Raw genomic sequence first — 57,295 nt, 5'->3', positions numbered from 1 at the left:
CCGCCACGTCCGAAGCGGAAACGGCCAGCTGGTTGGCCTGGCGCGCATTGTCGGAATTCTGCTTGACGGTCGAGGTCAGCTCTTCCAGCGACGAGGCCGTTTCTTCCAGGCTCGACGCTTGCTGTTCCGTGCGGCTGGATAAGTCCAGGTTGCCCGAGGCGATTTCATTGCTGGCCGTGGCGATGGCGCCGCTGCCGTCGCGCACGCCGCGCACGGTGGTCGACAGGCGTTCCTGCATTTTCTGCAAGCCCGTCAGCAAGGCGCCCATCTCGTCGTGGCGCGTGATGACGATGTCGTTGGCCAGGTTGCCGTCGGAAATGGCGCCGAAATGGCGCAGGGCCTGGTCCAGCGGGCCAAAGATGGCGCGCAGCAGCAAGAAGCTGGAAATAATCGTCAGCAAGGCGCCCACGATCATGCCGCCGATGGCCATGGTCACCTGGGTACGGTAGCTGGACTGGCTTTCCGCATACATCTTGGCGGCCGAGCTGGCCTGGTATTGCGTCAAGGTTTCAGCGGCCTGGTCCAGGGTGCGGTACAGCGGCGTCAGCCCTTTCATCATCAAGCCGTCCGCTTGCGCGATGTTGCCTTCACGCAAAGCCTTGCTCATGGTCAGCACGCCATTGTTCATGTAATCGCTGCGCTTCTTGTCCATGTCGTCGGACAGGCGCTTTTCTTCCGCGCTCTGCGGCAAGGCCAGGTACACCTTCCACGACTTGTTGGATGCTTCCAGAAATTGTTCCGCGCGCGCCAGGGTATCCTTGGCATCGGGCGCGTCCGGGTGCACCATCACGCGGTCCATCGTGAACCGCGCGCGGCCCAGGGCAATTTGCGATTCGCCGATCGCTTGCGTCGAGGCCAGCTGATTGCTGTAGACCTCGTTGAGGCTGTTGTTGGCCGATTTCAGGCTGATGATGCTCATCACGCCCAGCAAGGCGATCAACACGCCCAGCACACTCATGGTAGCGATCAGACGCATTTTTATTGTTATATTCGACAGCATGCAGTTTTCCTTGGTAAGGGCGCGACCGTGCCACCGCCTGCCGGACGAGATAGCGGCAAACGCCAGATGGGCGGATCACGTGAATTGTTCAGGACAGGTCGATACGGCGTGTGCGGCGGCAGGGGGGAAGGCGGCCCGCGCATATCGTCAGGAGTGCAAGACAGGGCAACGAGGTCGAGGTTTCCTGTACTTTTAATTTCCTGACTGCAAGATACAGGGAAAGATTACCAGTAGCAACATCCGTCTGGAATTTTCACGCTTTGTAACAAGCGGATGATGTTTTTTGCGCAGAACTGGCATTCCGCTGACGTGCGCGGTCGCTTGGGAATGCCATTTATGCTAGCCATCTAGTTAATACATGGTTTCTTCGATGAGCTGGCCATCGTCGCGAAAATACTGAAACCGGCCCGTTTTCCTGCCCATGTTGTAGGCGCCGATCTGCTTCGGCTTTCCGTTCTGGAAATTCTCGATATTGACGCCATGCAGCACGCCCTTGTGCCAGTTGCGGTGAAATTGCGGCAATTCGCCATCGGGATACAACAGGGTTTCCGCACCATCGCGCTTGCCGTCGGCAAACGTGCCCTGGTAACGCCGCTTGCCATCCGGATAAAAACTTTCCATCGTGCCATCGAGGACACCGAGGCGGTAATGTTCGACCAGTTCCAGCCGGCCATCGGCCGCATACTGCTCCAGCTTGCCATCGGGTTTGCCATTGAGCATGGTCAACACTTGCCAGCCGCCGTCCGGCGTCGATTTCTTCCATGGCCCTTGTTTGATGTCATCGGCATAGTTGCCGCCACCGCCAGGTTCCACCCACTGGCCCTGCTTCTTGCCATTCACATAAGTACCCTGCCATTGCACCACGCCACCGGCGCGGCGCTCGCTGGGGCCGTCCAGGCGGTCTTTTACGAAATGGTCGTAACCGGTGTAGCTGTGCATGTCCGCTGCGCGCCATTCGGCCACGCCCGGGCGCACTTCCCAGCGCCCCGTGCGCTGGCCCCGCTGCATCATGCCCGTGGTAGTCTCGTCGCCGCTTGCATACGTCCACGGCCCCTCGGCCTTGTCGTCGACAAAAGCGCCAGACGAGCGAATGGTATTGGGCTCTTCGTAATGCCATACGCCGGTGCGCATGCCCTGCGCATACAGGCCGCGGGCAAACACGCTGCCCACGCAACAATTGACGTCGTACTCGATGAATGGCCCGTCCTGGCTGCCGGCAAAGCGTTGCGGCTGTGTTTCCCAGGCGATCCATTTGATGTGATAACTGGGCGCACGGCCCCCTTCCCAGCCCTTGCCCAGCAGATACGTGACGGTCAGATAATGGCCATCCTTTTCCTGGTACGTCTTTTTATAGGCAAACGCGGGGGCGTCGGCCGGCTTGCCGGGCAATAATTCACCATCGATATTGAAATAGCCGGCCAGGGTGCCGTGCGCATGCTCGATGGCGTCGAACCCGGCCACGCCCGTGGGCGCGTAGGCGATGCTGTAATCGATCAGTTGCAGGGACGACAGCGCGGCGCGCACCTGCGCCTCGTCCATGGTTGTTGCGCCGCGCACGATGGCATCCAGCGCGGGCTGCAAGGCCGGCACCTTGAACATCTTGCCGCCGCTGCGCTCGTAGCGGTAGGCATGCAAGCCGTAGGGTTTGTCACTGCGCGCGCCACTACGGCTGAGCACGAACGTGGTTTCGCCCTCGCTGTCGAGATCCAGCTGGAACACGGCCTCGATGCTGGCCTGGCCATACTTGTCCAGGTTCATGCGTTTTTCACTGATGCCGTTGCACTGGCAATAGTAACCGTTGACCTCGCCATTTTCCCGCAGGAAAGCCAGCACCACGCCGCCGTCGCGGCGCTCGACGGCGCTGGCGTAGGCCATGGGCATACCCTCATAAAAACGCGGCGCGGCCTGGGCCGGCGCCAGGGTACCCAAGGCCAGCGCCATGGCCATCGTGCTCACCCAAAATGTGTACCGCATGTCAACTCCACTGCCGAAAGCCGCCATTATGCATGGCCGTTCAGGCAAGGCCGGACACCCCAGCACGCCGGCCAAACAGCGGCCGCTGCACCGTCTGCGCCAGCAGCACGCCCAGCAGCGAGATGCCGCCGCCGACCAGGTGATAGAGATGCATGCTTTCGTGCAGCCAGACGATGGCCAGCAAGGCCGTCAGCAGGGGAAGCAGATTGACGTAGATGCTGCAGCGGTTCGGTCCCAGCAATTTGACGCCCTCGATCCACAGGTAGGACAGCACGATGGATGAGCCGATGCCCGCATAGCCGATCAGGGGCAAGGTGGTGGCGTCCAGCCGGGCGCTGCCGGGCGGCAGCAACAGAAACAGCGGCAGCATGCACACCAGGGCCGCCAGCGCCTGGCAATAAATAGCTTGCCAGGCGGGAATGGACAGACGCCAGCGGCGCAGCAGCACGCCGTACAGGGCAAAGCTCAGGCAGGCCAGCAGCATCAGCGCATCGCCCGCATGCACGCCCTGCTGCAGCAAGGCCAGCACGTCGCCGCGCCCGACCAGGTACAGCAAGCCGCCAAACGACAGCACGCCGCCGGCCGCCATGCCGACCGTCAGGCGCTCGCCCAGCAGCAGCACGCTGAGCAGTGCCGTCATCAGCGGCGCCAGCGCCGTGACGATGGCCATGTTCGTCGCCGTCGTCGATTCGGCGGCGCGGTAGGACAGGCTCTGGAACAGCGCCATCGACATCAGGCCGCACAGGGCCAGCTGCCACCACTGGCGCCGCAGCGCATGACGGTTGCGCCACAGGGGACGGGCGATAAACGGCGTCATCACCAGCAAGACGAGCACCAGCCGATAAAACGTGATGGCCGTGGGGGCGATGCTGGACGCGGCCAGCTTCGAGACGACGACGTTGCCGGCCCACAGCAGCATGGCCAGAAAAGGATACAGATAGGCGCGCACAGGCATGCGTAGCTCCAGGAATAGTTGCGGGGAACCATCATGCCGCAGGCGCGCCGCGCCTTCTCGCGCTAAGATGTCCATACCTATCGCAAAACTGACGCTCTTTTTATGGATTGCACCTCCCCCGCCTTTCAGGAATTGCTGCCCGTCACGGCGCGCGCCATGGCGCTGGCCGTCGACTATGCGCATGGCCACGTGATTTCCGTACACCGCCACACGCACGCGCAATTGCTGTACGCCATCGAGGGCGTGATGACCATCGAGGCGCAGGGCGGGCGCTGGGTGGTGCCGCCCACGCGCGGCGTGTGGCTGCAACCCGGTATCGCGCACCAGGTGCGCATGAGCGGCACCGTGAAAATGCGCACGGTGTTCGTCAACTGCGCCAATTCTCCATTGCTGCCTGGCCACAGTTGCGTGCTCGACATCAGCCCCCTGCTGCGGCAACTGATCGTGGCCGCCGTCGACATCGCGCCCGATTTTACGGAAGGCAGCCGCGACTGGCATCTGCTGCAATTGCTGTTGCACGAACTGGGCAGCCTGCCTGTGCTGCCCCTGTATCTGCCCTTGCCTGCGGACGCGCGCCTGCGCGGCATCTGCGCGCGGCTGATGGAACAGCCGGGCGAACAGCTGACGGTGGCGCACTGGGCGCAAGAACTGGCGATCACCGAGCGCAGCCTGCACCGCTTGTTCCAGAAGCAGACGGGCTTGCGCTTTGGCCAGTGGCGCCAGCAGGCGCGGCTGCTGCGGGCGCTGGAGCAATTGGCGCACGGCGGCAAGGTCATCGACGTGGCCATGGACAATGGCTACACGAGCCAAAGCGCATTTGCCGCCATGTTCAAAAAGCATTTCGGCACGACGCCGACGGCTTTTTACCAGGCAAAAGTCATCGCCGCGTAAAAAAAATGCTGCTATGCATCAATAATCATGGGCGATAAGCGCCGGGCTTGTTATCATCGCAAGCCTTATCGCACCGCGCCCATCCTGGCAGCGGTGTTGACCTCTATCACACCACCATGACACAGAATTTCTTCCAGACTTTTATCCTGCTTTTGCTCGTCACCGATCCATTCGGCAACGTTTCCCTGTTCGTCAACGCCCTGAAACGGGTACCGATCGAGCGGCGCTGGAAAGTCGTGGTGCGCGAATGCCTGATCGCCTTCGGCATCTTGCTGCTGTTTATGTTCTTCGGCCGCCATTTCCTGAACGCCTTGCAATTATCGGAAGTGGCGCTGCGCATCGGCGGCGGCGTGATTTTATTCCTGATCGCCATGCGCATGGTGTTTCCGCAGCCAAATGCGGGCAATAGCGACCACGAGATGGGCGGCGAGCCGTTCATCGTGCCGCTGGCCATCCCCGCGCTGGCCGGCCCGTCGGCCCTGGCCACCGTGCTGCTGTTTTCCTCGCATGAAGTCAATGAAGTGATCGCCCACGTGGCGGGATTGACGGCCGTGGCCGTCGTCTGGCTGGCCGTCTTCCTGTGCGCCGAACGCTTGCAGCGGGCGCTCGGTCCAAGGGTCATGACGGCGTTCGAGCGCCTGATGGGCTTGATCCTGACGGCGATGGCCATTGAAATGCTGCTGGCCGGCATACGCGCGTTCCTGAAGTCCGTTTAACATAGAGCATTCATCCACTGGAGGAATCACCATGAGCCGTTGCGCCCACATTTGCCTGATGGCCGATTACAACCAGTGGATGAATGCCAAGGTCTACGCAGCGGCGGCCAGCCTGCCGCCCGGCGAGCTGCAGCGCGAGCGGGGCGCCTTTTTCGGCTCCCTGCTGGCCACCCTGAACCACGTGATGGTGGGCGATACGCTGTGGCTGCAGCGCTACGCGAAACATCCGGCCGGTTTCCCCCTGCTCGATCCCATCCGCGCCATCACGCCGCCCGCGTCGCTCACGCAGCCGCTGTTCGCGGCCGACGATTTTGCCGCCATGCACGCGCACCGGCAATGGCTGGACCAGGTCATCATCGACTGGGCCGCGTCCATCCGCGAAGAAGACCTCGACCATTTGCTCGATTACCGCAACAGCAAGGGGCCGAACCGGCGCGAGTTTTTCAGCCTGCTCATGCATTTCTTTAACCACCAGACGCATCACCGGGGTCAGGCCAGCACCTTGCTGTCGCAAGCGGGCGTGGACATCGGCGACACGGATTTACTGTTTCGCATCCCCAACCATCTTGCCGACTGACGGCGGACGGTACAGCCACGCTTTCACCCCAATCGCTGCCAGCGCCAGCCCGCCCAGCAACGCGCCGCAAGCCAGCGCCCCCGGCATGCCATAGGACTCGATGGCCATGCCGCCGGCCAGCGCGCCCAGCGTCACGCCCAGGTTGATGGCGGCGATATACACGCCGATGGCGAACGCGGGCGCCTCGCGCGCTTCGCTGCTGAGCCATACTTGCGTGACGATCAGCCCGCTCGTATGCGCGGCGCCCCAGAACAGCAGCAACACGGCCAGCGCCGCCCAGCCGATGCCCGTGCCGGCATGCCGGTACAGCAGCCAGTACGCCAGCCCCAGCAGCACAGGCTGCAGCAAGACCGTGCGCAGCACATGCGTGCCCAGCTGGCGCCCCGCGAACAAATTGCCCGCCACGCCGCCCACGCCAAACACCACCAGTGCCAGCCCCGTCTGGCGCGCCGACAAGCCCGCTTCCTGTTGCAGATACGCGGCCGCATACGCATACACGGCAAACATGGCGGCAAACACCAGCACGGCGGCGGCGATCGTGAACCACAGCGCAGGTTTGCGCAGCACGGCCAGCTGGCGGCCATACGCCATCGGCGCCTCGCGCGGCGTGTCGGGCAAGAACAGGTATAAGCCCAGCGCCGCCAGCGCATTGACGAGGGCGCAAGCGAGAAACGATGCCTCGTAGCCAACTTGCGCAGCGATCCAGGTGGTGAGCGGGATGCCCAGCACCATGCCCATGCTGGTGCCCGTGAACGCATGCGCGCCGGCCCGCGCCGCATCGCGCGGCGGATACAGGGCGGCGGCGGCCACCATGGCCAGCGAGAAATACACGGGGTGGAACAGGGCCGGCACCACGCGCATCGCCAGCAGCAGCCCGAAGCGCGGTGCATACGCCGAGGCCACGCTGGCCAGGGCAAACACGAGCAGCGAGACGATCAGCACGCTCTTGCGGCGCCACCGCGTGGCCAGCAGCACGAGGAAGGGGCCGCCCACGGCGATCACCAGCGCGAACAGGCTCACCAGCGAACCCGCCTGCGCCGCCGTCACCCCGTAACGCTGCATGATCATCGGCAAGATGCCGACGACGCCAAACTCGATGCAATACACGCCGAACAGGCCCAGCGCGAGGAAAACGATGGGGTGCGGGCGCGTCATGGCATTTCCTTGGCGCCATACACTGCCTGGCACAGTTCCGTGACGAACGGTCCCGCCATGCCCTCCAATGCCGTATTCGTAAACGCCACCACGGACAGTTCCTGCGCCGGGTCGACAAACCACGAGTGGCCATACGTGCCGCCCATGCGCCACGTGCCCGCAGCTTCCGGCGTGGCGGCGGCAAGCGGGTCCGTCAAGACCGTGAACCCCAGGCCGAAGCCGCGTCCCGGCCAGAACGGCAAGTCGAAACCGCCCGTCTGGCTTGCTCCCATCTGCCGCGCCAGCGCTGGCGGCAGCAGCGGCGCGCCGCCCAGGCGCAAGGTTTCCAGCAGGCGCATGAAATCGGGGGCGGAGCCGACCATGCCGGCGCCGCCGGACGGATACGCGTGCGCGTCGAGCGCCCTTGCCGGCGACAAGGTAAAGCCGGCCATGCCTTCGAGAAACGGCAGATGGTCTTCCCCCTCGTCCAGCAAACGGCGCGGCCGGGCTTCTTCCGCTGCGCGGTCCGCATACGCGACGGCCAGGCGCGCCCCGTCCGTGGCCATAAAACCCGTGTCGTGCATGGCCAGCGGCCCCGTCACCAGGCGTTCCACGGCCTGTGCCAGCGGCATGCCGGCCGCCTGTTCGATCACGGCGCCCAGCACGTCGGTGGCGATCGAATACGCCCAGCGCGCACCCGGTGCAGACGCGAGCGGCACGGTAGCGAGGCGGCGCAGGTTGTCCTCCAGGGAAATACGGGATGCATCCATGCCGTCGGACACGCCCGCCCGCGCATACGCGCCGCCCGGCGGCTGGAAAAAGCCGTAGTCGAGCCCGGCCGTATGCGTGAGCAAGTGGCGCACGGTCATCGCCGCCACGGCGCCGTCCGGCTGGCGCGGCGCAAAATACGGCAGCCAGCGCGCCACCGGGTCGTCCAGGCCCAGGCGGTTCTGCCCCACCAGCGCCAGCGCGGCCGTGGAGACGATGGGTTTGCTGACCGAGGCCAGGCGGAAGACGGCGTCTTCCACCATGGGCGTACCGGCCTCGCGGTCCAGGTGGCCGGCGGCGCGGCGATAGATTTCCTGGCCGCACTGGCGCACCAGCACCACGGCGCCCACCAGGCGCTGCTGATGCAGCACGGCATCGAGCAAAGGGTCGATGCGGGCGGCCAAGGCCGCGGGAGAGAAGTTGTACATCATGGCGTAGCCTTTCAAATGATCAGGCTGCCAAGGTAAGCCAGGCGCGATCAAAGAAAAACAGGCTATAGTTTCAGTCTGTGCGGACGTTGACCTCCGCAATCAAAAGGAAAACCATGGATAACCTGGCGGGATTCACGACCTTCGTGCAGGCGGCGGAAACGCGCAGTTTTGTCGCGGCGGGCCGGGTGCTCGGCATTTCCGCCTCGGCCGTGGGCAAGAGCATCGCGCGGCTGGAAGAGCGGCTCGGCGTGCGTCTGTTTCACCGCAGCACGCGCAGCATTGCGCTGACCAGCGAAGGCACCGTGTTTCTCGAACGCTGCCGGCGCATCCTGGGCGAGATCGAAGCGGCCGAGCTGGAGTTATCGAACAGCAAGCGCGCGCCGCAAGGCCGGCTGCGCGTCAGCCTGCCGCAGGTGGGCAGCCTGCTCAATCCCGTGCTGGCGGCCTTTGCGCGTGCCTATCCGCAGGTGGAACTCGACCTCGATTTCAGCGACCGCCGGGTCGACGTGATCGAGGAAGGCTACGACGCCGTCGTGCGCGCGGGAGAAAGCGCCGACAGCCGTTTGATGAGCCGCCAGCTGGGCCAGTTCCAGCTGCAACTGGTGGCCGCGCCAGCCTATCTGGCGCGCAACGGCACGCCCGCGCTGCCGGCCGACCTGGCCCGCCACACTTGTTTGCTGTACAAGTTTCCCAGCAGCGGCAAGGTCGAGGCGTGGCCCTTGCCCGAGTGGCATGCCCTGCACGCGGCCGGCTTGCCGACTGTGCTCAACTGCAACAATGTCGACACCCTGCTGCACTTTGCCGAAAGCGGCCTGGGCATCGCCGCCCTGCCCGACTTTGCCGCGCGCGCGGCGCTGACGGCAGGCCGCTTGCAGCCGGTGCTGGACGCGCACCGCCGGCACGACGGCGCCTTTCGCATCCTGTGGCCCAGCAGCCGCCACCTGACGCCGAAACTGCGCGCCTTCATCGACTTCCTCGCCACCCACGTGTTTCCGGAAAACTAAGCCCGCATCCGGCGTCGCGCTCGTTGTTTCCACACGACAACTTATTTAATTTGCTACCATTTTTTAAACTTTTCGCGGACTTGATACAAGTTTTTGTATTGCAGTGCGGAATTTTGAGGAACAATTACAGGCTGGCTGCCCTTACGTATAAACCCGTAGCCTTGGCCTGTCGACGTTTTCCCTCACTTCCGCAATACGAAAGCAATCATGTCACTTACACAATTCAAAATCGGCACCCGGCTCGGGATCGGATTTGCTGTCGTTCTCGGTCTGCTGGTGGCCGTCTTGCTCGTCGGCCTGTACTCCATGGGGCAACTGAGCGCACGCACACACGACATCGTGGCCGACAAGAACGTCAAGATGGCGGCCGCCAATACCATGAGCGACAACGTGCGCAACATTACCCTGGCGATCACCAGCATTGTGGTGGCGCCGACGGAAGCGCTGGTGCAGGCGGAACTGGCAAAGATCGGCGAAGCACGCAAGAAATACGGCGCCGCCAAGGAAACCCTGCAAAAGAAAATTTCGACGGACAAGGAAACGGCGCTGATGGCTGAACTGGACGCGGCCCTGAAATCGGGCGCGCCGCTGAACAACAAGGTCATCGAGCTGCGCAATGCGGGCCAGACGGATGAAGCGATCGCCTTTTTGACGCAGCAGGCGGCGCCGAGCCTGAAACGCGTGCTGGGCGCGCTCGACAGCCTGGTCGCGTATGAAGGCAAGCAGGCGGCCCAGGCGGCAACGGACGCCGAAACGCTGAGCAACAGTGCGCGCGCTTCCATGATTACTTTGGGCAGCGTGGCCGTGCTGCTGGGTGCCTTCGTTGCCTGGATTATCACGCGCTCGATCACCCAGCCCATCAATGCGGCCGTCAGTGTGGCCGAAACCGTCGCTTCGGGCGATTTGTCGTCGCACATCGTCGTCAATTCCAGCGATGAAACGGGCCGCCTGCTGGGCGCCCTGAAAGCCATGAACGACAGTCTGTTGGGCGTGGTGGCGCAAGTGCGCCATGGCACGGATGCGATCGCCACGGCCTCGAGCGAAATTGCCGCAGGCAACCTCGACCTGTCGTCCCGCACGGAAGAGCAAGCCAGTTCGCTGGAAGAAACGGCGTCGGCCATGGAGGAACTGACCTCGACCGTGAAGCAGAACGCGGACAATGCGCGCCAGGCAAACCAGCTGGCGAAAAGCGCATCCGAGGTGGCCGTACGCGGCGGCAGCATCGTCGCGCAAGTGGTCGACACCATGGGCACGATCAATGACTCATCGAAGAAAATCGTCGACATCATCGGCGTCATCGACGGCATCGCCTTCCAGACCAACATCCTGGCCTTGAACGCGGCCGTGGAAGCGGCGCGCGCGGGTGAACAGGGCCGTGGCTTCGCCGTCGTCGCCACCGAGGTACGCAATCTGGCGCACCGTTCGGCCTCGGCCGCCAAGGAAATCAAGGAACTGATCGCCGCTTCGGTCGCCAACGTGGACACGGGTTCACGCCTCGTCAATGAAGCGGGCCAGACCATGGGCGACATCGTCGACAGCATCGTGCGCGTGACCGACATCATGGGCGAAATCACCTCCGCCACGCACGAGCAGACCATCGGCATCGAACAGATCAACATGGCCATTGCCCAGATGGATGAAGTGACGCAGCAAAACGCGGCCCTGGTGGAAGAAGCGGCGGCCGCCTCGCAAAGCATGCAGGAACAGGCGGGCGAACTGGCGCACGTGGTGGGCTTCTTTAAAACCGGCAACCATGTTGCCAGCGTCAGCAAGCTGACGCCTGTGCGCGCCACGCCGGCAGCGGCTGCGCCCGCCATCGCGCGCCCCGCAGCCAAGCCCGCCCCTGTGCGCAAGGCCGTCGCGGCCGCGCCGGCGCGCCGCAGCAACGCCGCCGCCGAAAGCGAATGGGAAGAGTTTTAAAACACCCGTGTTAATACCAGAGTTTTAACACCCGGCAACACCGCAACGGGAAAAGCCAGGCAGGAAGTTGCTGCCTGGCTTTTTTTCGTCCTCCAATACCACTTTTTTTGCGGCAAAGCCCGCGCAATAGACAAAAGTGCAAAACGTGCACCGCGCATACGCTTTACAATCCTCGCTCGCTTTACAAAATATTGGTCATCATGAATCAGGCAGAACAGCAGCGCCTCCTGGCTATCCTGGAGTATTGGCACAAGATCGAATTCTTTATCCCGTTTGACCTGAATCAAATCACGGACGTTGAAGACCAATCCACCGTGCGTCTCCTCCACCGCGAACAGCTGGCGCAATTGCCGCCGCAGTTCGCCACGCAGTGGCCAGTCCCTTCCGACCGCGAGATCGACGGCTTTTCACTGTTCCTCGGCGTGTTCGACAAGGCCGAAATCAACAAGGCTTGCCCGCCGGCCAACGGCCCGGAAAACATTGCCGAGACAGAAAAAACAGAGCTGCTGGGACGCTCGTGCTTTGCCCGCATTAACCTCAATGCGCTGGGCGAGCCGCAGTTCGACCCCGTCTCCGTGTCGACCTTGCCGTGGGCCCTGGGCCGCGCCCGCACGCCGGACTGGTCGGGCCTGAGCCTGGACGCCTTCAGCGACAGCCAGCTGGTGCTGCAGGACAGCCTGCGCAACTTTGCCGCCGCCCGCGCCCCGCAGCCAGTGACGGACGAGGCAGGCAATGTCTCGGCGCCCCTGTCCGGCATGGAAATCGCGGCCCTGGCCGACCTGCTGCGCGACTGGGCCGGCTTCCACCCGTCCGCCGGCCAGCCGCTGGCCGTGCTGGAATTGCGCACGCGCAAGAAACGCGCGGCCGTGACGGAAGGCGACCTGGCTGAGGCCAGCCAGAACCGCAGCCTGGACTTTGGCGACGCGGTGGAGCCGTCGATCGATATCCTCAACAGTTTTTACCTCGATGACCTGGAGCAGATCATCCGCGCCTTGCGTGGCGGCAAGTTGCCCGCGACGGTCGCGGCCTATCTGACGCCGCTGGCGCAGGATGAGCGCATCGACCTGTACAGCCCGGCCGGACGCCAGGCGCTGGCCGCCATGCTCAATCCCGCGAACATGAATCGGGGACACTGGCTGGAAGACGCCAGCTACGCCATGAGCCTGATGCAGCAGTTCGCCATCCACGGCGCGCGCACGGGCTTGAGCGAACGCGGCATCTTTTCCGTCAACGGCCCGCCCGGCACGGGCAAGACGACGTTATTGCGCGAATTGTTTGCCGACAACATCGTGCGCCGCGCCAGCGTGCTGTCCTGCCTGGACCGCGCCGGCGACGCCTTCATCGGCAAGGTGGCCGTGGCCTTCGAAGGCGTGCGCGACCCGATCACCATCGCCCGCTTGCGCCCGGAATTGACGGGCTTTGAAATGGTCGTCGCCTCGTCGAACAACGCGGCGGTGGAAAATATTTCCGGCGACCTCCCAAAACCGAAACAGCTGGGCAAGGAATGGGCGCGCACGCGCTATTTTGAAAGCGTGGCGCGCCGCGTGGTGGCCGACGGCAATGGCGCCAACCGCGCCCTGGACGAGACGGAAGCGCCGTGGGGCTTGATGTCCTGTGCGCTGGGCAATAGCGCGAACCGCCGCCGCTTCGTCAGCAATTTCTATGACGACGACTGGGACAAGAGCACGGCGCGCAAGACGCCGAATGCGCAGAATATCCGCCAGTGGCTGGCCAGCTACCAGGGCGTCAGCTTCGCCCAGGCGGCGCGCGAGTTCCGCGAAACGGAACACGTGGTGGAAAAGGCCCTGGCCGAGCACGCGCAATACGCGGCCCTGTGGCAAGCCGTGGGCACGTGCTCGGAAGCCGATTTTATCCAGGCCAGCCAGCAAGCGTTAATTGAAGCTGAGCAAGAGATGGATGCAGCGAATGGCGCCCTGTCCGGCGCGCTGGCGCAGCAGGACACCCTGCTCGCCAGCAAGAAGGAATTGCTGGAAGAGGAACGCCTGGTGGCGCTGACGCAACCGGGCTTTTTTGCCCGCCTGTTCCGCACGGCCCCGGCGCGCGCCTACAAGGACGCCGTCATCGCCAACGCCGAAGCGCAGCGCCAGGCCGCGCGCGACGTGTCCGCCATCAAGCTGCTGCTCAAGGGCGAGCTGGAGCCGCGCTGCGAGCGGGCCCGCAACAGCCTGCACATTGCCCTGCGCACGGCGCAATCGCGCCAGCGCGAATGGGATGACAGCACGGAATTGCTGCGCCGCGCGCGCATGCGTTTCCCCACCATCCTCGCGCCGGCCAGTCTGGACGAGCTGGACGGCGACGCCTTGCAGATAGGCGGCCTGTGGCATGAACCGGCGCTGGCGCGCCTGCGCTCGCGCCTGTTTGCCAAGGCCCTGGCCCTGCACGAAGCGTGGCTGGCGGAAGTGGCGAAGAAGGGCGGACCCGGCTTTGGCGGCAACTTGCTGGCCGTGTCGAAATTGCTGAAAAACAAGCGCGCGTATGACCAGTCGCACGTCGCCATGGTCTGGCACAGCCTGTTCATGGTGGTGCCTGTCGTGTCGACCACGTTTGCCTCCTTCGCGCGCCAGTTCCAGGGCATGGGCCCGGAATCGCTGGGCTGGCTGTTCATCGATGAAGCGGGCCAGGCCGTGCCGCAAGCGGCGCTGGGCAGCCTGTGGCGCGCCAAGCGCGCCGTCGTCGTGGGCGACCCGCTGCAGATCGAACCCGTGTTCACGGTGCCGGGCCGCCTCGTGCAGACCCTGTCCGCCCTGTCGCCGCATACGCAGGATGGCAGCTACGCGCCGACTTCCGTTTCCGTGCAGACCCTGGCCGACAAGGCCAACCGCTATGGCGCAACGGTCGGCACCGGCAGCGCGCAGCCCCTGTGGATCGGCAGCCCCCTGCGCGTGCACCGCCGCTGCGTCGAACCGATGTTTTCGCTGGCCAACAGCATCGCCTACGAAGACAAGATGGTCTATGGGCTGGCTGAACGCACGCCGCCGGCCGGCGCGCGGGGCCTGACGCGGGGACCGAGCCGCTGGATCGACGCCGTCGGCGCCGTCAGCTACAAGCAGGTGGTGCCGGTGCAGCTCGATTTCGTGCTGGAAGTGTTATTGAAACTATATCGCCGCGACGGCAAGCTGCCGGACATGTATGTGATCACGCCGTTCAAGGCCGTGCGCAACGAATTGCGTTCGCGCATCGTTGACATGGACTGGGACCGCCGCCTCGGCTACGGCAAGGCGCCGACGGCGCGCGAACTGCGCCAGTGGAGCAGTCAGATGGTCGGCACCGTGCATACCTTCCAGGGCAAGGAACAAAGCGTGGTCATGGTGGTGCTCGGCGCCGACGACAGCACGGCCGGCGCCGCGCAGTGGGCGGCGGCCACGCCGAATTTGCTCAACGTGGCCCTGACGCGCGCGCAGCATTATGTGTACATCGTCGGCAACCCGCTGCTGTGGGGCCAGTTGCCGCATTTTGCACCGGCGTGCGCGCAATTGCCGCATACGGGCATGCATGAGTTTTTGGTGGAGATGGGCTGATTGGCAGGCGTAGGTCGGATTAGCGCGGCAACGCCGCGCGTAATCCGACAACATTGTTGGCCGCTCTTGTCGGATTACGCGCGGCTACGCCCCGCTAATCCGACCTACGTTGCTGCGCCGGGAAGACCAAGGTAAACGTCGTGGCGGCCGCGTCGGACGCCACACTCGCGCTGCCGCAGTATAACTGCACGATGGCCATGACGCAGGCCATGCCCAGGCCTGCGGAAGCGGCCGAATCGCTATTGTCGGATTACGCGCGGCTACGGCCCGCTAATCCGACCTACTTTCCTGCACCGGGAAAACCAAGATGTAGGTCGGATTAGCGCGCAAGCGCGTAATCCGACACCACCACCATCAATATTACGCCCGGAAAACCAAGGTAAATGTCGTGGCTGCAGCGTCGGATGCGACCGTCGCGCTGCCGCCATGCAACTGCATGATGGCCGTGACGATGGCCAGCCCTAATCCCGTGGAAGCGGCCGAGTCGCTGCGGGCCGGGTCGGCGCGGTAGAAGCGCTCGAACAGGTGCGGCAAATGGCGCGCGGGGATGGCGGGGCCGAGGTTGCTTACGCTCAGTTCCACGCCCTCGTTGGTCGCGTGCGAACGCATTAAAATCGTGCTGCCGGGCGCCGCGTGGCGGATGGCGTTCGACAGCAAATTGCCGAGCGCGCGGCGCAGCAGTTGCGGCTCGGCCGTCACCGTGCCGCTGCCGTGGCAGGCCAGCGCCAGCTCGCGCTCTTCGGCCAGGCCTTCAAAGAAATCGGCCAGGCGCAAGAACTCGTCCTGCACGGGCAAGACTTGCTTGACGAGCACCATTTCATCCTGCTGCGCGCGCGCCAGAAACAGCATGCTGTCGATCATGCGCGACAGCCGTTCCAGCTCTTCCACATTTGACGACACCAGCTGTTCATATTCGTGCGCGCTGCGCGGGCGGGCCAGCATGACCTGGCTTTGTCCCAGCAGATTGGTGACGGGCGTGCGAAATTCATGCGCGAGGTCGGCGGAAAACTGCGACAGCCGCGCGTACCCCTCCTGCAGGCGCGCCAGCATGGCGTTCAAGGCCTGGATCAGGGGCAGCAGTTCCGTCGGCGCATCGCGTGCCTCGAGCTGCTGCCCCAACTTGCCCGGCCGCACGAGGGCCGCATGGGCGGCGATATTGCGCAGCGGCCGCAAGCCCCGCAGCAGCATCACGCTGGCCAGAATCGCCGCCACCAGCGCGCTGATGGCCACGGAGACGACGATCTGCCAGCGGTAGGCGGCGAACATGGCCGTGCGGTCGCCGTAGACCCGGGCGACGGCAATATCGGCCATCTGCGCGGGCTCGCCGATGCGCGCGCTGGCCGCCACGACCCGGGCCGGATAACCGTCGCGGCTGGTCCAGCTGACGATGTCGCTGGCCGTCACGGGCGCGTCGACGGCCACGGGAACAGCATGCGCGACGTTCTCGCTGTTCGGATTGACATCGATCAACCGCGTGCCATCGGCGCGCACGATGCGCACCAGGGAATTCTCTTGGCCGCTCATGGTGTCGCGGAAATACTGGGGCCGCTCGCGGATGATATCGAGGGTGCCGGCATTGCCCAGCAACTGCTGGATCTGCCGCAGTTTTCCCAGCAACAAAATGTCGTCGCGGCGCTCGATTTCCGCCACAAAGGAACGGTACAGATGCATGCCCAGCCCGGCCGACACGAGCGCCACGATCAGCACGAAGACGAGCGTCACGCGCACGGTCAGCGAGCGCCGCAGTTCCGCCAGCTTCATGCGGCGGCGCCGTTGTCAGGCACCGTGGGCGCGCGCAATTCGCAGACATAGCCCATGCCCCGCAAGGTGTGGATCAGCTTGGGTTCGAACGGATCGTCGAGCTTGCTGCGCAGGCGTCGGATGGCCGCGTCGATGACATTGGTGTCGCTCTCGAAATTGATGTCCCACACTTGCGAGGCGATGATGGAACGCGACAGCACCTCGCCCTGGCGCCGCGCCAATAAATGCAGCAAGCCGAATTCCTTGGCCGTCAGGGCGATGCGCTGGCCTTGCCGGCTGACCTTGCGTTTCATCACGTCGATTTCCATGTCGCCGATGCGGATGACGTCGTCTTCACGCGGTGGCCCGCGCCGCAGCAGGGTGCGGATGCGCGCCACCAGTTCGGCAAAGGCAAATGGTTTCACCAGGTAATCGTCGGCGCCCAGTTCCAGCCCTTTCACACGGTCCTGCACTTCGTCGCGCGCCGTCAGGAAAATCACGGGCACGTCGGCGCCGCCCTCTTGCAGGCGCAGCGCACGCAAGACTTGCCAGCCGTCCATGATGGGCAGCATCACGTCGAGCACGATCAGATCGGGTGACTCCGTACTTGCCATGTGCAAGCCATCGCGGCCATTGCGCGCCAGGCTCACCGTGAAGCCGGACTCGGCCAGGCCGCGCAGCAGATAGTCGCCCGTCTTCGGTTCGTCTTCAATGACCAGGATGCGCATGGCAGCTTTCTAAGGGGAATATAAGACCATTCTACGCCGCGCGCCGGGCACCGCGGATGATAAAAATGTCATGCGGCGATCATCTTCTCGTAGGGCAACACTGACCATACTGGCGCCACCTTATCAACGGACAGCCACATGAAAACCCTGTTACTCGGCAGTACCCTGCTGTACCTGCTGGCCAGCCCCGCCCACGCCCAGCTGCGCCAGGTCGATGATCTTTCTCTGGCAATGGCCAACAAGCTGGCGAATGCGGCCATCGCCGCGTGCCAGGCGCAAGGCCGGCATATTGTCGTCAGCGTACTCGACCGTGGCGGCAATGTCGTGACCGTGCAGCGCGCCGATGGCGTCGGGCCGCACAACACGGACGCCAGCCGGCGCAAGGCCTACACGGCCCTGTCGACGAAAAACGATACCCAGGCGCTGGCCGTGGCCGCGCGCGGCAATCCCGACATGGCCAATTTGACGACCGTGCCGGAACTGTTGCTGCTGGGCGGCGGCCTGCCCTTGCGCGCCAAGGGCGAAGTCGTCGGCGCCATCGGCGTCGCCGGTGGCGGTGGCGCCCTGCAAGACCGGGCCTGCGCCCATGCCGCCCTGGCCGCCATTCCTGAACTCGATTCCCCCACCCTGTGAAAGCAACAACGATGACCTATCTGAAAAAAATCACCGCCACCCTGGCCTTCGCCAGCCTGTCCAGCATGGCGCTGGCCGCCAATCCCTTGAGCGTGCACATCCTCGACCTGCAGAGCGGCCAGCCGACCGCGGGCGTGACGGTCACGCTGGAGCAGAAAAAAGGGGATGCTTGGCAACAATTGGGCAGCGCCGTGACGAACGCGCAAGGACGCATCGCGGCCATGTATCCGGAAAATCAACCCATGCAGGCGGGCGACTACCGCATCGTGTTCAAGACGGGCGAACACTATGCGCGGCTGAAACAGGAAACCTTCTTCCCGGAAATCCCCGTGCAATTCCACGTGGAAAAGACCGACCAGCACTATCACATTCCCTTGCTGCTCAGCCCTTTCGGCTTTTCCACCTACCGCGGAAACTGAAGCTTAGCCCAGCGTCTTCGCCGTCTGCCCGAACAGCACGCTTTTCGCGTCGCCGCTGACGGTGGGCTGCACATTGATTTCGGCTGCCCGCGCATACGCGCGCACGGTGGCGGGACGGGCGGCGATGGCCGCGAACCAGCGCGCCAGGTGCGGGAAGTCTTCCAGCTTCTGGCGCTGGCGTGCGTGCGGCACGATCCACGGGTAGATCGCCATGTCGGCGATGGAATACGTGTCGCCGGCCACGAATGCGCGGTCCGCCAGGCGCTTGTTCAGCACGCCGTATAGCCGGTTCGTTTCATTGACGTAGCGCGTGATGGCGTAATCGATCGGTTCGGGCGCATATTGCACGAAATGGTGGTTTTGCCCGGCCATGGGGCCAAGGCCGCCCATTTGCCAGAACAGCCATTGCATGACCTCGGCACGTCCCCGCACGTCGGCCGGCAGGAATTGCCCGCTTTTCTCGGCCAGGTATTGCAAAATCGCGCCCGATTCGAACAGGGAGAGCGGTTCACCGCCATCCGCCGGCGCCTGGTCGACGATGGCGGGGATGCGGTTGTTCGGCGCGATGGCGAGAAACTCGGGCTTGAACTGCTCGCCCTTGCCGATATGCACGGGAATGATGTTGTAGGGGATGCCCGCTTCTTCCAGGAACATCGTCACTTTGTGCCCGTTGGGCGTGGTCCAGTAATACAGGTCGATCATCGTGGTCTTTCCAGGTAGATGAGTAGGGGCAGGCGAACTTGGCAGAACTATTGTCGCGCCGCAACTGATATGCATGGATATAATGCCACGTAAGCGAAAAACAAGACGGCGTCCAGGCTGGGCAAGCACCCACTGGCACCGTCACGCAGGCATCCCGACATTCCAGAGCACAAACAAAGAAAGCCGACCATGCGCAAACTCCTGATCGTCACGCTGTCCGTCCTGCTGTCAGGCTGTGTCCAGGACTTCGCCATCTACATGTTCGATGGGCAAGACCATTCCCTGACCGTGCGTCGCCAGCAACGTTATTTTTGGCAAGACACCGTGGAAGTGCAGCTGATGGCCACCAACCTGCCGCAATGCCAGCGCCTGCATACGCTGTCCACCGATGCGCCGGCCGACATCAAGGTCGAGCTGTTTGCGGCCGGCGATGGCCTGTGGAATATCCGCATGGGCAAGCAGCTGTGGCAGGCGGAAACGAATACCTGCAATGAGCTGACGGAAATGGAAAACGACCCGAAAGCCGACCTGGGCCAGCCGGTCGGGCAATTCGTGGTCGTCGATGACAAGCTGGAATTCGAGCCGGCGCCGCCAGCGGCGGCACCGGCCCAATAGGAACTTAGCGCGCCGCCAGGCTGCGCAGGGGCTTTTTCGCCACGGCGCGCGGTGCGCCAGCCGAGCTTGCCGTCAGGCGCGGCGACGTTCCCGGTTCCTGCGCCGACAGTTTGAAGCGCGCCACCAGTTGCGCCAGCACGGCCGCCTGGTCTTGCATGCTCGACGCCGCTGCCGCCGCCTCTTCCACCAGTGCCGCATTTTGCTGCGTCACGCTGTCCATCTCCGTGATCGCCTGGTTGACGTGGCCGATGCCCGTGCTTTGCTCGTGCGAGGCGGCCGTGATGTCGGCCATGATGTCGGTCACGCGCGACACGCTGGCCACCACCTGATCCATGGTCGTGCCCGCCTGTGCGACGAGCGTGCTGCCGGCCGCGATGCTGTCGACGGAAGCGCCGATCAGTTCCTTGATTTCCTTCGCCGCGCCTGCGGATCGTTGCGCCAGATTGCGCACTTCCGACGCCACGACGGCAAAGCCGCGTCCCTGTTCGCCCGCGCGCGCCGCTTCCACGGCCGCGTTCAAGGCCAGGATATTCGTCTGGAAAGCGATGCCGTCAATGACGCCGATGATGTCGACGATCTTGCGCGACGACGCGTTGATGGTGTCCATCGTGCCGATCACTTGCGCCACCACGGCGCCGCCCTGGCGGGCCACGGCGGAAGCGGACTGCGCCAGTTCATTCGCCTGCACGGCATTGCCCGCGTTTTGCGTCACGGTCGAGGTCAACTCCTCCATCGAGGCCGCCGTTTCTTCCAGCGAACTGGCTTGCATTTCCGTGCGCGCCGACAAGTCCATATTGCCGCTGGCAATCTCGCTCGATGCCGTGGCGATCGTCTCGGCACTGTGGCGGATTTCGCTGATCGCGTCGACCAGGTTGGCCTGCATGGTTTTCATCGCGTACAGCACGCTGTGGCGGTCGCTGGCATGCGTGCGCACGACGCCGCTCAAATCGTTATTCGCGATCTTTTCCGCCACGTCGGCCGCATACTCGGGATCGCCGCCCAGCGCATGGCGCAGGCTGCGGTTGATCACGACGACGACGGCGGCCAGCAGGCCGCACACCAGCACCAGCACGCCCAGCGAGGTGAGCAGCGACTGGCGGAAGGCCGCATCGATATCATCCATGTACACGCCCACCACCAGGGTCCAGGCCCACGGCTTGTAGGCCACCACGCGGCTCATCTTCGGTTCGGGCGTCTTCTGGCCCGGGCGGGGGAAGTAATAGTGGACGAAGCCCTTGCCCGCATCGCTCTTGCCGACGGCAACGATGTCGCGGTACAGATAGGTGCCGTTGGCATCTTTAAAATCCGACATGTTCTTGCCGTTGGTTTGCGGCGCGGCGGGATTCATCACCACGACGGCATCGAGATTGATGATGGACAAATAACCGGTCTCGCCGAAACGCATGCTCTTGATGACGGCGGTGGCCTGCTTTTGCGCTTCTTCCTGCGTCAAGGCGCCGCTGGCGGCCAGGTCGCCGAACATCTTGACGGCGCCCAGGCCCAGGTCGGCGGCATTGCTCAGGTCGGCGCTGCGCTCTTCGATGCGGATCTTGCGAATTTCCAGGGCGTTGTAGACAAAAATAACGGTGATGCACAACAGGCTGCAAATCAGGGGAATCCATAACTTCTGCTGGAACGTCAATTTCTTCATGCTGTGTCTCCGACTCTCTATTGTGCGGCGATGGGGCGTGGCCCGCTTCCAGCTGGGCAAGCCCGGAATGCGGCGGCGACGGTGCTCTGGCGACACCGTTCAGACGTCTCCAGCATACGCTCGAACGACCGATATTTACAATGCCGGGAGGCAATGATTTTTGCCCGGTGTTGTTAATGCGTTGCGACAATTGATGAGAATTGAGGTTGCATTGCGATATTGCATTGCAGCAAAAAAGGATGCGGATAGGCAGCGGCAAGGCAGGCGTGGAGGGCGGGCGTGTGTCAAAATGCACGCCAGATCGATTGAATCACGAAAGCACAGCATGACCAAGAATGAAGCCATGAAACGCATCAACGACCGCCTGGGCAAACCCACGCTGACGGACAAGAACACGCATTTTGCCAGCGTCGCCAGCTATGGCACGGACGAAGGCTGGTGGCTGAAGATCCCCTTCCTGACGTTCAAGCAGGAATTGCACTTCATCCTCAACAATGAAAAAACGAAAAGCTTCCAGTACCTGAAGATCGGCGCCAACCAGATTCTCAGCCCGGGCATGAAGTTCCGCAGCACGGGCGGCGCGGCCGACGCCTTCATGTCGGCCTCGGCGCCGAAACGCCTGGTCGACTTGCTCGACGGCGGCAGCAAGTACAACTTTACAAAACACTTCGTCAACGACTATCGCTACTAAAACACCTGACCAAACCTGCTGCGCGGCGCGCTTTGCGGCCTGCGATGCTCACCGGCTCGGCGCCCCCGTACAAAAGTACGGTTGCGCTTCTTGGCCACAAATCACTGCCGCTCGCTACGGTTTTGTCAGGTGCTCTTGGCGTTGTTAGTTTTCCCTTGGAGGCAGCCAGGCCCTGAGCAAATGTTGGGCGATGTCGAGCGCGTCGTCGCGGCTGGTGCCAAAGTGTAAAGGGTAGCCCCAGAACTGGCCGAACATGACGGCGAAAGCCTTGCCGGCCAGGCGCTTGGCGGCGCTCGGTTCGACCAGCACCATGCCCTGGATATACGCACGCAGGGCAGCCTTGTGCCGTTTCATCCACAGCACGGCGCGCTTGCGCTCTTCCTGCGGATGGTCATGCCCATCCTCGTCCAGGCCTTCTTCGCTGAGGATGACAAACGCTTGCTGGCGCGCCAGCAAGTCCTCGAACTGGCTGAACAAGGCATCGTCGGGGCCGCTGGCGGCGTTGTCGCGGCGCATCCAGACGAGGGGGAAATCGGTGATATCGAGTTGCATGGAGGACTCCTTCAAGGGGGTTGCCGTTTCTCCTCACCTTCATCAGAACACGGGCGGCGGCGGTTGCCGTTGAAGCGGGGCTGCGGATAGCCATACGATACCGATGACGGCGCCCGACGTCATTGCATACAATAGCCACAATATTATTCAATCCAGCCAAAGTCATCCCATGCCCCATCCCCTCTTGCCCAGCATGCTGACGGCCCATCTGGGTCTGGACGACGATGCCTCCATCCTCGATTTCGACGTCGACGGCGTGCTGCGCCCCTTGCTGGCCGTGGGCCTGGCCAGCGTGCCAGAGGATGCGGAGCAGGCGCCGCACCAGCACCGCAAGGGGCAGCTGCTGTATGCCACGCGGGGCGTGATCCATTGCGAAGTAGAAAGTGGAGTGTGGATCGTGCCGCCCCAGTGCGCCGTGTGGATACCGGGCGGCCTGATGCATTCGGCGCAGGGCGTGGGCGAGGCCGAGTGCTACTGCCTGTTTATCGAGCCGGCCACGGCGCCGGCCTTGCCGGCCGTCTGCTGCACGGTGGCTGTCTCGCCCCTGTTGCGCGAACTCATCACCAAGGCGGCCGGTTTTCCCACCCTGATCGCGCTGCAGGGCGCGCAGGAACGCCTGGTGGCGACCCTGCTCGACGAATTGGCGGTCGCGCCCGTGGAAGACTTGCATTTGCCAATGCCGCGCGATGCGCGTTTGCGCCGCCTGGCCGCCCTGCTGCTGGCGCAGCCAGCCGATAAAAGCACCCTGGCCGAGTGGGCCAGCCGCATCGGCATGAGCGAGCGCAGCATGACCCGGCAGTCGCTGGAGGAAATGGGCATGAGCGTGGGCCGCTGGCGCCGGCAACTGCACGTGATCCTGGCCTTGCAACGGCTGGCGCAAGGCCACAGCGTGAAAGCGGTGGCGCTGGAACTCGGTTATGAAAATACCAGCGGTTTTGTCACCATGTTCCGCAAGGCCGTGGGCAAGCCGCCGGCCCGCTACCTGGCGGAACGGGAATCCGGGCGCGCATGAAAAAAGGCGGCATATGCCGCCTTCGTCCCGCATCGTCGCCGAAAATCAGACTTCGCGCGCCAGGGCCAGAAATTCCGTGCGCAGCGCCAGGTTCGGCTGCATCTCGCCCAGCATGGCCGAGGTGATGGTTTCTTCGCCCGGCGTGCGGATGCCGCGGCTTTCCATGCACAGGTGGCGGCAGCGTACGACCACGCCCACCGATTTCGGTTCCAGCACTTCCATCAGCGCATTGGCGATCTGCATCGTCATGCGTTCCTGCACTTGCAGGCGCTTGGAGAAGCAATCGACGAGGCGCGTCAGTTTCGACAGGCCGACGATCTTGCCGTTGGGCACGTAGCCGATGGTGGCCTTGCCGAAGAACGGCGCCAGATGGTGTTCGCAGTGGCTGTAGACGGGGATGCCGCGCACGACGATCAGCTCGTTGTACTGTTCCGCGCCATCTTCAAAGGCTTTCAGCAAGTCCACCGGGTCCTGGCCATAACCGGACGTCCAGTGCTTCCACGCCTTGGCCACGCGCGCCGGCGTTTCCAGCAAGCCAGGACGCTGCGGATCTTCACCAAGGCTGCTGATCAGCCGGCGCCAGTCGTTTTCGGAGAATTCTTCTTGAGACATGCTAAACCACCCTAAAATTTTCAATTGCCGCCAGTATATAGAAAATGCGGCAGGCTGCCTGAGCAGCCCCAGCTTTACGACTGCGCCGGCGGCCGGTGCGCGCCGACCAGCAGCGCGGAAATCGACACGCTCGAACTCGGTTCCGGCCACGCATCGCCGGGGCCGAACCAGCGCGCCTCGGCGATCTCGTTCTCGTCGAGGCGAATTTCGCCATCGAGATAATCGGCTGTAAACGCGATCATCAGCGAATGGGGAAACGGCCAGGACTGGCTCATGAAGTACTGCAAGTTATGCACGCGCAAGCCTACCTCTTCCATCACTTCGCGGTGCACGGCTTCCTCGATCGATTCGCCCGCTTCCAGGAAACCGGCCAGCGGGCTGAAGCGCTGCGATGGCGAATTTTTATGCATCGCCAGCAACACCTGGTCGCCCTTGCGGATGAGCACCATCATGGCGGGCGAAATGCGCGGGTACGCGAGCATGCCGCAGGCGGCGCACGTAAAGCAGCGTTCACCGCGCGTGCGCTGCATGGGCGTGGCGCACACGCCGCAATGGCGGTGCGTGCGCGCCCATTCGGCCAACTGCACGGCGCGGCTGGCCAGGCCAAGGAAGTCATCGTCGACGGCGTTGAACAGGGAACGCATGCCGTGATACGCCAAGCCGCTATCGGCGGGCAACAACTCCGCATCCGTCCAGACCGTCTGGCAATAGCGGCCCTGCCACCAGCCCACGGGCTGGGCGCGGCTCAGGTCAATATCGAGCACGGCCGCCTCGGCGGCAGTGGGCAGGGTCAGCCCGGGCATACGCAACAGCAGGCGCCCGCGGTGAAAGACGAATGTCAGCGTCTCGGTGGCGGCCGGGGCCGGTTCGGGCGTGTCGATCAGGGGGACGAAGGCAAGGGGCGTGTGCAGCATGTGCTGGGAAGAAATTTGTAAAGGTTGCTCATCATACTCCCGCTGCCAAACGCTTGCGCGCATAGCAGCGCCCGGGCTGCAAAGCAAGCATTCATGAGCCATGCGCATGTTTTTTTTGCGCTAAGTCCAATCCGTTGCGTAAACGATACTGATAACGATTCTCATTTACGAAATAGCGCCCAGTTATTACAATACCGCCTATTCCGTCTCCATCGCCAGCCACTTGCCCGCGTGCCCAAGCACTGCGGCGCAGAGCCAGCCAGGAACCACCACCCTGAACTTATCGAGAGAGCAAGATGGCAATCAAGAGCCGCAAACACGCCCCAACCCGTTTCAACCAGCACATCGGCGCCGCCCTGGCCGTGATGCTGCTGCCCGTCGCCGCCCAGGCGGCCGACCCCGCCGGCCAAAGCGCCCCGGCATCGCAGCAAACCCTGAACGAAATCAAGGTCGTGGGCTCGAAGGAAAATGATTTCAAGGCCGAAAAAGCCTCGTCGCCGAAATACACGGAAGATCTCGTCAACACGGCGCAAACCATCGTCGTGATCAAGAAGGAATTGATCGAACAGCAAGGCGCGCTGACCCTGACGGACGCGCTGCGCAACACGCCTGGCGTCGGTACCTTCTTCCTCGGTGAAAACGGCAACACGAACACGGGCGACGCCGTCTACATGCGCGGCTTCGATGCCTCGGGCAGCATCTATGTCGATGGCGTGCGCGACGTGGGCTCCATCTCGCGCGACGTCTTCAACATCGAACAGATCGACGTATTGAAGGGCCCGGCGGGCACGGACAGCGGCCGCGGTTCGCCCACCGGTTCGATCAACCTGGTCAGCAAGACGGCCACCATGGAAAACAAGTTCAATTCGCTGCTGACGGCCGGCAGCGGCAAGCAGAAACGCGCCACGGCCGACTGGAACCGCATCATCGACGCCGATTCCGGCACGGCTTTCCGCCTGAACCTGATGACGCAGGACAGCGGCAATCCGGCGCGCGACGAAGTCAAGAACAAGCGCTGGGCCTTCGCGCCTACCGTCACCTTCGGCATCGGCAAGCCGACGCGCATCACGGCCAGCTACCTGCACGTAGATCAAAATAACGTGCCCGACGGCTTCGTGCCCACCATCGGCCTGCCCGGCTACAGCACGCCGGACAGTATCACGCCGACGAACAAGGTCATCCGCACCTTCCTGAATAGCGCCGCCAAGGTCGATCCAAAGAATTTCTACGGTTCCACCGCGGACCACGACAAGGTCAAGGCCGACATGGGCACCTTGCGCATCGATCACGATTTCTTGCCCAACGTGCAGATTCAGAACACCACGCGCTACGGCAAGACCAAGCAGGATTACCTGTTGACGGCCTTCATGGGCAGCACCGCCAACCTGAAGACGCCGGTGGCCACCGATCCGTCGACCTGGACCCTGGCGCGCTCGCTGCGCACCGTCAAGGATCAGGAAAACACGATTCTGACCAACCAGACCGTGGTCAGCGCGCAATTCGATACGGGCGTGCTCAAGCACTCCGTGGTGGCCGGCGCCGAATTCACCAGCGAAAAGCAGACCAACTACAGCTATGTGCCTGCCAGCCTGGGCACCATGCCGGACGCCAATCTGTACCATCCGAACCCGCGCGACCCCGTCACCGGCTACCAGCCCGTGCGCAGCGGCGCCTACAGCCAAGGCGAAGTCAACACGCAAAGCGCCTATGTCTTCGACACCATCAAGTTCGGCGACAAATGGATCTTCAACGGCGGCGTGCGCTTCGACCATTTCAACACCAGCTATGACTCCGTCACCCTGCAGACGGCCGTCGCCGCAGGCCAGGTGCAAAAACTGCCGGTAGGCACGCCTATTCCTGTTCACATCACCCTGAACGACACCTTCGCCAACGGCAAGATCTCGGCCCTGTACAAGCCGACGCCGGACAGCAGCGTGTATGCGCTGTGGGCCACCTCGAAGGCGCCGCCGGGCACCAACTTCACGCTGAGCACGGGCGCCAGCAGCGCGCAAAATCCGATGTATGATCCGCAGGAAACCACCACCAAGGAAATCGGCACCAAATGGGATTTCCTGAAACAAAAACTGTCGTTGTCGGCCGCCGTCTACCAGACGGACGTGAAAAATGAAGTAGAGCAAGATCCCGTCGACCTGATCTACTATCAGAATGGCAAGAAACGCGTGCAGGGCGTCGAAATCGGCATGGTGGGCGAGATCATGCCGAACTGGCTGGTCAGCGCCGGCTACACGCGCATGAATACCAAGGTCGAGTCGGGCAAGGTCGTCACGGCCAGCGGCATCAATAACCTCAGCTACACGCCGAAACAGGCGTTCACGGGCTGGACCTCGTACACCCTGCCCTTCGGCCTGAAGATCGGCGGCGGCGCGCGTTACGTGGGTGAAATGCTGCGCGGCACCGATGGCGCCGTCGGTACGCCGGCCCGCGTGGATGCCTACTGGGTCTTCGACGCCATGGCAACCTACACCGTCAACAAGAACCTCGACTTGCAGTTGAACGCCTACAATCTGGCCGACAAGACCTATGTGGCAGCCATCAACAAGTCCGGCTTCCGCTACACGCCAGGCCAGCCCCATTCGTTCAGCCTGACGGCGAATATCAAGTTCTAACATCTAGAGAACACGCATCGCGTCACATCAAGCCCCTCTTCGGAGGGGCTTTTTTATTGTCCTGATAATCTTGTCTTTTTGGCGCACCGCCGCCCTGCCGCGACTAGCGTATGAAAAGTCATACAGCGATGCGCTTGCGCGTCCAATATTTCGCGCAAACGTGCAAAGTTGCAACATCTAAGCAACAAAAAAGCTTCCTCAAATCAACAACTTAAGAAGTTAGGTTCCAAATTCCCATTTCAGGCATATCCTTTGCTATGTACAGGTTTTGCTGCAAATAATCGCTGGCACGCAAGGGCTTGTTTTTGAGAAATATTGACTCCAAGCTTGAGTTGCTCGCAATCAATAATCCGCTCACAGCGGCGTTTCACCGGAGGAGTCATAATGAAAAAGAAACGGCCATTAACCCTGTACATCCTGATTGCCATGATCCTCGGCATTGCCGTCGGTTATGGATGCCATTCCGCTTTCCCCGATGCGGACATGAGCAAGCAAATCGCTGGCAATATTTCCATCGTCACCGACGTCTTCCTGCGCCTGATCAAGATGATCATTGCGCTGCTGGTGTTCTCCACCCTGACGGTCGGCATCGCCCACATGGGCGACGGCAAGACAGCCGGCCGCATCGGCCTGAAAGCCATGTGCTGGTTCGTCGTCGCCTCGCTGGTCTCGCTGGCGCTGGGCATGGTGCTGTCGAACCTGATGCAGCTCGGTACCAACCTGGGCTTGCCATTGCCGGACGTACACGCTTCAACGAATCTGAAAACGGCCGCCTTCACCTTGAAAGATTTCTTCACGCACCTGGTGCCGAAATCGCCGATCGAGGCCATGGCCAACAATGAAATCCTGCAAGTGCTGGTGTTCTCGATCTTCTTCGGCGGCGCACTGGCCGGCCTGGGCGAATCGGGCAAGACCCTGACGGCCGTCGTCGACCAGCTGGCGCAAGTCATGCTGCGCATCACCGGCACCATCATGAACCTGGCCCCGCTGGCCGTGTTCGCGGCAATGGCCTCCGTCATCACCACGCACGGCCTGGGCGTGCTGGTCACGTTTGCCAAGTTCATGGGCGGCTTCTACCTGGGCCTGATGTGCCTGTGGGCCCTGCTGATCGGCGCCGGCTTCGTCGTCATCGGCCCGCGCATCTTCAAGCTCGTCGGCCTGATCCGCGAACCATTCCTGCTGGCATTCTCGACGGCCAGCTCGGAAGCGGCCTATCCAAAACTGCTGACGGCGCTCGACCAGTTCGGCGTGGACCGCAAGATTTCCAGCTTCGTGTTGCCGATGGGCTACTCCTTCAATCTGGACGGCTCGATGATGTACTGCACCTTCGCCGTGCTGTTCATCGCGCAAGCCTACGGTATCGACCTGTCGATCGGCACGCAGATCACCATGCTGCTGCTGCTGATGCTGACCTCGAAAGGCATGGCCGGCGTGCCGCGCGCCTCGCTGGTGGTGATTGCCGCTACCCTGAACCAGTTCAATATTCCGGAAGCGGGCCTGCTGCTGCTGATGGGCGTCGACCAGTTCCTCGACATGGGCCGTTCGGCCACCAACGCGGTCGGCAATGCCGTCGCCACGGCCGTCGTCGCCAAGTGGGAAGGTGGCCTGGCCACCGAGGAAGAAGCAGCCGCGGCCAACGCGGCCAACCAGAACACGGAAAGCCATTGGGGCGAAGCGGATCACGCTAGCAAAGCCTGATAGCGCCATGGCCCGCCACAAGCGGGCTATTTATTTGTTGTCCATGTTGAGTAACAAGCAGTCAGGTAGTGCGATCAGTAGTCATTCCAACTTATTAGAGAGATTTTCATGAAAAAAGTCCTGTTTACCCTGCTGACCCTCGGCGCAGCCTCCACCGGCGCCATGGCCCAATCGAGCGTGACCATCTACGGCGTGGCTGACGCCGGCCTGGTGTTCGACAAGGATGCGGCCGGAGACCGCCTGAACCGCGTCGCTTCCGGCGTCGCCTCGGGCTCGCGCATCGGCTTCAAAGGCAAGGAAGACCTGGGCGGCGGCCTGGCCGCCACCTTCGTGCTGGAAAGCGGTTTCAATATCGATACCGGCACCTCGGGTCAGGGCGGCCTGCTGTTCGGCCGTCAGGCGTATGTCGGCCTGACCGGCAGCGCCGGCGCCGTCACCCTGGGCCGCCAGTACTCGCCGTACTACCTGGCCCTGCGCGACGTGGCCGATCCGTTTGTCATCGGCCTGGCCGGCACGGCGTCGAACCTGATGGTGACGAATATCCGCGTCGATAACATGGTGCAATACAGCACGCCGACCTGGAGCAAACTGTCGGCCGACCTGGCGTACGGCTTTGGCGAAGTGGCCGGCGACAACGCGAAAAACCGCAGCATGGGCGGCGCCGTGCACTACATCGATGGCCCGCTGAACGTGACCCTGACGCACCACCGCAAGGAAAATGCGCTGGCGACCCAGCAAACGCGCAACACCCTGCTGGCCACGCGCTACGACTTTGGCGTGCTGCAAGGCAACTTCGGCTACGCCGACAACCGTGCCCTCGACAACAGCAAGAGCAACGACATCCTCGTCGGCTTCAGCGCCCCGTTCGGCGCCACCAAGCTGGTCGCCTCGTACATCCGCCACAACGACAAGAGCAACCTGAACCGTGATGCCCAGCAGTGGGCCATCGGCGCGTTCTACGCCCTGTCCAAGCGCACCGACCTGTACACCGGCTATGGCCACATCAGCAACAAGAACGGCGCCACCTTCGTCGTCGGCAACGCCACCGACAATGGCACCGGCAACAGCGGTTTCAACCTCGGTATGCGTCATACGTTCTAAGGACGTCGGCCAAAATCTACTGCGCGGCGCGCTTTGCGGCCGGCGATGCTCACCGTACTAAAGTACGGTTGCGCTTCTCGGCCACAAATCACTGCCGCTCGCTACGATTTTGTCGGACGTCGAAAGGTCCATGAAATAAATGCGTAAATGCGCAGGCCGCCGGATGCATGTCCGGCGGCTTTTTTTATGTTGAGACACATCAAGATGCGATACTGTGGGTTCTTGCAAGTTGGCAGCTGATTTTATGAATAGCAGTACTACCAAATCCTCCCTTTCCTGGCGCCAGCGCCTGTCGCAACGGTCGGGCCGCGAAACGCTGGCCTGGGGCGTGGTGCTGGCCGCCTGCCTGGCCACCGTCTGGCTCGTGTATTTTTGGACGGAACGCATCGCCATCGGCAAGCTGCAGGCGAGCGGCGCGCAGCGCCTCGAGGTGTATGTGAGCAGCCTGGAAAACGCGCTGGAGAAATACGACTTCCTGCCCAAGACCCTGGAACTGAACCGCGACGTGATCCGCCTGCTGCAGCACCCGGAAGACCCGGTGCTGGTCGACACCGTCAACCATTACCTCGAGCAGATGAATGCCCAGGCGAAATCCTCGACCATTTTCATCAGCAACCTCGACGGCAACACACGGGCCGCCAGCAACTGGCAGGGGCCGGACAGCTTTATTGGCGACAACATCTCGTTCCGCCCCTACGCCCAGGATGCCTTGCGCGGCACGCCGGGCCGCTTTTATGGCGTGGGCACGACGCGCTTGGAGCCCGGTTACTTCTTTGCCCACGGCATCTACCAGAATGGCCACATGCTGGGCCTGGCGACGGTGAAGGTGAACCTGGAAACCCTGGAAAAACGCTGGGTACAGGGCGCAGACAAGGTCATGCTGGCCGACGAGCACGGCGTGATCTTCCTCAGTTCCATGGCGGACTGGAAGTACAAGACCCTGGCGCCGCTGTCGCCCGCCGTCGTCGAAGAACTCAACCGCACGCGCCAGTATTACTCGAAGCAACTGGAAGCCATTCCCTTCGTTTCCGACCGCCAGCTGGGCAATGGCGCGCGCGTGATCAGCGTGCGCGAACAGGAACATGCCGACACGCCGCCGAAGACCAGCTCGAGCGTCATGACGCAGATCAAGCTCAAGTCGCCGCAAGGCTGGACCTTCATTTACCTGTCCGACCTGGCGCAGGCCAAGGCCAGCGCGCGCGCCGCGGCCGCCTTCTCCTGCGTGCTGCTGGGCTTTTTCATGCTGCTGTTCTTTTACCTGCGCCAGCGCCGCGCGGCCGTGGCGCAAAAACTGCGCGCCCGCGAAGACTTGCAGCATGCCTACGACAACCTGGAAGCCATGGTCGAGGAGCGCACGTCGGAACTCAATGCCATGACGCAAAGCCTGAGCCAGGAAATCGAGGTGCGCAGCAAGGCCGAACAGAAACTCCACATCACGCAGAATGAACTTTTCCAAGCAGGCAAGATGGCCGTACTGGGACAGATGTCGGCCAGCATCACGCATGAACTGAACCAGCCGCTGACGGCGCTGCGCACCATGTCCGACAATGCCGTCATTCTGCTCGAGCGGGGCCGGCTCGACGACGCGCGGCGCAACCTGGCGAAGATCTCGCAAATTGCGGCCAGGATGGGGACCATTACGGGGCAATTGAAGATCTTTGCGCGCAAATCGACGACCAGCCTGACCTCCGTCTCGATTCCCACGGCGATCAGCAACGCCCTGTTCCTCGTCGAACGCCGGCTGCAGGTGGAAAATGTGCGTTTTACGTTGCAACTGCCGCCCGAGGACATCTTCGCCATGTGCGAAAGCAACCGCCTCGAGCAGGTGCTGGTGAACCTGTACGCCAATGCGCTCGACGCCATGAACGGCAGCGACGTGCGCAGCCTGCGCGTGGCCGTCGAATGCACGCACGAGCACGTGCTGATCCACGTGGCCGACACGGGGCCGGGCCTGTCGACGGAAGTGTATGAACACCTGTTCGAACCATTCTTCACGACCAAACCGCAAGGCCTGGGACTGGGTCTGGGGCTGGCCATTTCCGAACAGATCACGCGCCAGTTCGGCGGCGTGCTGCGCGCCGAAAACGCCCCCGGCGGCGGCGCCATCTTCACCATCGAACTACAGATTGCAACGCAGGAGGAAAAACATGTTTGACGGCTTGAAGGTCTTGCTGGTCGAAGACGACCCCACCGTACGCGAAGGCAGCGAACAGGCACTGCAGCTGGCCGGCCTGGACGTGCTGGCCTTCCACTCGGCCGAGCTGGCCTATAAACTGCTGACGCCCGATTTCCCCGGCATCGTCGTGAGCGACGTGCGCCTGCCCGGCATGAGCGGCCTGGAATTGCTGCAAGCGGTCAAGACGCTCGACGCCAACCTGCCCGTGATCCTCGTCACGGGCCACGGCGACATCACCATGGCCGTGCACGCCATGCGCACGGGCGCCTACGATTTCATCGAAAAACCGTATTCATCCGACCAGCTGGTCGACGTCATCCTGCGCGCGCTGGAAACCCGGCGCCTGACCCTGGAAGTGCACAGCCTGCGCCGCCAGCTCGAGGACGGCGGCGGCATCGAAGCACGCTTATTGGGCAATTCCGTGGCGATGCGCGACATACGGCGTTTGATACTCGACGTTGCAGACGAACCGGCCGACGTGCTGATCTATGGCGATACGGGCACGGGCAAGGAAATGGTGGCACGCTGCCTGCACGACTTCAGCCACCGCCGCAAGCACAACTTTGTCGCCGTCAACTGCGGCGCGATTCCCGAAAGCATATTCGAAAGCGAAGTCTTCGGCCACGAACCGGGCGCATTTACGGGCGCGGCCAAACGGCAGGTGGGCAAGATCGAGCACGCGGACCAGGGCACGTTCTTCCTCGATGAAATCGAAAGCCTGCCCCTGTCCCTGCAAGTGAAATTGCTGCGCGTGCTCCAGGAACGCTATATCGAACGCCTGGGTTCGAACGTGCCCACACCCGTCGACGTGCGCGTCATCGCGGCGGCCAAGCTGGACCTGGAAGACTTGTCGCAGCAACAAAAATTCCGCAGCGACCTGTATTACCGTTTGAATTTGATCGTGCTGCATCTGCCGCCGCTGCGCGAACGGCGCGAAGACATTCCCATCCTGTTCGAACACTTCGTGCTGGCTGCCGCCGCCCGCTACAACCGCGCCGCGCCCGTCGTCTCGAGCGCGCAGATGCGCAACCTGATGGCCCATTCCTGGCCCGGCAATGTGCGCGAATTGCGCAATATCGCCGACCGCTTCGTGCTCGGCATCGCCGGCGGCGCCTCGAGCCTGCTGGCGAGCGCCCAGCCCAGCCCGTTGTCGCTGGCGGAGCAAGTCAACGGCTTCGAACGCGCCCTGATCGAACAGGAACTGCGCGCATATGCGGGCAACGTCAGCGAAGTGAGCACGGTGCTCGGATTGCCGAAACAAACCTTGTATCACAAGATGCAGAAGTACAACCTGGTGGCGGAAGAATTCCGCTAGGCGTCTGGAGGGAGGCGAAGCGATTCAAAAAAGCAAAAGAAATATTGCCGAATGGTATATATTGTTTCTTTTTGATAATTTCTTAAAGCCAATGAAAAAACCTGCTTTCCTCTTTTCCCTGTTGCTCTGCAGCGCCAGTTTTGCCCAGGATACCGCCACCACCGAAGCACCCGCTGCCGAAGCGGCCAGCGTGCCAGCGGCGCCGGCAACATCGGCCATCAGCCGCCTGCGCCTGTTCGGCCAGAATGGCGCCACGGCCTTCCTGTACCGCGACAGCAGCTGCATTCGCGGCATGTTCAGCGATGGCGTGGAAAAGGCCAGTGGAGGCATGAGTTCCGCCTTCGGTTCCCTGATCGGCAGTGTCAGCAATACCAGCCTGGGCATCCCGGAGACGGAAACGTCGAAAAACCTGTCGCGCAAGGATGGGATTTTCTCGAAAGCCTATTTCCGCGAATACGAAGTTCCAGCCGACAAGCCAAGCAGCCTGCGTATCGGCTTCCAGGACGTTTCGCCATTTTATGTGGTCAACGGCATCAACTATGAAACCGTCTCGCCCAGCTGCAGTGGCGACATCACCTTCAGGCCGCGCGCGGGCGAAGATTACGAAGCGGCGTTCTCGTGGGAAGGCAAGCGCTGCAGCATCAGCATCAACCGGGTGATCGCCAAGGACGGCAAGACGGAACTGGTCCCCGTGCCCATCACGCGCGCGCCAAGTTGCTAAGCAACATCAAGCGGCCCGACGAATCCCGTGCGCAAGGGCACGACCCAGTCGGGCCGCCCGTTGGCCAGCGCCAGCCGGGCCGCCTTGTCCCAGTCATACTTGACCGCATATAACTGCGCCGTCCAGGCGCCATCGGCGCCCTGTTCCGCGATGGCATAGCGCGCGTGCGGCGTGCCGTTTTCCATCACGTGCGGATAGCCGTGGTCGTCGTCGTAGGCCTGCAAGCCGACGCTGCCCGGATTGACGATCAGCCGTCCATCGGCCAGGCGCACCTGGCGCGGCATGTGCGTGTGGCCGCACAGGATCAAGGCCGCGTCGGCATCGCCGGCCCGTTCGGCCACCTCCTGCTGCGTGGCGGCGCGGCTGCCTTGCGGCGTGACGCTGTCGAGAAAATACACGAGATCGCTTGTCGGCGTGCCATGCACGAGCAGCACGTCTTTGCGCAAGCGCAAGGTGGCGGGCAGCGCCGCGATCCAGTCCAGTTGCTCCGGCAGCAGTTGCGCGCGCGCAAAAGCGTCGGACAAGCCCATGCGGGCCGGGTCGCCGAACAATTGGCGCTCGTGGTTGCCGCGGATGGTGGGCAAGCCGAGCCCCATCAGGCGCGCCGCCGTGGCGCGCGGCTGCAGATGGCCCGAGACGATATCGCCCAGATTGACGGTCACGTCCACGTCACGCCGGGCGATGTCGTCCAGCACGGCCTCCAGCGCATCAAGGTTGCCGTGGATATCGGAAATGGCGGCGATTCTCATGTTCCCTCCTGTGCGCCCCATTCTGCGCGCGTCAGACGATACAGGCAATGGGTGCGCAATGCGTGTCCTGGCGGCAGGGCCGGATGCTCGAAGGTGGCAGCATCGCGACGCATGCCCAGGCGCGCCATCAGGGTGCTCGAGCGCACGTTGGGCAAGGCCGTGAACGAGACGATCTCCGGCAGTTGCAAACGCTCGAAACCAACCTGCAGGGCGGCGTGCGCCGCTTCCTGCGCGTAACCTTGTCCCCAGTAATCGAACGCCAGACGCCAGCCGATTTCCACGCATGGCGAGCACGGCAATTGCGCGTCGGGGCTATGCAGCCCCGTCATGCCGATGAAGGCATTGTTTTCACGCAAGGTTACCGCCCATAAACCCCAGCCCCGCCCGGCGATCAATCCGCTGCAGCGCCGCGCCATAGCGTCGCTGGCGTCGCGCGACAGGGCGGCCGGGAAATATGCCGTCACGCGGGGATCGGCATTCAGCGCCGCGAATGGCGGCAAGTCGCTGTCGCGCCATTGGCGCAGCAGCAAACGCGGTGTCGCCAGCTCGATGATTGCTTGCATCGTTTTCCTCTCCTCTAACCAGGACTTACATACGGTAGGACAAATCCGACGGTAATTTGCGCCGTGCGGCTACGTAATTCAAAAGTAACAATTGCTACCATTTCCTCATTGCACTGTTGCCCAAAACGTCGCGACAGTTTTCACTTTATTTTGAGGAGTTACCCCATGTCTGTCATGTCCGTGTCCACCCGCCTGTCCCCACCACGCCCGCACCACCTCGCCTTGCGCGGCGCCATGATGCTGGGCGTGCTGGGCATTGCCACGGCGGCCGCCACTGCACGGGCCGAGCCATCGCCCACGCTGGACCGTGTCAGCATCTCGGTGGGGGCGTTTTCCGCCGATCCGCGCATCAATATCGGCGCCGACACGCAATTTGGCCGCATCGACGCGCCCGAATCGAAGCCAAGCCATACGACCATCCCGCGCATCAAGGCGGACTTGCTGATCGGCGACCGCCATGGCCTGGCATTCGACTACTACCGCTACGACAAATCCTACACGCCAAGCCTGACGGGCGAGACCGTCATCAATGGCCAGCCCGTCACGGGAACGGCCACGGCAAATGCCGATCTGAAGCTGGACCTGGCCAAGCTGGCCTATAAATGGTGGCTCGGCAGCGGCAACGACACCTTGGGCATCGGTCTGGGCGCCGCCTATTACCATGCCAACCTGAACGGCACGGCCACCGGCGTCGTCAATGGCGAAACGGCCACGGCGCGTGATTCCATCGGCGAACACGCGTTTGCGCCGCTGCTGGAAGTGGGCTGGCGCCATGCCTTCACGCCGGATTTGCGCATGTATGCGGAAGCGTCGGGCATCAAGAAAAATGGCGGGCGCATCAACGGCCACATCTACGGCGGCAATATCGGCGTGGAGTGGTTCCCGTTCAAGAATATCGGTTTCGTGGCCGACTACGGCATCTCGAAAATCAAGCTGCACCGCGACAGCGAACGCGATGCCGACCTGAACATCCGCCTGACGGGACCGTCAGCATATGTGAAAGTACGCTTCTAAACCGGCTCAGGCCGCCGGTTTCAGCAAAGTCAGCTGGAACTGCGGCAAGTCCGGATCCTCGTACGCCTCGATCCTGGCAAACGGCAGGCGCGCAAATGCCTGCCGCCAGAACGCGCAGGCAGCGGCATCGGCGCGGAACATCGCCACCAGCCACGTCTGCTCGCTGCCCAGCAGCACGCGGCGTACCACTTCCAGCGCCACGCCCCGGCGCCGGTACTTCTTCAAAATAAAGAAGTCGCTGAACTCCTGCACCGGCAGCTTGCCCGCCACGCCAGGCTCCGTGATGAAAAAGCCCGCCAGCGCACCATCGACCTCGATCCAGACGGCAGTATGCGCGGGCGCATGCACATACTCGGCCAGCCCGGCATCGCACACATCGTAGCGGCCATCGGCCAGCACGTCTTCGCCACTCCAGGCCGTATTTTCGTAGCAGTACAGCTGGAACAGCCGCGCCAGCGCCCCTTCTTCGCCGGGCGCAACGGCGCGTAATATCATGTTCTGTGCGACTGGCATGGTCCCGTCTTTCCGACGCCTGGCGTCGCTGAAAATAGCGAGTGTAGCACCGGGTCACTCATCTCCCTGCTGCATTCCAGCGCTGCATTGCCACGCCAACAGGCCGCGCTATCGGTGACAGCGCGGGCTGTTTTTTCTGCGCGGTCAATACCTCAACGGTACACGAGACCACCATCGATCAGCGGCGCCTGGCCCGTCATGTAATCGGCGTCAGGCCCTGCCAGGAAGGAAACGAGTCCCGCCACGTCATCGGGCGTCTCGGCGCGTCCCAGCGCGATGCCGTCCACAAATTTTTTATACGTCGCACCCAGCTCGGCGCCTGTCACTTCGGCCATGCGCTTGTCGATCTCAACCCACATGTCCGTGCCGACGACGCCAGGGCAATACGCGTTGACGGTGATGCCGTCGGCCGCCAGTTCCTTGGCCGCCGCCTGCGTCAGCGCGCGCACGGCAAACTTGGTGGCACAATACACGCCCAGCAGAGCAAAGCCGTCGTGCCCGGCGATGGAGCAGGCATTGATGATCTTGCCCTTCTGCTTGCGCTTCTTGAAGGTCTTGGCGGCCGCCTGGATACCCCAGAGCGTCCCTTGCACATTGATGCGCATGATGCGGTCGACCTCTTCCGGCGTGACGTCGAGCAGCGGCTGCACTTGCGCGATGCCGGCGTTGTTGACGATGATGTCGAAGCCGCCCAGTTCCTGTTCGGCAAACGCCACCGCCGCGCTCACCTGATCGAGCTGCGACACGTCGGCAATGAAGGTGATGGCGCGGCGCCCCAGCGCGCGCACTTCGGCGGCGGCCGCGTCCAGCTTTTCCTGGTGCAGGTCGACCAGCGCGATATCGGCGCCATCCTTGGCCAGGCGCAAGGCGATGGCCTTGCCGATACCTTGCGCGGCACCTGTGACCAGCGCGACTTTTCCGGAAATACCCATTCTGCGTTCCTTTCAATACAGGGAAGAAGAGCTGCAAAACCGGTCCGGCGCAGCGGCGCCCGCAGCCAGTTCCGCATCGAAGAGACGCTTCAGCCTACCCGAAAATCGTATTTCGCCGCATCTTGAAACGTGCGCGGCCAGAAAAACTACATAGGTCAAGAAAGGTGAAAAAACCGTCCTCGAACTGGCCATACGCGCGCTGCCGTACAGGCGCATGGCAACCGCTGGCGTAACATGGACGGCATCGCCACCGTCTGCTTATTCATCCACGTTCAAAGGAAATGCCATATGCTGCGTCGTCACCTGTCCCTTTGCCCCGGCCTGCTGCTGGCGGCCCTCGTGTTTGCCACGCCCGCCTGGAGCGCCGACCCTGTCCACAAGGAAACAGTGGAATTGACGGCAGGCAAAGCCGCGCGCAGCGTGAAAGGCAAGATCAAGGGCTACGCCACGGCCGAATATACGCTGACAGGCAAGGCCGGCCAGACCCTCAGCGTCAAGCTGAAAACCAATCAGGCGTCGAATTACTTCAACATCCGCCAGGCCGGCCAGGAGGAAGCCCTGTTCATCGGCTCGACCAGCGGCAACAGTTACCAGGCGAAACTGCCAGCCGATGGCGAGTACACGGTGCAGGTGTATTTGATGCGCAACGCGGCGCGCAGGAATGCGGTAGCCAGCTACAGTCTGGAGATGGGCTTGCGCGATTAGGCAAGGGAGTCCGCGCGGTCGATGCGGGCCGCATAACAGCCCCGCTTGGCATTGTGGACGTGGATATAACTGACGTCCGCATTGCCGAATAGTCGTGCAATGACGGCCTCGATGGCGGTGCCTTCCACCACATCGGCATCGAGCATCATGCCGTCGGCGCAATAGGCACGCAGCGACAACAAACGCCGCCGCATCGATTCCGGTACTTGATTGATGGCATCGTACACTTGCGTGGCGCCCTCGCGGACAAAAATGGCGTGGCAAGCCCGGTAAGGCGTCATGGCGGGCTGGCACACATGGTTCAACAACAGCACGGTCTCGCCCAGCGGGGCGTCCTCCAGCATTATACGGTCAGGAAATCCGGGGTATTGGTCGACCACGTAGCGCCGCATGCCGAGCGCCGCCAGCTCGGCATCGGATAGGAAAAAAAAGGGTAGAAAAGGCTCGGGTGACAGCCCCGTAATGCGAAAATCCATGCTGTTCTCCGGCGTCGTCAAAAACACCATCAGACCAGCATCGGGACAGCGCCGCCATCCGCTTCTTGCGATCGAATGTCAGCATGCGCCCCCGCATCGCCGTCTACAGCCCGTGCCCATAAAAAAAGCCTGCTTCACGGATGAAGCAGGCTCTTTATCGACAGTGTCTGACGCCAGGCGTCAGAACGGCGTGCTTAGAACGGAATGTCGTCATCCATATCCGAGAAGTTCGGCGCTGGCTTCGGTGCCGGGCGTGGCGCCGGTGCCGGAGCTGGACGCGGGGCAGGCGCCTGGCGCGGGGCCGGGGCGTCGTAACCGCCGCCACCACCGTAGCTGTCATCGCCACCGCCGGCGTCGCCGCCCATGCCGGAACGGCCGCCCAGCATTTGCATCTGTTCCGCGATGATGTCGGTTGCGTACTTCTCGACGCCGTCCTTGTCCGTGTATTTACGGGTTTGCAGACGGCCTTCGACGTAGACGGACGAGCCTTTTTTCAGGTATTGGCCGACGATTTCCGCCAGGCGGCCGAAGAACGAGATACGGTGCCACTCTGTCAATTCTTTTTGTTCGCCCGTGTTGCGGTCCTTCGATTTGTACGAAGTGGCCACGGCGATGTTGGCGATCGCGTCGCCGCTAGGCATGTAGCGGATTTCCGGGTCACGGCCCAGATTGCCGACGATGATGACTTTGTTGACTGATGCCATGAATAACTCCTGATGAACTGCAGCGGGAGCCGGTGTCCCGCGCGTTAGTTTAGTGTACTAAACGAGGATTATAAGCGACCACGCGACGCAAAGCACCCGCTTTCTGGCGGACGCCATCTCCCGTGCGGCAGCACGTTTTTTTCACGGCAGAGGAAAACAAGAAACTTGAATACTGGTATTATATACAGTATTCAAACGTTAGTACGCATCTGCATCAAACTTTGTCAGGGCACGTTCGCCCGGCGGCGCAATCCGCCCATGGACGCCTCAGGCATGCAGAGCAAAACCCGGCTATAGTTACAGGTTGACCCGTTGTGGCTCCTCATCTGCACCCAGGCACAATGCGCCGGCCGCACCACTCACTGAAAGCAAGGCAATCACATGGAACAGATCCGCATTCGCGGCGCTCGCACGCATAACCTCAAGAATATCAATCTCGATTTGCCGCGCAATAAGCTGATCGTGATTACCGGCTTATCCGGCTCCGGCAAGTCTTCGCTGGCCTTCGATACCCTGTACGCGGAAGGCCAGCGCCGCTATGTCGAATCGCTGTCGGCCTACGCGCGCCAGTTCCTGCAATTGATGGAAAAGCCCGATGTCGACCTGATCGAGGGGCTATCCCCCGCCATCTCCATCGAACAGAAGGCAACGTCGCACAACCCGCGCTCGACGGTGGGCACCGTGACGGAAATCCACGATTATCTGCGCCTGCTGTATGCGCGCGTGGGCACGCCCTACTGCCCCGATCATCCGGAAAACGCACTGGCCGCCCAGTCCGTATCGCAAATGGTCGATGCCGTGCTGGCCATGCCGGAAGACACCAAGCTGATGATACTGGCGCCCGTCGTCGCCAACCGCAAGGGCGAGCACGTGGATCTGTTCGAGCAGATGCAGGCGCAGGGCTTCGTGCGCTTCCGCGTGCAGAGCGGCACGCATGCGGCCAAGATCTATGAAGTCGATGACCTCCCGAAATTAAAGAAAACGGAAAAACACACGATCGACGTCGTCATCGACCGGGTCAAGGTGAACCAGGAGATCAAGCAACGCCTGGCGGAAAGTTTCGAGACGGCCCTGCGCCTGGCCGATGGCCGCGCCATTGCCTACGAAATGGATACCGCTCAGGAACACGTGTACTCAAACAAGTTCGCCTGCAATGTGTGTGGCTATTCCCTGCAGGAACTGGAACCGCGTCTGTTCTCGTTCAACAACCCCATGGGCGCCTGCCCCGAATGCGACGGCCTGGGACATATTGAATTCTTTGACCCGAAACGCATCGTCGCGTTCCCGAACCTGTCGCTGGCCTCGGGCGCCGTCAAGGGCTGGGACCGCCGCAACCAGTTTTACTTCCAGATGCTGTCGAACCTGGCCGCGTATTACGAGTTCGACCTGGACATGCCGTTCGAGCAGCTGGACTTGAATTCACAGCAAGCCGTGCTGTACGGTTCCGGCAAGCAAGTGATTCCGTTTAGCTATGTCAACGAACGGGGCCGCACCGTCATCAAGGAACACACGTTCGAAGGCGTGGTCAATAATTTGCAGCGCCGCTACCGCGAGACGGACTCGATGGCCGTCAAGGAAGAATTGGCCAAGTTTATCAATGAAAAATGCTGCCCGTCCTGCGATGGGGCGCGCCTGCGCGTGGAAGCGCGCTTCGTCAAGGTCGGCACCGGCAAGCAGCAGCGCGCCATTTATGAAGTGGCGGGAAAACCGCTGCGCGAGACCCTGGAATTCTTTGAAAAACTGAAACTGACGGGCGCCAAGAAAGAGATCGCCGACCGGGTGGTCAAGGAAATTATTTCGCGCCTGAAATTCCTCAACAACGTGGGCCTCGACTACCTGTCCCTGGACCGCAGCGCCGATACGTTGTCCGGCGGCGAAGCACAACGCATCCGCCTCGCGTCGCAAATCGGCTCCGGTTTGACAGGTGTCATGTATGTGCTCGATGAGCCGTCGATCGGCTTGCACCAGCGCGATAATGACCGCCTGATCGAAACCTTGAAACACTTGCGCGACATCGGCAACAGCGTGCTGGTGGTCGAGCATGACGAAGACGCCATCCGCACGGCCGACTACATCGTCGACATGGGTATCGGCGCGGGCGTGCACGGCGGCGAGATCATCGCCGAAGGCACCCTGCAAGACATCCTGAAAAACAAGAAATCGCTGACGGCGCAGTACCTGAACGGCAAGCTGAAGATCGCCGTGCCCGCCAAGCGCCATGCGAGCAACCCGGAAAAGCAGCTGGTGATTACTGGTGCGACGGGCAACAACCTCAAAAAGGTCTCGCTGAGCTTGCCGGTGGGCTTGATGACGTGCGTGACGGGCGTGTCCGGCTCGGGCAAATCGTCGCTGGTCAACGATACCCTGTATCCGGCCCTGTCGCGCCATCTGTACGGTTCGCAGACGGAACCGGCACCGCACGAATCGATCAGCGGCCTGGAACACTTCGACAAGGTCATTTCCGTCGACCAAGCGCCGATCGGCCGCACGCCGCGCTCGAATCCCGCCACGTACACCGGCTTGTTTACGCCGATCCGCGATTTGTTCTCCACCGTGCCGACGGCCAAGGAACGCGGCTACAGCGCGGGCCGCTTCTCGTTCAACGTGAAGGGCGGACGCTGCGAAGCGTGCCAGGGCGATGGCGTGATCAAGGTCGAGATGCACTTCCTGCCCGACGTCTACGTGCCGTGCGACGTGTGCCACGGCAAGCGCTACAACCGCGAAACGCTGGAAGTGCACTACAAGGGCAAGAACATCACGGAAGTGCTGGGCATGACGGTGGAAGAGGCGCATGAATTCTTCAAGCCCGTGCCCTTGATCGCACGCAAGCTGCAAACCCTGCTCGACGTGGGCCTCGGCTACATCAAGCTGGGCCAGAGCGCTACCACCCTGTCCGGCGGCGAGGCGCAGCGTGTGAAATTGTCGCTGGAACTGTCCAAGCGCGACACGGGCCGCACCCTGTACATCCTCGATGAACCGACGACGGGCCTGCACTTCCACGACATCGACTTGCTGCTGAAAGTCATCCACCGCCTGCGCGACCAGGGCAACACGCTCGTCATCATCGAGCACAACCTGGACGTCATCAAGACGGCCGACTGGATCGTCGACCTGGGTCCCGAAGGCGGCGCCGGCGGCGGGCAGATCATCGCCAGCGGCACGCCGGAAGACGTGGCCGTCAATCCTGCCAGCGTGACAGGCAAGTACCTGGGACCGCTGCTCAAGCAGTAACAACAGCAGCGCAATAAAAAACGGCGCGGATTGCTCATGCAATCCGCGCCGTTTTTTATTCCCGAGTCTACGGCAATGCCGGCAGGGTCACGTTTTTGTCCTTGGCTACTTCCGCAACTTTCATTTCCATATAGCTCCAGACCTTTTCCAGCGCATCATAAAAGACAATGGCCTCATCAAGTACACGGGGAGCAAGCAAACACATGCCGCGCGTCTTCTGCGCTGGGTGGTCGCTCATGGTGGCATCCCAGGACTGTACCGTCAGCACTTGAATCTTCCATCGCTCGGTCGCCTTCTTCCGGCCAGCCTCCACAGCCTTCCCGCTCTCATCCGCCCAGATATTCGTAAAGAACGTCACGGAGTCGTCGTCCGACCACACGCCGCGTTGTTTCAAGGCAGCCACCATGCCGTCCAGCTTTTTTTGATGTCCGGCCTGCTGCTGCCTGAGGCGCTCGACATTGTTCTTCATGCCTGCAGCAAATGTGTCGTCATATCGCTTGGCATAGTCCGCACTTTCACAATCCTGGCGGTGGTCGGCATGAGCGCCGCTGCCGAGCAGGCAGGCAGCCAAGGTACTAATAATGATGAGCGTGTTTTTCATTTTTTGGGCAGGCATGACAGCAATAATTTCCATATAGAAATATTATACCGGCAATAAAAAACGGCGCGGATTGCTCATGCAATCCGCGCCGTTTCTCTTTTGATAGCACCCCAGTCATTGCCGGCGTGTCGTTTATCGCACGCCAGTCTTTGCCGGCGTGTTTCTCCCCCACTACTAAACGCTTACTCAGCCAGACGCTTTTCCAGCGCCGCCTTGTGATCTGCCAATTCTTGCGGCAGATGATACGCGAGTTTTTCAAACAATTCCGTATGCAATTTCAATTCTTCCACCCACGCGGCCTTGTCGATCGAGGTGATGGTGTCGAATTGTTGTTGCGTGAATGGCAAGCCATCCCAGTTCAGATCGCCATACTGCGGTGTCGTGCCGAACAGGTTTTCCACGCCGCCCGCCTTGCCTTCGATGCGCTCAAGCATCCATTTCAGCACGCGCATGTTGTCGCCAAAGCCAGGCCAGACGAACTTGCCTGCCTCGTCCGTGCGGAACCAGTTGACGCAGTAGATCTTCGGCAGGGCCGACGCGTTGACTTTGCCCACCTTGACGCCCATGTCCAGCCAGTGCTGGAAGTAATCACTCATGTTATAGCCGATAAACGGCAACATGGCAAACGGATCGCGGCGCACGATGCCCATCTGGCCCACGGCTGCAGCCGTCGTTTCCGAACCCATGGTGGCGGCCATGTACACGCCTTCGACCCAGTTGCGTGCTTCGGTGACGAGCGGCACGGTGGTCGAGCGGCGGCCGCCGAAGATGAAGGCGGAGATCGGCACGCCGGCCGGATCGTCCCAGGCCGCGTCGATCACGGGATTTTGCGTTGCCGCAACCGTGAAGCGTGCGTTCGGGTGCGCGGCCTTGGTGCCGGACGCCGGCGTCCAGTCCTTGCCCTGCCAGTCGATCAGGTGGCTAGGCGCTTCCTTGGTCAAGCCTTCCCACCACACGTCGCCGTCGTCCGTCAGCGCCACGTTGGTGAAAATCGTGTTGTCGCGCATGGAGGCCATGCAGTTGTAATTGGTTTTTTCGTTGGTGCCCGGCGCCACGCCGAAGTAGCCCGCTTCCGGGTTGATCGCATATAAGCGGCCATCGGCGCCCGGCTTGATCCAGGCGATATCGTCGCCGATGGTGGTCACTTTCCAGCCATTAAAACTTGCCGGCGGGATCAGCATGGCGAAGTTGGTCTTGCCGCAAGCCGACGGGAACGCTGCCGCCACATAATGCTTCTTGCCTTCCGGTGATTCCACGCCGAGGATCAGCATGTGTTCGGCCAGCCAGCCCGGGTTGTTGTCCGATGCTTGCGCTTCCTGGTAGCCCATGTTCGAGGCGATGCGCAGGGCGAAACATTTCTTGCCCAGCAAGGCGTTGCCGCCGTAGCCGGAACCGAAGGACCAGATTTCGCGCGTTTCCGGGAAATGCACGATGTACTTGGTGCTGTTGCACGGCCATTTCACGTCTTGCTGGCCGGCCGCCAGCGGCGCGCCCACGCTGTGCACGCACGGCACGAATTCGCCATCGGTGCCCAGCACGTCGTACACGGCACGGCCCATGCGGGTCATGATCTTCATGTTGACGGCGACATACGGCGAATCGGACAGTTCCACGCCGATGTGGGCGATCGGCGAACCCAGCGGGCCCATCGAGAATGGCACGACGTACATGGTGCGGCCGCGCATGCAGCCGTCGAACAGGCCATTCAGGGTGTGGCGCATTTCGCCAGGCTCGGTCCAGTTATTCGTCGGGCCGGCCGCTTCTTTCGTTGCCGAGCAAATATACGTGCGGTCTTCGACGCGGGCCACATCGCTCGGATCGGAGCAGGCCAGGTAGGAATTCGGGCGCTTGTCGGCATTGAGTTTTTTCATGGTGCCGCTGGCAACCATCTCGGCGCACAGGCGCTCGTACTCTTCCTGCGAACCATCGCACCAGTAGATGCGGTCTGGCTTGGTCAGCGCGGCAATGTCGGCCACCCAGTTGATCAGTTTCTGTTGTTTAATATAAGCTGGGACGTTGAGTGCGGCGACGCCACCCATGACGGGCTGATTCATATTACCTCCAATACCAATAAAAGAAATTCTGGTCGTTCCGGCAAGACAGGCAGCATCGTTGAGAGGTGGCTGCGGCTCACTGCGGGCGGTGTGTTCACACGGGCAGGGCTCTGGTGTCGTGTCCGCCGCGGCGTTCGCGCCAGCGGCATTTACCTGGATCATGCTCCCGGGCTGCAGGAACAGTTTGCGCTATCACTATAATCACGAAGCTTCAAAAGTGCCGGCGATTGTACACCCGCGTAACGGCTATTCTCGCAAAAATGTAGGAGAATAGCTTGACTAATGTAGTAGGCTATTCAGCATTTCCCGTATCCTGTTATTTCCCTACCAAATCCTTACTAAAATCGGCCATCCACCATGAAAATTGCCATACTCGATGATTACCAGGATGCCGTGCGCGGCCTCGATTGTTTCAAATTGCTCGACGGCCACGAGGTCAAAGTGTTCAGCAATACGGCGCGGGGCCTGGGCCAGCTGGCGATCCGCCTGGCGCCGTTCGACGCGCTGGTGCTGATCCGCGAACGCAGCAGTTTCAACCGTGCCTTGCTGTCGAAACTGCCGAACCTGAAACTGATTTCGCAAACGGGCAAGGTCAGCGGACACATCGATGTGGCGGCCGCCACCGAGCTGGGCATCGCCATCGCGGAAGGCATCGGCTCGCCCACGGCGCCGGCCGAACTGACGTGGGCGCTGATCATGGCGGCGCAGCGCAAGATCGTGCCGTACGCGCAACATTTGCAGGAGGGGCTGTGGCAGACGTCGTCGCTGGAGCCAAAGCACAACACGCTCGGTACGGTATTGAAAGGGCGCACCCTGGCGATCTGGGGCTACGGCAAGATCGGCCAATTGATCGCCGGCTATGGCCGCGCCTTCGGCATGACCATCCTCGTGTGGGGCAGCGAAGCAAGCCGCGCAGCGGCCGTGGCGGCCGGTGATACGGCGGCAGAATCGCGCGCGGCCTTCTTTGAACAGGCCGACGTGCTGAGCTTGCATCTGCGCCTGTCCGACAAGACACGCGGCCTGGTCACAAGCGAGGATCTGGCGCGCATGAAGCCGACGTCCCTGTTCGTCAACACGAGCCGCGCCGAACTGGTGGCCGAGGGCGCGCTGGAAGCGGCGTTGCCACAAGGGCATCCGGGCGCCGCCGCGCTCGACGTGTTTACGGACGAGCCGCTGCCGCCAGGCTCGCCGCTACTGCTGCTGCCGAACGTACTGGCCACGCCACACCTGGGCTACGTCGAGCGTGACAGCTATGAGCTGTATTTCCGCTACGCCTTGCAAAACATCGTCGATTTTACGCAGCATCAATGCACGCGCCTGCTCAATCCCGAAGCATTGCAGCATGCGCGCCAAGCCCCTCAAGAGCGCTGAAAGCCCTTGATCAGGTCGGGCTCGCCCGTGATGCGGATGGCGGGCGCGGACAGCACGTGCCGGCCGCGCCACAGGCCGGTCCAGCCGGGCGGCCAGGCGATGTCAGGTCCACTGTACGGAGCCACGCCGGCGCGCACGGCGACCACCGGCACGGGCGGCATGTCTTGCAAGGGCTCGCCTGGCGCGCGCTGCATGTCCAGGCTGTACATATAATGGGGTAATAATGCATCGCAGACGCGGCCAAACCACTCGCTATGGTCGTCGTCGCGCCCCAGCGCCTGTGCCAGGCCTTGCGGATCAAAACGGGCCAGGGCATCGATCAACTCGCCAGTGGAAGCGCCGGGAGAGTCTCCCCAGCCCATCACGGGATTGACGTTGTAATCGGCGCCCGAGCCATACCAGCCTTCGCGCCAGGGACGCTGCATCCAGTCGCGCGGCCCCGTAAACAAATGCCAGCGCCAGTGCAGCCCGGATGGCTTGGGCCAGGAATACAGATACAGTTTTTGATAGCCGGCCTGGTGCAGTGCGCGCACCATGGCCATCAGGCGCGCATGCGGCATGCGGTCGGGCGGCGCGCGGCGAAACAGGATCGCTTCGCCATCGGCAAACTGCACGTCGTCGGTCGACAGGTTCAGGTCCAGGGTCCGCGCTTCGCTGCCGAAACGGGCGGCGATCCAGCCCGTCAGCAAATTGACGGACGTGATCACCCCGTAACCGCGGTGGCGGTGAAAAATGACGGTGCCGGGAGCGAGCGCTTTCATACGGAGTCGGGGGTGGCTGGCAAACAAAGAAACCAGTGTACTCACAGATGGCCAAATTTTCCAGATGCGGCGCAAGCGCAGGCGGCAAGCACGCCGTCCCATCCGCAGCGTCATTCACGCAAGGGCGGCAATCCACGATATCATGCGCGTCATTCTCCACTGACATCGTGACCACATCATGACATTGCGCATACTCGCCACCGGCGGCACTTTCGACAAGCACTACAACGAATTGAACGGTACCCTGGGCTTTTCCGACAGTCATTTGCCGGCAGCGATTGCCCGCGCGCGCATGACGGCGCCCGTGGCGCTGGAGCAATTGCCACTGCTGGACTCGCTCGACATGCAGGATGCGGACCGCCAGCGCGTGCTCGCCTCGTGCCGCGCGGCACAAGAAAAAGCCATCGTCATCATCCACGGCACCGACACCATGCGCGAAACGGCGCAAGTGCTGGGCGCGGCGAACCTGCAGCAAACGGTCATTTTGACGGGCGCCATGATTCCCTACGAAATCGACAACTCCGATGCCCTGTTCAATCTGGGCTTTGCCTGCGGCGTGGCGCAAACCTTGCCAGCCGGCGTCTACGTGGCCATGAATGGCCAGATATTTGCATGGGACAATGTGCAAAAGAACCGCGCCGCCGGGGTGTTCCAGCCCTTGTAAGCGATGGCACAGGACAGGGTGCAACAAGCAGACCAGCAAACGGCCTGACCGACACTCTGTCACAATTCGACCCGCCCGCTTTCAGCGGGCTTTTTTTACATTTTTTTACGCTGCATAAATTCTGCAATACAACATTTTTCATCTAATTATTGCTGGTAAAACATCGAATTGCCAATACAATAATTTTATGTTGCAAAAAAACGCCATTGATCATTTTTAAAAACGCAGATATTTATAAATATAAAATCTATATTTAACATTTAAATCAAATATTCTTCAGTATCTCGAATTTATTGCCAAATCCGACACGGTTGAGGTGCATTTTTTCTTGCTGAGACGACATAATGTTTGCCTCGACAAGTCAAAAGTGCATTTATAACAATATTGCGCTAAGTAGTCTTCCACCTCCCACCGACGTGGTTCCGCCTACCGTACACGAGCACCGCTGGGCATCTACCCGATGACCAGAACGGTGCTCGTGTACTGCTTGTCGTTATTAAAACTACTACGGAGTAATTGTTACAATGGCATTTAAAGAAAAGATTGGCGTACGCAGCGTACGCCTGGCCCTGACCGTCCTGGCAGGCAGCGTTTTGTTCTCCGGCCAATCCATGGCGGACGAAGCAATTCAAAAAGTTGAAATTACCGGTTCGAGCATCAAGCGTATCGCTGTCGAAGGCGCCTTGCCTGTACAGCGCCTGTCGCAAGAAGCGATCGCCAAATCGGGCGCCACTTCGGTTGCCGACCTGATCCAGGCCCTGCCGGCGATGCAAGGCTTCACCATCGGCGCCGTCGCCGCCGGTTCCGACTCGGGCGGCAATACCAGTGCTTCGCTGCACGGTATCGGCGAAACCTACACCCTGGTGCTGTTGAACGGCCGCCGCATCGCGCCACAAGGTTCCGGCACCACGGTCAACCTGAACGCCATCCCGATGAGCGCCGTTGAACGCGTCGAAATCCTGACCGACGGCGCTTCGGCACTGTACGGCTCGGACGCCATCGCCGGCGTACTGAACTTCATCCTGAAGAAAAACCAGCAAGGCGCCACCCTGGAAGCCACCTACGGCGGTCCGGAAGACAAGGGCGGCAACGCCTGGAACACCAGCGTCACCTACGGTTTCGGCGACCTGGACGAAGACCGTTTCAACGTGCTGTTGTCGTACCGCCATGACGAGCAATCGAAACTGCGCGCCACCGACCGCACGTTCGCCGCTACCTCGTACGTGCCGTTCAGCCGCAACGGCAATAACTACATCTGGGACCGCACCAGCACATCGGCTTCGCCAGCAGGCGCCACGGTTGCCTACAAGAGCGGTGCGCCATCGACCGCGTTTTCGCCTTACCTGGCTAAAAATGGCAATTGCCCTGAAGGTTTCGACGTCACCACCGCCAATGCACGCGCTTGCGGCTTCGACACGGGTTCCACCGTGGAAATCGTACCGCAATCGAAACGCGACAGCCTGTTCTCCAAAGCGACGTACAAGCTGAACGACAACCTGAATGCATTCGCCGAACTGGCCTACTCGCGCTACGACCTGACGGCGCGTATCGCCGCCAATCCGATCCCGATCGCAATCGCCAAGGACAGCGCGCTGTACAACACCTATGTGTCGCCCTACCTGACGCCAGCGCAACGTGCCGACGTCAAATCCGTGACGGCCAACTACCGCAGCACCGACTTCGGCCTGCGTGCCAGCAACACCATCACCGAAACCAAACACATGGTCGTCGGTGTGGAAGGCGAACTGGGCGCGTGGAACTTCGAAAGCGGCCTGACCTGGTCGCAAAACTCGATCGACGAGCGCTACACGGGCGGTTACCAGAAGAGCCAGGAATTCAAGAATATCCTGGCCAATCCGGACTTCAATCCTTTTGCTGCGACACAAAAGCCATCCGTGCAAGCACAGGTCGCTGGCGCGCAATTCGTCGGCTCCGTGCGCACCGCATCGACCACGATGCGCGGCATCGACACGCACGGCTCGCGTGAATTGTTCAGCCTGCCAGGCGGCAAGGCCAGCCTCGGTATCGGCGGCGACTACCGCACCTATACGTATGAGCAATCGCCAGGCGCCACCGGCGACGACATCTACAGCTTCAACACCAAGCCAGCCTACGACATGAGCCGCGACACCTACGGCGCCTTCGTCGAGTTGCTGGCACCGCTGACCAAGTCGTTCGAAATGACCGTCGGCGGCCGTTACGATGCTGTCAAGGCGATCGATGACAAGCTGAACAACAAAACTGTCGGCAAAAAAGACAGCGCCAATACCTACAAGGTATCGGCACGCTGGCAGCCGGTACAGACCGTGCTGATCCGCGGTTCCTACGGCACGGGCTTCAAGGCGCCAAGCATGCTGGACATCGCTCAGCCACTGGTCAACGCCGGCTTTACCGCCAAGAAATTTGACTGCCCATACCCAGGTAACGCACTGTGCCGCGCGGAAGCAACGCAATACAACGCGGTATCGCAAGGCAACCCGGATCTGCAATCGGAAAAATCGAAGCAGTTCACCCTGGGCTTCCGTGTCGAGCCTAGCTCGGCATTCTCGTTCGGCGCCGACCTGTGGGATGTGAAATTGCGCAATGCCGTGTCGGAAGTATCCGAAGAGCAAGCATTTGCCGATCCGGTCAAGTATGCATCGAGCTTCGGTGAATACATCGAGCCATCGACCGGCATCGCTTACTACGCGTTCAAGAAACTGTCGGTCAACATCGGCAAGAAGGAATACCGTGGTATCGACTGGGATCTGTCGGCCAACCACAAGTTTTCTTTCGGCAAGCTGACCGCCCAATTGAGCGGTACGCACATGTTGCACGCCAACTACACCAAAGCCGGTAGCGACAATGTGTTCACCAGCAACATGAACTTCTTCGGCGACACCAACGAAGTCACGTTCCGCAACCTGATGAAGCTGACGACGACCCTCGATACGGGCCGCCTGAGCAACACGGTCACGGTTAACTACCGTAACGGCTACACCGATGCTCCCGCTACCGTGTACAACCTGGCGACCCAAAAAGAAGAGAAAAACTTCCGCCTGCAAGTACCGTCGTACACGACGTTCGACTGGCAAGCACGTTTCGCCTTTGACAAGCAAACCACGATCCGCGCAGGCATCAAAAACCTGTTCGACCGTGCACCGCCGCTGTCGCTGCGCGCTTCGTCGGGCCACCAGATCGGTTTCGACCCACGCTACGCCGATCCGATGATGCGTTCGTTCTACGTCACCGGCAACTACAAGTTCTAATTTGACGTGTTGAATTAGCTTGTCCGAAAGCGCCTTGCACTTCACCGTGCAAGGCGCTTTTTTTATGCGCCCGCAAATTGCACAGGCGAAAAAAAAGGAGCCTCAGCTCCTTTTCCGTACCTGCACAACTGCTTTTATGCAGTCGCTTCACCGCCCAATGCTTCGACCACGTCGGCCATCAGCTTGGAGAGCTCGCCCGTCATCAGCATCACGTCGCCGTCGAAACGCTCTTCGTCGTTCTTCGTGCTCGATTCCGTTTCCTTGATCACGTCGAGCGGCTTGACGCTCTTGATGGCCAAGGACTCCGTCAGCACGAACGAGATCTTGTCGTTCCACGTCATGGCCAGGCGCGTGCACTGCTTGCCGGCCGCGATGTGGCGGCGCACATCGTCCGCTTCCAAGGTGTGGCGCACGTAGCGCACGGTAGCCTTGCTCTCGCCCGTGGCGCGCAATTCCGTATCCATGTCGACCGTGAAGCCGGCCGGCGCGTCGTCCGCCTGCAGCCACTCCGTCATCACCGCCACGGGCGAGCGCTGCACGCGCAGGCTTTCGAGCGGCAGTTTGTCGACGGCTTTGAGCAGCAGCTTGATGACTTCATCGGCCTTCGCCGGGCTGGCGGCATCGACCACCAGCCAGCCATTGACGGGGTCGATCCACGTCCAGACGTTGCTGCGGATGCTGAAGGCGCGCGGCAGCAGCTCGTCGGCCACGCGTTCCTTCAATTCCTTCATGGCCTTTTTACCAGGCGCAAAGCCTTGCGCTTCTTCCATCTCGGCGGCGCGGGCCTTGGCCACCTGGTTGATGACGGTGGCTGGCAGCAGTTTCTTTTCCGTGCCCAGCAAGATCAGCATTTGCTTGTTGACCACGTGGACCAGGCCGCCGTTCGGGCGTGGCGTATCCCAGCCCTGGCGCATCAGATCCATGCTGGTCGCCGGCGTAAATTTGTTCGAGGACAAGGCCTCTTCCAGTTGTTCTGGCGTGTAAGCCCACGGTGCGGGCAGGCGGTAAATCTGAAGATTCTTGAACCACATAGTTTTTGTCTTCCGTTTGTTTCAGTAGTGCCAGGGGAACGCCATTCTACACTTTCGACACGGGAATGCCGTCAAAAGCGCGGACTGGCGCGGTGTTGTTGATGCATGGGGAATGTCGCTACAGGGCGGGAAACAGCTCCGCCTGGGCTGGCGCCTGCCGCGTCATGACGGCCGGATCGGACAAGGTCGAGATGCGCACGCCCAGCAGGCGGATTTTCTTGTCAAATGGCACGCGCCGCAAGCAGTCGCGGCTGGCGCGCAGGATGGCGGCGGCGTCCGCCGTGGCACTGGGCAGGGTGATGTCGCGCGTGACCGTGCTGAAATCCTCGAAGCGCAGCTTGATGCCCACCGTGCGCCCCGCCAGCGACTGCTTGTCGAGGTCGCCCGCCACGCGCGTGCAAAGGCTTTCCAGCTTTTCCGACAGCGTGGCGCGGTCGCGCACCACCTGCAAGTCGCGCTCGAACGTCGTTTCGCGGCTGACGGACTTGGTTTCCCGGCTCGTCTGCACGGGCCGCTCATCGATGCCCAGCGCCGCCTGGCGCAGCCAGCCCGTGTACAGGTCGCCGAACTGCGTGCGCAGCATGGCCATGTCGGCTTGCGCCAGCTCGCCGATGGTGATAATGCCCAGCGCTTCCAGCTTGGCCGTGGCTTTCGGGCCGATGCCATTGATCTTTTTCGCCGGCAAGGGCCACACGCGCGTTTCCACATCCTCGGGCGACAAAATGGTGAGCCCGTCGGGTTTTTCCAGGTCGGAACAGATTTTTGCCAGCAATTTGTTCGGCGCCAGGCCGATCGAGCACGACAGGCCCGTCGCCTCGAACACGGCCGCCTTCAGGCGCGCCGCCATGGCCGGTGCCTGCTCGCCGTATTCGGTCAGGTCGACATAGATTTCATCGATGCCCACGTTCTGGATGATGGGGCACAGCTGGGCCACTGCCTGCTTGAAGCGGGCCGAATACTCGCGGTAAGCCTCGAAATCGGCCGGCAGCAGGATGCTGTCGGGCGCCAGTTTCGCCGCCTTCATGATGCCCATGGCGGAAAACACGCCAAACTTGCGCGCCGCATAGGTCGACGTGGTGACGACGCCGCGCCCCACGTAGTCGCGCATGCGCGCGAATTGCCGCGTGCCGTCTTCCTGCAACAGGGGTTGCTGCAAGCGTCCGCCGCCGATGACGACGGCTTCGCCGCGCAATTCCGGATATTTCAACAGTTCCACGGAGGCGAAAAAGGCATCCATGTCCAGATGGGCTATCCAGCGGCGCGGTTCAGGCAATGTAGGGGCAGATGTGGTCAAGGACACCTCGCGGCGGGATACTGTAGTTATATACAGTATCGCTGGAAATGCCCATGGATGCAAGTTGAAACGCACGCGCTCCGCAGTTGCTTTTCTCAATAGCAAGATTACAATCCTGACACGACTATAAAAGGAGTTGCCTTGTCTACAGCACATCAAGCTTTGCGCCGCCTGGCCGTCTGCTCATCCATCCTGCTGTCCACGCTGGCGCCATCCGCGCAGGCCGCCGACGCCACCGCACCCATCGCCGCCAAGACGGCCTGGCAGAAAACGCGCCACGGCACCGTGGTTACGGACGACTACCGCTGGCTGCAAAAGAAGACCGATCCTGCCGTGATCGACTACCTGAATGCGGAAAACGCCTATACGGCGGCCGTCACGGCCCCGATCCAGCCGCTGGCCGACAAGCTGACTGCGGAAATCAAGGGACGCATGCAGGAAGTGGACCTGTCCGTGCCTGCGCGCCAGGGCAATTTCTACTATTACACGCGCACGGAAGCGGGCAAGCAGTATCCGATTCACTGCCGCCGCCCCGTCGGCACCAGCGGCGCCTACGATGCGCAGGCGCTTGAAGAAATCTTGCTGGATCAGAATCAACTGGCCGAAGGCCACAAATTTTTTGCCGTGCGCGCGTTTGCCATCAGCCCGAACGAACAATTGCTGGCCTACACCACCGACACGACGGGTTTCCGCCAGTACGCGCTGCATGTCAAGGATTTGAAGACAGGCAAGTTGCTGGGCGACAGCATGCCGCGCGTCACATCCCTGGCCTGGGCGGCCGACAACGCCACCCTGATGCTGACGCAGGAAGACGCCACCACCAAGCGCGCTGACCGCTTGTTCCGCCTGGCCTTGGGCGGCATGCCGCAGCAGGTCTATCACGAGCCGGTAGAGCAATTCGCCATCGGCGTGAGCCGCACGCGCGACCAGCGCTACTTTGTGCTCACGGCGCGCAGCACGGATACGAGCGAAGTGCTGCTGTTGCCAACGAACAAGCCGCAAGGCAGTTTCCAGAGCGTACTGAAACGCGAAAAAGGCCACCGCTACGTCGTCGAACACCGCGACGGCCAGCTGTACATCCTGACCAACAAGGATGCGAAGAATTTCCGCGTCGTCAGCGCGCCATTGAGCACCCCGCAGCCGAAACACTGGAAACCCGTCGTGCCGCACAACAAGGATGCCGTGATCCAGTCCATCGACGTCTTCCAGGGCTATCTGGTGGTGATGGAAAAGGCGCGCGCCCTGAACCGCGCGCGCATCCATGATTTTGCGCACAAGAACTGGAAGACCGTGCAGTTCGACGACCCCGTCTACCTGGCCACGTCCGTCGGTACGCCGGAATTTTCCGCCACGCAATTTCGCATGTCGTACCAGTCGCCCGTCACGCCGCCCACCATCATCGATGTCAGCATGAAGGATGGCCAGCGCACGGTACTGAAGCAGCAGGAAATCGCCGGCGGCTTTGACGGCAGCCGCTACACCACGCAGCGCCTGTGGGTGACAGCGCGCGATGGCGTGCAAGTGCCGCTGTGGGTCGTCTACAAGAAAGGCGTCAAGCTCGACGGTTCCGCGCCGCTGCTGCTGTACTCGTATGGCTCGTATGGCATTTCCACGGAAGCCACTTTCTCCATCAGTCGCATCAGCCTGCTGGAGCGCGGCGTCATCTATGCGCAAGCGCATATCCGCGGCGGCACCGACATGGGCGAAGCGTGGCATGAAGACGGCATGCTGATGAAGAAGAAAAACACCTTCCATGACTTCATCGACAGCGCCGACTACCTGGTGCGCGAAAAATGGACCAGCCCGAACCGCCTGATCATCCAGGGCGGCAGCGCAGGCGGCTTGCTGATGGGCGCCGTCGTCAACATGCGTCCCGAGCTGTTCCACGCCGTGCACGCGGCCGTACCATTCGTCGACGTGATGAACACCATGATGGACGCCAGCCTGCCCCTGACGACGGGAGAGTACCTGGAATGGGGCGACCCGAACCAGAAGGCGGCCTACGACTACATGCTCAGCTACTCGCCTTACGACAACATTGCGCGCAAGAATTATCCCGCCATGCTGGTGACGACGGGCCTGAACGACAGCCAGGTCATGTACTGGGAACCGGCAAAATACGTGGCCAAGCTGCGCGCGTACAAGACGGACGGCAATCCATTGCTGCTGAAAACGAATATGGGCGCCGGCCACGGCGGCGCTTCGGGCCGCTACAACGCCATTGCCGAAAACGCCTTCAACATGGCGTGGATGCTGTCGCAGTGGAACATCACGCAATAATGTGAAAAAGCGCTTGCAGAAGGATTTTAGCCGTCCTATAATAGCGCCTCTTCCAGACGTGGTGACAAACGTCGGGATGGTTTTCTGAGACAAGCAACGGGTGCTTAGCTCAGTTGGTAGAGCGGCGCCCTTACAAGGCGTAGGTCGGGAGTTCGAGCCTCTCAGCACCCACCAAATCAGAAAACTGTCCAGTGCTTCATGGATCAGCAATACAGATCATACGAGCTTGGAGTGGTAGTTCAGTTGGTTAGAATACCGGCCTGTCACGTCGGGGGTCGCGGGTTCGAG

General features: G+C 61.8%; 48 protein-coding genes and 1 tRNA gene (1 of these 49 cut by a window edge). 25 read left to right on the top strand and 24 right to left on the bottom strand.

Annotated features, from left to right (window positions below; translation table 11 throughout):
* The 3 genes from AC1Q6X_RS23980 to AC1Q6X_RS23970 form a co-directional block, all read right to left on the bottom strand.
* Positions 1-1,000: the 5' portion of a methyl-accepting chemotaxis protein gene (locus AC1Q6X_RS23980; RefSeq protein WP_070310256.1), read on the bottom strand. 731 nt of this gene lie to the left of the window's left edge; the window shows 1,000 of its 1,731 coding nt (coding positions 1-1,000); the start codon lies at positions 998-1,000; its stop codon lies beyond the left edge, outside the window.
* Between the two features lie 351 nt (positions 1,001-1,351).
* Positions 1,352-2,974 carry a toxin-antitoxin system YwqK family antitoxin gene (locus AC1Q6X_RS23975; RefSeq protein ID WP_492498609.1) on the bottom strand — a complete coding sequence of 541 codons (1,623 nt, stop codon included), beginning with the start codon at positions 2,972-2,974 and terminating at the stop codon, positions 1,352-1,354.
* A gap of 40 nt (positions 2,975-3,014) precedes the next feature.
* A complete protein-coding gene (locus AC1Q6X_RS23970) occupies positions 3,015-3,929 on the bottom strand; it encodes a DMT family transporter (protein WP_070291950.1) in 915 nt (304 codons plus the stop codon).
* A gap of 102 nt (positions 3,930-4,031) precedes the next feature.
* Between AC1Q6X_RS23970 and AC1Q6X_RS23965 the strand changes: the two genes are divergently transcribed.
* The 3 genes from AC1Q6X_RS23965 to AC1Q6X_RS23955 all read left to right on the top strand — a co-directional run bounded on the left by AC1Q6X_RS23965 (position 4,032) and on the right by AC1Q6X_RS23955 (position 6,113).
* Entirely contained in the window at positions 4,032-4,820 is a 789-nt protein-coding gene (locus AC1Q6X_RS23965) for an AraC family transcriptional regulator (RefSeq protein WP_492498608.1), read from the top strand.
* A gap of 116 nt (positions 4,821-4,936) precedes the next feature.
* Positions 4,937-5,536: a MarC family protein gene (locus AC1Q6X_RS23960; RefSeq protein ID WP_070224777.1), complete on the top strand. Its 600-nt coding sequence runs from the start codon at positions 4,937-4,939 to the stop codon at positions 5,534-5,536.
* 31 nt (positions 5,537-5,567) lie between these two features.
* Positions 5,568-6,113 carry a DinB family protein gene (locus AC1Q6X_RS23955; RefSeq protein ID WP_070310250.1) on the top strand — a complete coding sequence of 182 codons (546 nt, stop codon included), beginning with the start codon at positions 5,568-5,570 and terminating at the stop codon, positions 6,111-6,113.
* Here the strand turns inward: AC1Q6X_RS23955 and AC1Q6X_RS23950 are convergent.
* Complete coding sequence (locus tag AC1Q6X_RS23950; RefSeq protein WP_492498607.1) at positions 6,078-7,268, bottom strand: MFS transporter; 1,191 nt, start codon at positions 7,266-7,268, stop codon at positions 6,078-6,080. The two genes, AC1Q6X_RS23955 and AC1Q6X_RS23950, sit on opposite strands and share 36 nt — an antisense overlap.
* A complete protein-coding gene (locus tag AC1Q6X_RS23945) occupies positions 7,265-8,446 on the bottom strand; it encodes a serine hydrolase domain-containing protein (RefSeq protein WP_492498606.1) in 1,182 nt (393 codons plus the stop codon). Before AC1Q6X_RS23945 ends, AC1Q6X_RS23950 begins: the two co-directional genes overlap by 4 nt.
* A gap of 113 nt (positions 8,447-8,559) precedes the next feature.
* Between AC1Q6X_RS23945 and AC1Q6X_RS23940 the strand changes: the two genes are divergently transcribed.
* Positions 8,560-9,450, top strand: coding sequence for a LysR family transcriptional regulator (locus tag AC1Q6X_RS23940; protein ID WP_492498605.1), 891 nt, complete (start codon positions 8,560-8,562; stop codon positions 9,448-9,450).
* 207 nt (positions 9,451-9,657) lie between these two features.
* The gene (locus tag AC1Q6X_RS23935; protein ID WP_492498604.1) at positions 9,658-11,370 is read left to right on the top strand and encodes a methyl-accepting chemotaxis protein; all 1,713 of its coding nucleotides are present in this window, start codon (positions 9,658-9,660) and stop codon (positions 11,368-11,370) included.
* Here the strand turns inward: AC1Q6X_RS23935 and AC1Q6X_RS23930 are convergent.
* Positions 11,367-11,717 carry a hypothetical protein gene (locus tag AC1Q6X_RS23930; protein WP_230506439.1) on the bottom strand — a complete coding sequence of 117 codons (351 nt, stop codon included), beginning with the start codon at positions 11,715-11,717 and terminating at the stop codon, positions 11,367-11,369. The two genes, AC1Q6X_RS23935 and AC1Q6X_RS23930, sit on opposite strands and share 4 nt — an antisense overlap.
* Between AC1Q6X_RS23930 and AC1Q6X_RS23925 the strand changes: the two genes are divergently transcribed.
* On the top strand, positions 11,685-14,909 hold the full coding sequence (locus tag AC1Q6X_RS23925) for a DEAD/DEAH box helicase (RefSeq protein ID WP_492498603.1): 3,225 nt from the start codon (positions 11,685-11,687) through the stop codon (positions 14,907-14,909). The genes AC1Q6X_RS23930 and AC1Q6X_RS23925 overlap by 33 nt on opposite strands.
* A 360-nt stretch (positions 14,910-15,269) precedes the next feature.
* On the opposite strand, the gene AC1Q6X_RS23920 is transcribed toward AC1Q6X_RS23925, so the two are convergent.
* Positions 15,270-16,670: a heavy metal sensor histidine kinase gene (locus tag AC1Q6X_RS23920; protein WP_492498602.1), complete on the bottom strand. Its 1,401-nt coding sequence runs from the start codon at positions 16,668-16,670 to the stop codon at positions 15,270-15,272.
* On the bottom strand, positions 16,667-17,377 hold the full coding sequence (locus tag AC1Q6X_RS23915; RefSeq protein ID WP_070224783.1) for a heavy metal response regulator transcription factor: 711 nt from the start codon (positions 17,375-17,377) through the stop codon (positions 16,667-16,669). Before AC1Q6X_RS23915 ends, AC1Q6X_RS23920 begins: the two co-directional genes overlap by 4 nt.
* Positions 17,378-17,515: 138 nt before the next feature.
* Between AC1Q6X_RS23915 and AC1Q6X_RS23910 the strand changes: the two genes are divergently transcribed.
* Positions 17,516-18,010 (top strand): GlcG/HbpS family heme-binding protein, encoded by a 495-nt coding sequence (locus AC1Q6X_RS23910; protein WP_070224784.1) that lies wholly within the window; start codon positions 17,516-17,518, stop codon positions 18,008-18,010.
* Positions 18,011-18,021: 11 nt separating this feature from the next.
* A complete protein-coding gene (gene uraH, locus AC1Q6X_RS23905; RefSeq protein ID WP_492498601.1) occupies positions 18,022-18,429 on the top strand; it encodes a hydroxyisourate hydrolase in 408 nt (135 codons plus the stop codon).
* Between the two features lie 3 nt (positions 18,430-18,432).
* On the opposite strand, the gene AC1Q6X_RS23900 is transcribed toward uraH, so the two are convergent.
* A complete protein-coding gene (locus AC1Q6X_RS23900) occupies positions 18,433-19,131 on the bottom strand; it encodes a glutathione binding-like protein (protein WP_230506443.1) in 699 nt (232 codons plus the stop codon).
* A 189-nt stretch (positions 19,132-19,320) separates the two neighbouring features.
* Here AC1Q6X_RS23900 and AC1Q6X_RS23895 point away from each other — a divergent pair, with 189 nt between their 5' ends.
* Positions 19,321-19,746, top strand: a complete 426-nt coding sequence (locus AC1Q6X_RS23895) for a hypothetical protein (protein ID WP_492498600.1) — start codon at positions 19,321-19,323, stop codon at positions 19,744-19,746.
* 4 nt (positions 19,747-19,750) lie between these two features.
* On the opposite strand, the gene AC1Q6X_RS23890 is transcribed toward AC1Q6X_RS23895, so the two are convergent.
* The gene (locus tag AC1Q6X_RS23890; RefSeq protein WP_492498599.1) at positions 19,751-21,397 is read right to left on the bottom strand and encodes a methyl-accepting chemotaxis protein; all 1,647 of its coding nucleotides are present in this window, start codon (positions 21,395-21,397) and stop codon (positions 19,751-19,753) included.
* 325 nt (positions 21,398-21,722) lie between these two features.
* On the opposite strand from AC1Q6X_RS23890, the gene AC1Q6X_RS23885 reads away from it, so the two are divergent.
* Positions 21,723-22,088, top strand: coding sequence for a hypothetical protein (locus AC1Q6X_RS23885; RefSeq protein WP_492498598.1), 366 nt, complete (start codon positions 21,723-21,725; stop codon positions 22,086-22,088).
* Positions 22,089-22,232: 144 nt separating this feature from the next.
* Here AC1Q6X_RS23885 and AC1Q6X_RS23880 read toward each other — a convergent pair whose 3' ends face one another.
* A complete protein-coding gene (locus AC1Q6X_RS23880; protein WP_070224790.1) occupies positions 22,233-22,640 on the bottom strand; it encodes a hypothetical protein in 408 nt (135 codons plus the stop codon).
* 193 nt (positions 22,641-22,833) lie between these two features.
* On the opposite strand from AC1Q6X_RS23880, the gene AC1Q6X_RS23875 reads away from it, so the two are divergent.
* The gene (locus tag AC1Q6X_RS23875) at positions 22,834-23,652 is read left to right on the top strand and encodes an AraC family transcriptional regulator (protein ID WP_492498624.1); all 819 of its coding nucleotides are present in this window, start codon (positions 22,834-22,836) and stop codon (positions 23,650-23,652) included.
* A 45-nt stretch (positions 23,653-23,697) separates the two neighbouring features.
* On the opposite strand, the gene folE is transcribed toward AC1Q6X_RS23875, so the two are convergent.
* On the bottom strand, positions 23,698-24,264 hold the full coding sequence (folE, locus tag AC1Q6X_RS23870) for a GTP cyclohydrolase I FolE (protein ID WP_034781250.1): 567 nt from the start codon (positions 24,262-24,264) through the stop codon (positions 23,698-23,700).
* A gap of 74 nt (positions 24,265-24,338) precedes the next feature.
* Positions 24,339-25,178 (bottom strand): NAD(+) diphosphatase, encoded by an 840-nt coding sequence (gene nudC / locus AC1Q6X_RS23865; RefSeq protein ID WP_492498597.1) that lies wholly within the window; start codon positions 25,176-25,178, stop codon positions 24,339-24,341.
* 296 nt (positions 25,179-25,474) lie between these two features.
* Here nudC and AC1Q6X_RS23860 point away from each other — a divergent pair, with 296 nt between their 5' ends.
* From AC1Q6X_RS23860 to AC1Q6X_RS23835, 6 genes are all read left to right on the top strand, one after another.
* Entirely contained in the window at positions 25,475-27,805 is a 2,331-nt protein-coding gene (locus AC1Q6X_RS23860; protein WP_492498596.1) for a catecholate siderophore receptor Fiu, read from the top strand.
* A 384-nt stretch (positions 27,806-28,189) separates the two neighbouring features.
* Positions 28,190-29,503 carry a dicarboxylate/amino acid:cation symporter gene (locus AC1Q6X_RS23855; protein ID WP_070224793.1) on the top strand — a complete coding sequence of 438 codons (1,314 nt, stop codon included), beginning with the start codon at positions 28,190-28,192 and terminating at the stop codon, positions 29,501-29,503.
* 108 nt (positions 29,504-29,611) lie between these two features.
* A complete protein-coding gene (locus tag AC1Q6X_RS23850) occupies positions 29,612-30,604 on the top strand; it encodes a porin (RefSeq protein WP_492498595.1) in 993 nt (330 codons plus the stop codon).
* 244 nt (positions 30,605-30,848) lie between these two features.
* On the top strand, positions 30,849-32,759 hold the full coding sequence (locus AC1Q6X_RS23845; RefSeq protein ID WP_492498594.1) for a sensor histidine kinase: 1,911 nt from the start codon (positions 30,849-30,851) through the stop codon (positions 32,757-32,759).
* Complete coding sequence (locus AC1Q6X_RS23840) at positions 32,752-34,095, top strand: sigma-54-dependent transcriptional regulator (RefSeq protein WP_121670679.1); 1,344 nt, start codon at positions 32,752-32,754, stop codon at positions 34,093-34,095. Before AC1Q6X_RS23845 ends, AC1Q6X_RS23840 begins: the two co-directional genes overlap by 8 nt.
* A gap of 91 nt (positions 34,096-34,186) precedes the next feature.
* The gene (locus tag AC1Q6X_RS23835; protein WP_492498593.1) at positions 34,187-34,816 is read left to right on the top strand and encodes a hypothetical protein; all 630 of its coding nucleotides are present in this window, start codon (positions 34,187-34,189) and stop codon (positions 34,814-34,816) included.
* Here AC1Q6X_RS23835 and AC1Q6X_RS23830 read toward each other — a convergent pair.
* Both AC1Q6X_RS23830 and AC1Q6X_RS23825 read right to left on the bottom strand, forming a co-directional pair.
* A complete protein-coding gene (locus AC1Q6X_RS23830) occupies positions 34,813-35,565 on the bottom strand; it encodes a metallophosphoesterase family protein (protein WP_492498592.1) in 753 nt (250 codons plus the stop codon). The genes AC1Q6X_RS23835 and AC1Q6X_RS23830 overlap by 4 nt on opposite strands.
* Positions 35,562-36,128 (bottom strand): GNAT family N-acetyltransferase, encoded by a 567-nt coding sequence (locus tag AC1Q6X_RS23825; protein WP_070224799.1) that lies wholly within the window; start codon positions 36,126-36,128, stop codon positions 35,562-35,564. The genes AC1Q6X_RS23830 and AC1Q6X_RS23825 overlap by 4 nt, the downstream gene beginning before the upstream one ends.
* A gap of 165 nt (positions 36,129-36,293) precedes the next feature.
* Between AC1Q6X_RS23825 and AC1Q6X_RS23820 the strand changes: the two genes are divergently transcribed.
* Positions 36,294-37,142, top strand: coding sequence for a hypothetical protein (locus tag AC1Q6X_RS23820; protein WP_492498591.1), 849 nt, complete (start codon positions 36,294-36,296; stop codon positions 37,140-37,142).
* Between the two features lie 6 nt (positions 37,143-37,148).
* On the opposite strand, the gene AC1Q6X_RS23815 is transcribed toward AC1Q6X_RS23820, so the two are convergent.
* On the bottom strand, positions 37,149-37,655 hold the full coding sequence (locus AC1Q6X_RS23815) for a GNAT family N-acetyltransferase (protein ID WP_143450060.1): 507 nt from the start codon (positions 37,653-37,655) through the stop codon (positions 37,149-37,151).
* Positions 37,656-37,807: 152 nt separating this feature from the next.
* Positions 37,808-38,587: an acetoin reductase gene (locus AC1Q6X_RS23810; RefSeq protein WP_070291911.1), complete on the bottom strand. Its 780-nt coding sequence runs from the start codon at positions 38,585-38,587 to the stop codon at positions 37,808-37,810.
* Positions 38,588-38,875: 288 nt separating this feature from the next.
* Here AC1Q6X_RS23810 and AC1Q6X_RS23805 point away from each other — a divergent pair, with 288 nt between their 5' ends.
* Complete coding sequence (locus AC1Q6X_RS23805) at positions 38,876-39,292, top strand: hypothetical protein (RefSeq protein WP_070291905.1); 417 nt, start codon at positions 38,876-38,878, stop codon at positions 39,290-39,292.
* Here the strand turns inward: AC1Q6X_RS23805 and AC1Q6X_RS23800 are convergent.
* Complete coding sequence (locus AC1Q6X_RS23800; protein WP_492498590.1) at positions 39,289-39,798, bottom strand: DUF1203 domain-containing protein; 510 nt, start codon at positions 39,796-39,798, stop codon at positions 39,289-39,291. The genes AC1Q6X_RS23805 and AC1Q6X_RS23800 overlap by 4 nt on opposite strands.
* A 164-nt stretch (positions 39,799-39,962) precedes the next feature.
* Positions 39,963-40,472, bottom strand: a complete 510-nt coding sequence (ssb, locus tag AC1Q6X_RS23795) for a single-stranded DNA-binding protein (RefSeq protein ID WP_046683231.1) — start codon at positions 40,470-40,472, stop codon at positions 39,963-39,965.
* A 381-nt stretch (positions 40,473-40,853) separates the two neighbouring features.
* Between ssb and uvrA the strand changes: the two genes are divergently transcribed.
* Positions 40,854-43,703: an excinuclease ABC subunit UvrA gene (gene uvrA / locus AC1Q6X_RS23790; RefSeq protein WP_492498589.1), complete on the top strand. Its 2,850-nt coding sequence runs from the start codon at positions 40,854-40,856 to the stop codon at positions 43,701-43,703.
* 67 nt (positions 43,704-43,770) lie between these two features.
* Here uvrA and AC1Q6X_RS23785 read toward each other — a convergent pair whose 3' ends face one another.
* Together AC1Q6X_RS23785 and AC1Q6X_RS23780 are read right to left on the bottom strand one after the other, a co-directional pair.
* Positions 43,771-44,337 (bottom strand): hypothetical protein, encoded by a 567-nt coding sequence (locus tag AC1Q6X_RS23785; protein WP_139143177.1) that lies wholly within the window; start codon positions 44,335-44,337, stop codon positions 43,771-43,773.
* Between the two features lie 149 nt (positions 44,338-44,486).
* Positions 44,487-46,358, bottom strand: a complete 1,872-nt coding sequence (locus AC1Q6X_RS23780; protein WP_492498588.1) for a phosphoenolpyruvate carboxykinase (GTP) — start codon at positions 46,356-46,358, stop codon at positions 44,487-44,489.
* A gap of 357 nt (positions 46,359-46,715) precedes the next feature.
* Here AC1Q6X_RS23780 and AC1Q6X_RS23775 point away from each other — a divergent pair, with 357 nt between their 5' ends.
* Entirely contained in the window at positions 46,716-47,729 is a 1,014-nt protein-coding gene (locus AC1Q6X_RS23775) for a D-2-hydroxyacid dehydrogenase family protein (protein WP_492498587.1), read from the top strand.
* Here the strand turns inward: AC1Q6X_RS23775 and AC1Q6X_RS23770 are convergent.
* Positions 47,717-48,490, bottom strand: a complete 774-nt coding sequence (locus AC1Q6X_RS23770) for an L-asparaginase (protein WP_492498586.1) — start codon at positions 48,488-48,490, stop codon at positions 47,717-47,719. The genes AC1Q6X_RS23775 and AC1Q6X_RS23770 overlap by 13 nt on opposite strands.
* Positions 48,491-48,668: 178 nt before the next feature.
* On the opposite strand from AC1Q6X_RS23770, the gene AC1Q6X_RS23765 reads away from it, so the two are divergent.
* Together AC1Q6X_RS23765 and AC1Q6X_RS23760 are read left to right on the top strand one after the other, a co-directional pair.
* Positions 48,669-49,154 carry an asparaginase domain-containing protein gene (locus AC1Q6X_RS23765; protein ID WP_034781194.1) on the top strand — a complete coding sequence of 162 codons (486 nt, stop codon included), beginning with the start codon at positions 48,669-48,671 and terminating at the stop codon, positions 49,152-49,154.
* Between the two features lie 524 nt (positions 49,155-49,678).
* Positions 49,679-52,402, top strand: coding sequence for a TonB-dependent receptor (locus AC1Q6X_RS23760; RefSeq protein ID WP_070224810.1), 2,724 nt, complete (start codon positions 49,679-49,681; stop codon positions 52,400-52,402).
* Between the two features lie 134 nt (positions 52,403-52,536).
* Here AC1Q6X_RS23760 and AC1Q6X_RS23755 read toward each other — a convergent pair whose 3' ends face one another.
* Together AC1Q6X_RS23755 and dinB are read right to left on the bottom strand one after the other, a co-directional pair.
* A complete protein-coding gene (locus AC1Q6X_RS23755) occupies positions 52,537-53,433 on the bottom strand; it encodes a recombination-associated protein RdgC (RefSeq protein ID WP_034754435.1) in 897 nt (298 codons plus the stop codon).
* A 118-nt stretch (positions 53,434-53,551) separates the two neighbouring features.
* Positions 53,552-54,706 carry a DNA polymerase IV gene (dinB, locus tag AC1Q6X_RS23750; RefSeq protein ID WP_492498623.1) on the bottom strand — a complete coding sequence of 385 codons (1,155 nt, stop codon included), beginning with the start codon at positions 54,704-54,706 and terminating at the stop codon, positions 53,552-53,554.
* A 162-nt stretch (positions 54,707-54,868) separates the two neighbouring features.
* On the opposite strand from dinB, the gene AC1Q6X_RS23745 reads away from it, so the two are divergent.
* Positions 54,869-57,007 (top strand): S9 family peptidase, encoded by a 2,139-nt coding sequence (locus AC1Q6X_RS23745; RefSeq protein ID WP_492498585.1) that lies wholly within the window; start codon positions 54,869-54,871, stop codon positions 57,005-57,007.
* A 98-nt stretch (positions 57,008-57,105) separates the two neighbouring features.
* Positions 57,106-57,181 (top strand) — tRNA-Val (locus AC1Q6X_RS23740).
* Positions 57,182-57,295 lie beyond the last annotated feature (114 nt).

The sequence above is a fragment of the Janthinobacterium sp. GW823-FHT06H09 genome, from assembly GCF_058794735.1.
Note: the sequence above shows the minus strand (reverse complement) of the source record. Positions and strands in the feature narration are given on the sequence as shown.

Coding starts and splice junctions, on each gene's coding strand:
- AC1Q6X_RS23835 (WP_492498593.1), top strand. CDS start 34,187: ATGAAAAAACCTGCTTTCCTCTTTTCCCTGTTGCTCTGCAGCGCCAGT.
- AC1Q6X_RS23950 (WP_492498607.1), bottom strand. CDS start 7,268: ATGACGCGCCCGCACCCCATCGTTTTCCTCGCGCTGGGCCTGTTCGGC.
- AC1Q6X_RS23830 (WP_492498592.1), bottom strand. CDS start 35,565: ATGAGAATCGCCGCCATTTCCGATATCCACGGCAACCTTGATGCGCTG.
- AC1Q6X_RS23820 (WP_492498591.1), top strand. CDS start 36,294: ATGTCTGTCATGTCCGTGTCCACCCGCCTGTCCCCACCACGCCCGCAC.
- AC1Q6X_RS23900 (WP_230506443.1), bottom strand. CDS start 19,131: ATGATCGACCTGTATTACTGGACCACGCCCAACGGGCACAAAGTGACG.
- AC1Q6X_RS23975 (WP_492498609.1), bottom strand. CDS start 2,974: ATGCGGTACACATTTTGGGTGAGCACGATGGCCATGGCGCTGGCCTTG.
- AC1Q6X_RS23965 (WP_492498608.1), top strand. CDS start 4,032: ATGGATTGCACCTCCCCCGCCTTTCAGGAATTGCTGCCCGTCACGGCG.
- AC1Q6X_RS23775 (WP_492498587.1), top strand. CDS start 46,716: ATGAAAATTGCCATACTCGATGATTACCAGGATGCCGTGCGCGGCCTC.
- AC1Q6X_RS23955 (WP_070310250.1), top strand. CDS start 5,568: ATGAGCCGTTGCGCCCACATTTGCCTGATGGCCGATTACAACCAGTGG.
- AC1Q6X_RS23845 (WP_492498594.1), top strand. CDS start 30,849: ATGAATAGCAGTACTACCAAATCCTCCCTTTCCTGGCGCCAGCGCCTG.
- AC1Q6X_RS23810 (WP_070291911.1), bottom strand. CDS start 38,587: ATGGGTATTTCCGGAAAAGTCGCGCTGGTCACAGGTGCCGCGCAAGGT.
- AC1Q6X_RS23915 (WP_070224783.1), bottom strand. CDS start 17,377: ATGCGCATCCTGGTCATTGAAGACGAACCGAAGACGGGCGACTATCTG.
- AC1Q6X_RS23970 (WP_070291950.1), bottom strand. CDS start 3,929: ATGCCTGTGCGCGCCTATCTGTATCCTTTTCTGGCCATGCTGCTGTGG.
- AC1Q6X_RS23945 (WP_492498606.1), bottom strand. CDS start 8,446: ATGATGTACAACTTCTCTCCCGCGGCCTTGGCCGCCCGCATCGACCCT.
- AC1Q6X_RS23805 (WP_070291905.1), top strand. CDS start 38,876: ATGCTGCGTCGTCACCTGTCCCTTTGCCCCGGCCTGCTGCTGGCGGCC.
- AC1Q6X_RS23880 (WP_070224790.1), bottom strand. CDS start 22,640: ATGCAACTCGATATCACCGATTTCCCCCTCGTCTGGATGCGCCGCGAC.
- AC1Q6X_RS23890 (WP_492498599.1), bottom strand. CDS start 21,397: ATGAAGAAATTGACGTTCCAGCAGAAGTTATGGATTCCCCTGATTTGC.
- AC1Q6X_RS23895 (WP_492498600.1), top strand. CDS start 19,321: ATGCGCAAACTCCTGATCGTCACGCTGTCCGTCCTGCTGTCAGGCTGT.
- uraH (WP_492498601.1), top strand. CDS start 18,022: ATGACCTATCTGAAAAAAATCACCGCCACCCTGGCCTTCGCCAGCCTG.
- AC1Q6X_RS23885 (WP_492498598.1), top strand. CDS start 21,723: ATGACCAAGAATGAAGCCATGAAACGCATCAACGACCGCCTGGGCAAA.
- AC1Q6X_RS23755 (WP_034754435.1), bottom strand. CDS start 53,433: ATGTGGTTCAAGAATCTTCAGATTTACCGCCTGCCCGCACCGTGGGCT.
- AC1Q6X_RS23825 (WP_070224799.1), bottom strand. CDS start 36,128: ATGCAAGCAATCATCGAGCTGGCGACACCGCGTTTGCTGCTGCGCCAA.
- nudC (WP_492498597.1), bottom strand. CDS start 25,178: ATGCTGCACACGCCCCTTGCCTTCGTCCCCCTGATCGACACGCCCGAA.
- AC1Q6X_RS23855 (WP_070224793.1), top strand. CDS start 28,190: ATGAAAAAGAAACGGCCATTAACCCTGTACATCCTGATTGCCATGATC.
- AC1Q6X_RS23760 (WP_070224810.1), top strand. CDS start 49,679: ATGGCATTTAAAGAAAAGATTGGCGTACGCAGCGTACGCCTGGCCCTG.
- AC1Q6X_RS23765 (WP_034781194.1), top strand. CDS start 48,669: ATGACATTGCGCATACTCGCCACCGGCGGCACTTTCGACAAGCACTAC.
- AC1Q6X_RS23815 (WP_143450060.1), bottom strand. CDS start 37,655: ATGCCAGTCGCACAGAACATGATATTACGCGCCGTTGCGCCCGGCGAA.
- AC1Q6X_RS23800 (WP_492498590.1), bottom strand. CDS start 39,798: ATGGTGTTTTTGACGACGCCGGAGAACAGCATGGATTTTCGCATTACG.
- AC1Q6X_RS23860 (WP_492498596.1), top strand. CDS start 25,475: ATGGCAATCAAGAGCCGCAAACACGCCCCAACCCGTTTCAACCAGCAC.
- AC1Q6X_RS23785 (WP_139143177.1), bottom strand. CDS start 44,337: ATGGAAATTATTGCTGTCATGCCTGCCCAAAAAATGAAAAACACGCTC.
- AC1Q6X_RS23875 (WP_492498624.1), top strand. CDS start 22,834: ATGCTGACGGCCCATCTGGGTCTGGACGACGATGCCTCCATCCTCGAT.
- AC1Q6X_RS23935 (WP_492498604.1), top strand. CDS start 9,658: ATGTCACTTACACAATTCAAAATCGGCACCCGGCTCGGGATCGGATTT.
- ssb (WP_046683231.1), bottom strand. CDS start 40,472: ATGGCATCAGTCAACAAAGTCATCATCGTCGGCAATCTGGGCCGTGAC.
- AC1Q6X_RS23840 (WP_121670679.1), top strand. CDS start 32,752: ATGTTTGACGGCTTGAAGGTCTTGCTGGTCGAAGACGACCCCACCGTA.
- AC1Q6X_RS23780 (WP_492498588.1), bottom strand. CDS start 46,358: ATGAATCAGCCCGTCATGGGTGGCGTCGCCGCACTCAACGTCCCAGCT.
- AC1Q6X_RS23910 (WP_070224784.1), top strand. CDS start 17,516: ATGAAAACCCTGTTACTCGGCAGTACCCTGCTGTACCTGCTGGCCAGC.
- folE (WP_034781250.1), bottom strand. CDS start 24,264: ATGTCTCAAGAAGAATTCTCCGAAAACGACTGGCGCCGGCTGATCAGC.
- AC1Q6X_RS23850 (WP_492498595.1), top strand. CDS start 29,612: ATGAAAAAAGTCCTGTTTACCCTGCTGACCCTCGGCGCAGCCTCCACC.
- uvrA (WP_492498589.1), top strand. CDS start 40,854: ATGGAACAGATCCGCATTCGCGGCGCTCGCACGCATAACCTCAAGAAT.
- AC1Q6X_RS23770 (WP_492498586.1), bottom strand. CDS start 48,490: ATGAAAGCGCTCGCTCCCGGCACCGTCATTTTTCACCGCCACCGCGGT.
- AC1Q6X_RS23960 (WP_070224777.1), top strand. CDS start 4,937: ATGACACAGAATTTCTTCCAGACTTTTATCCTGCTTTTGCTCGTCACC.
- AC1Q6X_RS23940 (WP_492498605.1), top strand. CDS start 8,560: ATGGATAACCTGGCGGGATTCACGACCTTCGTGCAGGCGGCGGAAACG.
- AC1Q6X_RS23920 (WP_492498602.1), bottom strand. CDS start 16,670: ATGAAGCTGGCGGAACTGCGGCGCTCGCTGACCGTGCGCGTGACGCTC.